This window comes from Oceanibium sediminis, assembly GCF_003265325.1.
Lineage (GTDB): Bacteria > Pseudomonadota > Alphaproteobacteria > Rhodobacterales > Rhodobacteraceae > Halovulum > Halovulum sediminis.
The window spans coordinates 1,006,512-1,062,208 of record NZ_QGNX01000001.1; the positions used below are offsets into that span (position 1 = coordinate 1,006,512).

At 67.0% G+C, this 55,697-nt stretch carries 57 protein-coding genes (2 of these 57 cut by a window edge); 34 read left to right on the plus strand and 23 right to left on the minus strand.

Going from position 1 to position 55,697, the window contains the following annotated elements; genetic code table 11:
- The 5 genes in view from DJ029_RS04780 to DJ029_RS04800 are tightly spaced (at most 1 nt apart) and all read left to right on the plus strand, a layout consistent with a single transcriptional unit that may run on beyond the window.
- A protein-coding gene (locus DJ029_RS04780; protein ID WP_112321158.1) for an ABC transporter permease subunit crosses the window boundary here: on the plus strand, positions 1–349 show its 3' end. Its footprint begins 530 nt before the window's first position; only the last 349 of its 879 coding nucleotides appear in the window; its start codon lies beyond the left edge, outside the window; it ends in the stop codon at positions 347–349.
- Between the two features lies 1 nt (position 350).
- Positions 351–1,196 carry an ABC transporter permease subunit gene (locus tag DJ029_RS04785; RefSeq protein WP_112321159.1) on the plus strand — a complete coding sequence of 282 codons (846 nt, stop codon included), beginning with the start codon at positions 351–353 and terminating at the stop codon, positions 1,194–1,196.
- Positions 1,196–2,272 (plus strand): sn-glycerol-3-phosphate ABC transporter ATP-binding protein UgpC, encoded by a 1,077-nt coding sequence (gene ugpC, locus DJ029_RS04790; RefSeq protein WP_112321347.1) that lies wholly within the window; start codon positions 1,196–1,198, stop codon positions 2,270–2,272. The genes DJ029_RS04785 and ugpC overlap by 1 nt, the downstream gene beginning before the upstream one ends.
- The gene (locus tag DJ029_RS04795) at positions 2,269–3,054 is read left to right on the plus strand and encodes an inositol monophosphatase family protein (protein WP_112321160.1); all 786 of its coding nucleotides are present in this window, start codon (positions 2,269–2,271) and stop codon (positions 3,052–3,054) included. The genes ugpC and DJ029_RS04795 overlap by 4 nt, the downstream gene beginning before the upstream one ends.
- The gene (locus DJ029_RS04800) at positions 3,051–3,893 is read left to right on the plus strand and encodes a carbohydrate ABC transporter permease (RefSeq protein ID WP_232822965.1); all 843 of its coding nucleotides are present in this window, start codon (positions 3,051–3,053) and stop codon (positions 3,891–3,893) included. The genes DJ029_RS04795 and DJ029_RS04800 overlap by 4 nt, the downstream gene beginning before the upstream one ends.
- Positions 3,894–3,947: 54 nt before the next feature.
- On the opposite strand, the gene DJ029_RS04805 is transcribed toward DJ029_RS04800, so the two are convergent.
- From DJ029_RS04805 to DJ029_RS04815, 3 genes are all read right to left on the minus strand, one after another.
- The gene (locus DJ029_RS04805) at positions 3,948–5,054 is read right to left on the minus strand and encodes an AI-2E family transporter (RefSeq protein ID WP_112321161.1); all 1,107 of its coding nucleotides are present in this window, start codon (positions 5,052–5,054) and stop codon (positions 3,948–3,950) included.
- Positions 5,055–5,236: 182 nt separating this feature from the next.
- Positions 5,237–6,781 carry an ABC transporter substrate-binding protein gene (locus tag DJ029_RS04810; protein ID WP_112321162.1) on the minus strand — a complete coding sequence of 515 codons (1,545 nt, stop codon included), beginning with the start codon at positions 6,779–6,781 and terminating at the stop codon, positions 5,237–5,239.
- Between the two features lie 134 nt (positions 6,782–6,915).
- A complete protein-coding gene (locus DJ029_RS04815) occupies positions 6,916–8,127 on the minus strand; it encodes an ROK family transcriptional regulator (RefSeq protein ID WP_112321163.1) in 1,212 nt (403 codons plus the stop codon).
- A 177-nt stretch (positions 8,128–8,304) separates the two neighbouring features.
- Here DJ029_RS04815 and DJ029_RS04820 point away from each other — a divergent pair, with 177 nt between their 5' ends.
- From DJ029_RS04820 to DJ029_RS04830, 3 genes are all read left to right on the plus strand, one after another.
- Entirely contained in the window at positions 8,305–9,339 is a 1,035-nt protein-coding gene (locus DJ029_RS04820; protein WP_112321164.1) for a sugar ABC transporter substrate-binding protein, read from the plus strand.
- Positions 9,340–9,516: 177 nt separating this feature from the next.
- Positions 9,517–10,581: an ABC transporter permease gene (locus DJ029_RS04825; RefSeq protein ID WP_112321165.1), complete on the plus strand. Its 1,065-nt coding sequence runs from the start codon at positions 9,517–9,519 to the stop codon at positions 10,579–10,581.
- A complete protein-coding gene (locus DJ029_RS04830; RefSeq protein ID WP_112321166.1) occupies positions 10,581–11,351 on the plus strand; it encodes an ATP-binding cassette domain-containing protein in 771 nt (256 codons plus the stop codon). The genes DJ029_RS04825 and DJ029_RS04830 overlap by 1 nt, the downstream gene beginning before the upstream one ends.
- A gap of 36 nt (positions 11,352–11,387) precedes the next feature.
- Here DJ029_RS04830 and DJ029_RS04835 read toward each other — a convergent pair whose 3' ends face one another.
- Positions 11,388–12,014 carry a TetR family transcriptional regulator C-terminal domain-containing protein gene (locus tag DJ029_RS04835; protein WP_112321167.1) on the minus strand — a complete coding sequence of 209 codons (627 nt, stop codon included), beginning with the start codon at positions 12,012–12,014 and terminating at the stop codon, positions 11,388–11,390.
- A 134-nt stretch (positions 12,015–12,148) separates the two neighbouring features.
- On the opposite strand from DJ029_RS04835, the gene aptA reads away from it, so the two are divergent.
- From aptA to DJ029_RS04905, 14 genes are all read left to right on the plus strand, one after another.
- On the plus strand, positions 12,149–13,477 hold the full coding sequence (aptA, locus tag DJ029_RS04840) for an omega-aminotransferase AptA (protein ID WP_112321168.1): 1,329 nt from the start codon (positions 12,149–12,151) through the stop codon (positions 13,475–13,477).
- 159 nt (positions 13,478–13,636) lie between these two features.
- On the plus strand, positions 13,637–14,887 hold the full coding sequence (locus tag DJ029_RS04845) for a Zn-dependent hydrolase (RefSeq protein WP_112321169.1): 1,251 nt from the start codon (positions 13,637–13,639) through the stop codon (positions 14,885–14,887).
- Positions 14,888–14,997: 110 nt separating this feature from the next.
- Positions 14,998–15,504 carry a hypothetical protein gene (locus tag DJ029_RS04850; RefSeq protein WP_112321170.1) on the plus strand — a complete coding sequence of 169 codons (507 nt, stop codon included), beginning with the start codon at positions 14,998–15,000 and terminating at the stop codon, positions 15,502–15,504.
- A gap of 54 nt (positions 15,505–15,558) precedes the next feature.
- Entirely contained in the window at positions 15,559–17,019 is a 1,461-nt protein-coding gene (gene hydA, locus DJ029_RS04855) for a dihydropyrimidinase (protein ID WP_112321171.1), read from the plus strand.
- A gap of 7 nt (positions 17,020–17,026) precedes the next feature.
- The gene (locus DJ029_RS04860; protein ID WP_112321172.1) at positions 17,027–17,401 is read left to right on the plus strand and encodes a hypothetical protein; all 375 of its coding nucleotides are present in this window, start codon (positions 17,027–17,029) and stop codon (positions 17,399–17,401) included.
- A gap of 10 nt (positions 17,402–17,411) precedes the next feature.
- Positions 17,412–18,206 carry an ABC transporter ATP-binding protein gene (locus tag DJ029_RS04865; protein WP_112321173.1) on the plus strand — a complete coding sequence of 265 codons (795 nt, stop codon included), beginning with the start codon at positions 17,412–17,414 and terminating at the stop codon, positions 18,204–18,206.
- A 210-nt stretch (positions 18,207–18,416) separates the two neighbouring features.
- Complete coding sequence (locus tag DJ029_RS04870) at positions 18,417–19,331, plus strand: ABC transporter permease (protein ID WP_112321174.1); 915 nt, start codon at positions 18,417–18,419, stop codon at positions 19,329–19,331.
- A 134-nt stretch (positions 19,332–19,465) separates the two neighbouring features.
- Positions 19,466–20,257 (plus strand): ABC transporter permease, encoded by a 792-nt coding sequence (locus DJ029_RS04875; protein WP_232822987.1) that lies wholly within the window; start codon positions 19,466–19,468, stop codon positions 20,255–20,257.
- Between the two features lie 21 nt (positions 20,258–20,278).
- A complete protein-coding gene (locus tag DJ029_RS04880) occupies positions 20,279–21,259 on the plus strand; it encodes an ABC transporter substrate-binding protein (protein WP_112321175.1) in 981 nt (326 codons plus the stop codon).
- Between the two features lie 284 nt (positions 21,260–21,543).
- Positions 21,544–22,527: an Hsp33 family molecular chaperone HslO gene (gene hslO, locus DJ029_RS04885; RefSeq protein ID WP_112321176.1), complete on the plus strand. Its 984-nt coding sequence runs from the start codon at positions 21,544–21,546 to the stop codon at positions 22,525–22,527.
- 61 nt (positions 22,528–22,588) lie between these two features.
- Complete coding sequence (locus DJ029_RS04890; protein WP_308860723.1) at positions 22,589–23,185, plus strand: CoA pyrophosphatase; 597 nt, start codon at positions 22,589–22,591, stop codon at positions 23,183–23,185.
- A complete protein-coding gene (locus tag DJ029_RS04895) occupies positions 23,182–24,351 on the plus strand; it encodes a CCA tRNA nucleotidyltransferase (RefSeq protein WP_112321178.1) in 1,170 nt (389 codons plus the stop codon). Before DJ029_RS04890 ends, DJ029_RS04895 begins: the two co-directional genes overlap by 4 nt.
- A gap of 34 nt (positions 24,352–24,385) precedes the next feature.
- Complete coding sequence (locus DJ029_RS04900) at positions 24,386–24,970, plus strand: LysE family translocator (RefSeq protein WP_112321179.1); 585 nt, start codon at positions 24,386–24,388, stop codon at positions 24,968–24,970.
- Positions 24,971–25,037: 67 nt separating this feature from the next.
- Positions 25,038–25,424 (plus strand): nuclear transport factor 2 family protein, encoded by a 387-nt coding sequence (locus tag DJ029_RS04905; RefSeq protein ID WP_112321350.1) that lies wholly within the window; start codon positions 25,038–25,040, stop codon positions 25,422–25,424.
- Here the strand turns inward: DJ029_RS04905 and DJ029_RS04910 are convergent.
- The gene (locus DJ029_RS04910) at positions 25,408–25,593 is read right to left on the minus strand and encodes a hypothetical protein (RefSeq protein ID WP_157966270.1); all 186 of its coding nucleotides are present in this window, start codon (positions 25,591–25,593) and stop codon (positions 25,408–25,410) included. The two genes, DJ029_RS04905 and DJ029_RS04910, sit on opposite strands and share 17 nt — an antisense overlap.
- Before the next feature lie 96 nt (positions 25,594–25,689).
- Positions 25,690–26,145: a redox-sensitive transcriptional activator SoxR gene (gene soxR, locus DJ029_RS04915; protein WP_112321181.1), complete on the minus strand. Its 456-nt coding sequence runs from the start codon at positions 26,143–26,145 to the stop codon at positions 25,690–25,692.
- A 72-nt stretch (positions 26,146–26,217) separates the two neighbouring features.
- On the opposite strand from soxR, the gene DJ029_RS22510 reads away from it, so the two are divergent.
- Positions 26,218–26,391 carry a YjiS-like domain-containing protein gene (locus DJ029_RS22510; RefSeq protein ID WP_368854660.1) on the plus strand — a complete coding sequence of 58 codons (174 nt, stop codon included), beginning with the start codon at positions 26,218–26,220 and terminating at the stop codon, positions 26,389–26,391.
- Positions 26,392–26,413: 22 nt separating this feature from the next.
- Here the strand turns inward: DJ029_RS22510 and hemF are convergent, their stop codons facing one another.
- The 7 genes from hemF to DJ029_RS04955 form a co-directional block, all read right to left on the minus strand.
- The gene (gene hemF / locus DJ029_RS04925; protein WP_112321183.1) at positions 26,414–27,310 is read right to left on the minus strand and encodes an oxygen-dependent coproporphyrinogen oxidase; all 897 of its coding nucleotides are present in this window, start codon (positions 27,308–27,310) and stop codon (positions 26,414–26,416) included.
- 155 nt (positions 27,311–27,465) lie between these two features.
- Entirely contained in the window at positions 27,466–27,846 is a 381-nt protein-coding gene (locus tag DJ029_RS04930; RefSeq protein ID WP_112321184.1) for a VOC family protein, read from the minus strand.
- A gap of 78 nt (positions 27,847–27,924) precedes the next feature.
- Positions 27,925–29,226: an NAD-dependent dihydropyrimidine dehydrogenase subunit PreA gene (preA, locus tag DJ029_RS04935; RefSeq protein ID WP_112321185.1), complete on the minus strand. Its 1,302-nt coding sequence runs from the start codon at positions 29,224–29,226 to the stop codon at positions 27,925–27,927.
- Between the two features lie 16 nt (positions 29,227–29,242).
- Positions 29,243–29,593: a DUF1428 domain-containing protein gene (locus DJ029_RS04940; protein ID WP_112321186.1), complete on the minus strand. Its 351-nt coding sequence runs from the start codon at positions 29,591–29,593 to the stop codon at positions 29,243–29,245.
- Between the two features lie 62 nt (positions 29,594–29,655).
- On the minus strand, positions 29,656–30,480 hold the full coding sequence (locus tag DJ029_RS04945; protein ID WP_112321187.1) for a class I SAM-dependent methyltransferase: 825 nt from the start codon (positions 30,478–30,480) through the stop codon (positions 29,656–29,658).
- Complete coding sequence (locus DJ029_RS04950; protein ID WP_112321188.1) at positions 30,480–31,817, minus strand: NAD(P)-dependent oxidoreductase; 1,338 nt, start codon at positions 31,815–31,817, stop codon at positions 30,480–30,482. The genes DJ029_RS04945 and DJ029_RS04950 overlap by 1 nt, the downstream gene beginning before the upstream one ends.
- A 90-nt stretch (positions 31,818–31,907) precedes the next feature.
- Positions 31,908–32,831, minus strand: coding sequence for a DMT family transporter (locus tag DJ029_RS04955; RefSeq protein ID WP_112321189.1), 924 nt, complete (start codon positions 32,829–32,831; stop codon positions 31,908–31,910).
- A gap of 49 nt (positions 32,832–32,880) precedes the next feature.
- On the opposite strand from DJ029_RS04955, the gene pcaD reads away from it, so the two are divergent.
- Both pcaD and DJ029_RS04965 read left to right on the plus strand, forming a co-directional pair.
- Positions 32,881–33,678, plus strand: coding sequence for a 3-oxoadipate enol-lactonase (gene pcaD, locus DJ029_RS04960; protein ID WP_370445229.1), 798 nt, complete (start codon positions 32,881–32,883; stop codon positions 33,676–33,678).
- Positions 33,679–33,681: 3 nt separating this feature from the next.
- Positions 33,682–35,019, plus strand: coding sequence for a class-II fumarase/aspartase family protein (locus tag DJ029_RS04965; protein ID WP_112321190.1), 1,338 nt, complete (start codon positions 33,682–33,684; stop codon positions 35,017–35,019).
- Positions 35,020–35,029: 10 nt separating this feature from the next.
- Here DJ029_RS04965 and truA read toward each other — a convergent pair whose 3' ends face one another.
- A complete protein-coding gene (gene truA, locus DJ029_RS04970; RefSeq protein WP_112321191.1) occupies positions 35,030–35,803 on the minus strand; it encodes a tRNA pseudouridine(38-40) synthase TruA in 774 nt (257 codons plus the stop codon).
- Between the two features lie 100 nt (positions 35,804–35,903).
- Here truA and DJ029_RS04975 point away from each other — a divergent pair, with 100 nt between their 5' ends.
- The 4 genes from DJ029_RS04975 (at position 35,904) to ileS (ending at position 42,029) form a co-directional block, all read left to right on the plus strand.
- Positions 35,904–37,322 (plus strand): YcjX family GTP-binding protein, encoded by a 1,419-nt coding sequence (locus DJ029_RS04975; RefSeq protein ID WP_112321192.1) that lies wholly within the window; start codon positions 35,904–35,906, stop codon positions 37,320–37,322.
- Positions 37,323–37,360: 38 nt separating this feature from the next.
- The gene (locus DJ029_RS04980; protein ID WP_198671040.1) at positions 37,361–37,792 is read left to right on the plus strand and encodes a GNAT family N-acetyltransferase; all 432 of its coding nucleotides are present in this window, start codon (positions 37,361–37,363) and stop codon (positions 37,790–37,792) included.
- Complete coding sequence (locus tag DJ029_RS04985) at positions 37,789–38,796, plus strand: YcjF family protein (protein WP_112321193.1); 1,008 nt, start codon at positions 37,789–37,791, stop codon at positions 38,794–38,796. The genes DJ029_RS04980 and DJ029_RS04985 overlap by 4 nt, the downstream gene beginning before the upstream one ends.
- 266 nt (positions 38,797–39,062) lie before the next feature.
- Positions 39,063–42,029, plus strand: a complete 2,967-nt coding sequence (ileS, locus tag DJ029_RS04990; protein ID WP_112321194.1) for an isoleucine--tRNA ligase — start codon at positions 39,063–39,065, stop codon at positions 42,027–42,029.
- Positions 42,030–42,190: 161 nt separating this feature from the next.
- On the opposite strand, the gene DJ029_RS04995 is transcribed toward ileS, so the two are convergent.
- The 5 genes from DJ029_RS04995 to fsa all read right to left on the minus strand — a co-directional run bounded on the left by DJ029_RS04995 (position 42,191) and on the right by fsa (position 46,065).
- On the minus strand, positions 42,191–42,889 hold the full coding sequence (locus tag DJ029_RS04995; RefSeq protein ID WP_112321195.1) for a CDP-alcohol phosphatidyltransferase family protein: 699 nt from the start codon (positions 42,887–42,889) through the stop codon (positions 42,191–42,193).
- Between the two features lie 83 nt (positions 42,890–42,972).
- Positions 42,973–43,563: a cytochrome P460 family protein gene (locus DJ029_RS05000; protein ID WP_112321196.1), complete on the minus strand. Its 591-nt coding sequence runs from the start codon at positions 43,561–43,563 to the stop codon at positions 42,973–42,975.
- 165 nt (positions 43,564–43,728) lie between these two features.
- Entirely contained in the window at positions 43,729–44,667 is a 939-nt protein-coding gene (locus DJ029_RS05005; protein ID WP_370445225.1) for a tyrosine recombinase XerC, read from the minus strand.
- On the minus strand, positions 44,664–45,386 hold the full coding sequence (locus DJ029_RS05010; RefSeq protein ID WP_112321197.1) for a DUF484 family protein: 723 nt from the start codon (positions 45,384–45,386) through the stop codon (positions 44,664–44,666). The genes DJ029_RS05005 and DJ029_RS05010 overlap by 4 nt, the downstream gene beginning before the upstream one ends.
- A 25-nt stretch (positions 45,387–45,411) precedes the next feature.
- Entirely contained in the window at positions 45,412–46,065 is a 654-nt protein-coding gene (gene fsa, locus DJ029_RS05015) for a fructose-6-phosphate aldolase (protein ID WP_112321198.1), read from the minus strand.
- Between the two features lie 90 nt (positions 46,066–46,155).
- Between fsa and DJ029_RS05020 the strand changes: the two genes are divergently transcribed.
- The 4 genes from DJ029_RS05020 (at position 46,156) to DJ029_RS05035 (ending at position 51,088) form a co-directional block, all read left to right on the plus strand.
- A complete protein-coding gene (locus tag DJ029_RS05020; protein WP_112321199.1) occupies positions 46,156–48,345 on the plus strand; it encodes a primosomal protein N' in 2,190 nt (729 codons plus the stop codon).
- A 76-nt stretch (positions 48,346–48,421) separates the two neighbouring features.
- Entirely contained in the window at positions 48,422–49,516 is a 1,095-nt protein-coding gene (gene hisC, locus DJ029_RS05025; RefSeq protein WP_112321200.1) for a histidinol-phosphate transaminase, read from the plus strand.
- Positions 49,513–50,436 carry a prephenate/arogenate dehydrogenase family protein gene (locus tag DJ029_RS05030; RefSeq protein ID WP_112321201.1) on the plus strand — a complete coding sequence of 308 codons (924 nt, stop codon included), beginning with the start codon at positions 49,513–49,515 and terminating at the stop codon, positions 50,434–50,436. The genes hisC and DJ029_RS05030 overlap by 4 nt, the downstream gene beginning before the upstream one ends.
- Before the next feature lie 16 nt (positions 50,437–50,452).
- Complete coding sequence (locus DJ029_RS05035; protein WP_157966271.1) at positions 50,453–51,088, plus strand: extensin-like domain-containing protein; 636 nt, start codon at positions 50,453–50,455, stop codon at positions 51,086–51,088.
- Between the two features lie 4 nt (positions 51,089–51,092).
- On the opposite strand, the gene DJ029_RS05040 is transcribed toward DJ029_RS05035, so the two are convergent.
- The gene (locus DJ029_RS05040) at positions 51,093–52,100 is read right to left on the minus strand and encodes a DUF2125 domain-containing protein (protein WP_112321203.1); all 1,008 of its coding nucleotides are present in this window, start codon (positions 52,098–52,100) and stop codon (positions 51,093–51,095) included.
- Positions 52,101–52,173: 73 nt separating this feature from the next.
- Here DJ029_RS05040 and DJ029_RS05045 point away from each other — a divergent pair, with 73 nt between their 5' ends.
- Positions 52,174–52,749: a gamma-glutamylcyclotransferase gene (locus tag DJ029_RS05045; RefSeq protein WP_112321204.1), complete on the plus strand. Its 576-nt coding sequence runs from the start codon at positions 52,174–52,176 to the stop codon at positions 52,747–52,749.
- Between the two features lie 265 nt (positions 52,750–53,014).
- Here DJ029_RS05045 and DJ029_RS05050 read toward each other — a convergent pair whose 3' ends face one another.
- The 3 genes from DJ029_RS05050 to DJ029_RS05060 form a co-directional block, all read right to left on the minus strand.
- A complete protein-coding gene (locus DJ029_RS05050; RefSeq protein WP_112321205.1) occupies positions 53,015–54,355 on the minus strand; it encodes a LysM peptidoglycan-binding domain-containing protein in 1,341 nt (446 codons plus the stop codon).
- A 64-nt stretch (positions 54,356–54,419) separates the two neighbouring features.
- On the minus strand, positions 54,420–54,896 hold the full coding sequence (locus tag DJ029_RS05055) for an NfeD family protein (RefSeq protein WP_112321206.1): 477 nt from the start codon (positions 54,894–54,896) through the stop codon (positions 54,420–54,422).
- 4 nt (positions 54,897–54,900) lie between these two features.
- Positions 54,901–55,697: the 3' portion of an SPFH domain-containing protein gene (locus tag DJ029_RS05060; RefSeq protein ID WP_112321207.1), read on the minus strand. Its footprint extends 130 nt past the window's final position; 797 of the gene's 927 nt are visible here — the last part of the coding sequence; its start codon lies beyond the right edge, outside the window; it ends in the stop codon at positions 54,901–54,903.

The following is a 55,697-nucleotide window of genomic DNA, read 5'->3' on the forward strand; positions in this document are numbered from 1 at the left end:
CGGCCTTCAGGGCATTCCGAAGTCGGTGACCGAGGCGGCGACGATGGACTGCAAGAGCTCGTTCCGCCGGTTCTGGACGATCACCTTCCCGCTACTGGCGCCGACGACGTTCTTCCTGATGGTGATCAACATCACCTACGCGTTCTTCGAAACCTTCGGCATCATCGACACGACCACGCAGGGCGCGCCCGGCGGCGCGACGAACACGCTGGTCTACAAGGTGTTCCAGGACGGTTTCCGTGGCGCGGATATCGGCGGGTCCTCGGCCCAGTCGGTGGTTCTGATGGTGATGGTGCTTGCCCTGACCGTGATCCAGTTCCGCTTCATCGAAAAGAAGGTGCATTACTGAGATGACACGTCCCGGAATCACCACACACCTGATCCTGATCTGCGGCGCCATCTTCATGACGCTGCCGGTCTGGGTGGCCTTCGCAACATCGACCCACGCGCCGGAAACCATCCTGCGCGAGGGGCTTCAGATCCTGCCCGGCGGTCATTTCTTCGAAACCTACAAGGAAGTCCTGTTCGTCGAGGGCGGCGTGATGAAGAAGGTCACCGCCACCACGATGATGAAGAACTCGATGATCCTTGGCATTGGCTTCGCGGTGGGCAAGGTTATCATTTCCATGCTGGCGGCCTATGCCATCGTGTATTTCCGCTTCCGCCTGGCGGTGCCGCTGTTCTGGATCATCTTCATGACGCTGCTGCTGCCGCTGGAAGTGCGGATCATCCCTTCTTACGAGGTGGTGGCCGGCATGGGGCTGCTCGATACCTATACCGGGCTGATCGTGCCGCTGATTGCCTCGGCCACGGGGACGTTCTTCTTCCGGCAGTTCTTCCGATCGGTTCCTGACGAACTGCTGGAGGCGGCGCGCCTTGACGGCGCTTCGGCCTGGGGGTTCTTCATCGATATCCTGGTGCCGCTGTCGAAAACCATGATCGCGGCGATCCTGATCATCATGTTCGTGGTCGGCTGGAACCAGTACCTCTGGCCGCTGATCATGACCACGAAAGAGGAAAACTACACCTTGGTGATCGGCATCAAGCAGATCTACCAGGTGCTGAGCGAGGGCGGCGAGCTGCCCCAATTCCAGAAAGCCTTTGCACTGACCATCCTGGCGACATTGCCGCCGGTGCTGGTCGTGCTGATATTCCAGAACTGGTTCGTTAAGGGCCTCGTCGAAAGTGAGAAATGATGTCTGGCGTCACGCTTAATTCGGTACGCAAAACCTATCCCAACGGGGCAGAGGCCATCCGTGGCGTCGATATGCAGATCAACAGCGGCGAACTTATCGTGTTCGTCGGTCCGTCGGGCTGCGGCAAGTCCACGCTGCTGCGCATGGTGGCGGGGCTGGAAAGCATCTCGGACGGGCAGATCAAGATCGGCGACCGGGTCATCAACGACGTCTCCCCCTCTGAGCGGGACGTGGCGATGGTGTTCCAGAACTACGCCCTTTACCCGCACATGAGCGTGCGCGGGAACATGTCCTACGGGCTGAAGAACCGGAAAATGCCCAAGGATGAGATCGAACGCCGCGTGAACGAGGCGGCGGCGATGCTGAAGATCGACCAGTTCCTGGACCGACAGCCGAACCAGCTGTCCGGCGGCCAGCGCCAGCGCGTCGCCATGGGCCGCGCGATCGTGCGCAACCCGCAGGTCTTCCTGTTCGACGAGCCCTTGTCCAACCTCGACGCGAAGCTGCGCGTGCAGATGCGGATCGAGATCAAGAAGCTTCAGCGGCGCATGGACGTCACCAGCATCTACGTGACCCACGACCAGACCGAGGCGATGACGCTGGCCGACCGGCTGGCCGTTATCAACGAGGGCCGGATCGAGCAGATGGGCGCCCCGATGGAGCTGTACTCCGACCCGAAAACCCTGTTCGTCGCGTCCTTCATCGGCGCGCCGCAGATCAACCTGCTGCCGGTCCGCTACGACGGCACCCAGCTGTCCAACGGCTCGCTCGCCTTCACCGGCTTCGCGGACCTGCCGCAGGACACCGACCTGGTGCTGGGCGTGCGCCCCGACATGCTGCGCCACGATCCCGAGGGCCAGTTCGAGCTGCGCGTCGACCTGGTCGAGCAGCACGGCGGCGAGAACCTGGTCTACGGCGCGTTGCTCGGCGCGCGCGATGCGGAGGGGGACGACCTGGAAATCTGCCTGAAGGGCCCGCAGGACCTGCTGCCCGAGATGGAGACAGTGTTGCGCCTGGGCTTCGACCCCTCCGCCGCCTTCGTCTTCCGGAAGGATACGGGCGAGCGCCTGTTGTGACCGACGCCCGCCTTGAGGCCGCGACCGCCATCGCACGCGATGCCGGGGCGCTGGCGCTGCGCCATTTCCGCGATATCGGGGCCCTCGACATCCAGTCCAAGGGCACGCAAGACCTCGTGTCCAACGCGGACCTGGAGGTGGAAACCTTCATCCGCGCGCGGATCGCGGACGGCTTCCCCGATGACGGCATCCTGGGGGAGGAGCATGCCCCGAAAGCCTCGGTTTCGGGCTGGACCTGGGTGATCGACCCGATCGACGGTACGGCGAATTTCGTCAGCGGCATTCCCCAGTGGTGCGTGATCCTGGCGCTGGTTCTTGACGGAAAGACCCGGATCGGCGTGATCTACGACCCCGTCAGCGACGAGCTGTTCCACGCCGCCGAAGGTCAGGGCGCTTACGTGAACGGCACCCGCCTTGGCGTGGCGCGCACCGAAGGTCTGCACCAGGGCAGCGTCGGCGTCGGCATGAACGGCAAGACGCCTTCGGCCATGGCGCCGCGCATGGTCGCGATGCTGGCGGAGGAGGGCGGGATCTTCTTCCGCAACGCCTCCGGCGGGTTGATGCTGGCCTATGTCGCGGCGGGTCGGCTGATCGGCTACACCGAGCCGCACATGAACGCCTGGGACTGCATGGCCGGCCAGTTGATGGTCGCCGAGGCGGGCGGCCGGATCGAGGCGCAGGACTGTACCGACATGATGGCCCACGGCGGGCGCGTCGTCGCCGCCTCGCCCGATGTCTTCGACCAGCTGGTCCGGCTGTCCGACGCCGCCTACACCGCGTGAGCGCGACCCGACGGGCCCGGCTTCAGGCGATTGTCACCCACCTGATCCTGATCGGGGGCGTGGTGTTCCTGATCGCCCCGGTGCTGGTCATGATCGCGTCATCCACGCACACGACCTCCCTACTGGGGCTGCAGGGGCTGCAACTCTGGCCGGGGGAGCAAGCGCTGGCGAACTACACGCGGGTGCTGAAGTTCCAGGCCGGGTTCACCGACCAGATCACAGCGCGGGACATGCTGGCCAATTCGCTCATCATCGCGCTGGGCGTCGCCGTGGGCACGACGGCGCTGTCGCTGCTGGCCGCTTACGGCATGGTGTATTTCCGGATACGGCTGGCGGCGTTCTTGTTCTGGCTGACGCTGTGTACCCTGCTGTTGCCGCTGGAGAGCCGCTTCATCACCACCTTCCAGGTCACCGCCGCGCTGGACCTGATCAACACGCACCTGGGCATGGTCCTGCCGGCCCTGTCGCTGGCCCTGGGCACGTTGTTCTTCCGCCAGCTGTTCCTGAGCTTCCCCAACGAATACCTCGAGGCAGCAAAGCTGGACGGTGCCGGGCCATGGCGCTTCCTAGTGGATTTCATCCTGCCCCTGTCTTGGCGGCGGGGGGGCGCGATCTTCGTCGTGGCGTTCATGATCGGCTGGAACCAGTACCTCTGGCCGCTTATGATCGCGACGGACGAGACGCGCTACACGCTGGTGCGCGGCATCCGGTTGGTGGGGCAGGAAAGCGGCACCGGCATGGCGCTGGTCACGCTGTCGATCCTGCCACCCCTGTTGCTGGTTTTTGCCTTTCAGCGCTGGTTCTTTCGGTCCCTGGCTGACGACAAGGCGCATTTTTGAGCGGCCTGCAGCAGCCCTAAGGTCGACGGGTTGGCCAGCCCCGCCCTCTTCCGCTCAGGTCAGGTCCGTCTGCGCGGCCCGTATCCGTGGATCGTCGCGGCCGCTGAGGAACCGCGACAGCGTTTCAAGGGCGTCCACATTGTCGGACACGACCTTCAGCACCACGAGGGCCGGCACCGCCATCAGCGCCCCCGGAATGCCCCAGAGCCAGCCCCAGAAGATCACCGTCAGGAACACCGAAACCGTGTTTAACTGCAACCGCCGCCCCAGCACCATCGGCGTCACGAACTGCGCCTCAAGCGAGGTGAGGACCAGGTAGGCCAGCGGGACCAACGACGCGTAGGCCAGGCTGTCGAAGGTCACGATGGCAACCCCCGCGGCCATGCCGGCCCCGACGATCGAACCGATGAACGGCAGGTAGTTCAGCGCAAAGGCCAGCAGTCCCCAGAGATAGGCATAGGGCATGCCTACGGCCCACATCGCAACGCCAATGCAGATCCCCAGCGCCGCGTTGATGACCGTGATCGCCAGCAGGTAATGCGAGATCCGCCGCTCGATATCGTAAACAATCGTCAGGGCGCGCTTCTTGTCGCGCATCCGCGGGAACGCCTGCACCAGCTTGACGTAGAACATGTTCCCAGAAGACAGAATGAAGAATGCCAGGATCATCCCCACCACCAGCGACGTGACGAACGACGCGAGATTGCTGACAGCGGACGCCAGAAGCGGCGGGCGTTCGACAGCAACACGCTGCACCGCGTTCCCTTCGCCATTGGCGATCTTTTCCACCTCGTCCGATGCGTCCTTAACCGCTTCCACCGAACTCAGAAGTGAGGACAGTCGCTCCCGCACCATGTCGCCAAAGGCGGGAAGTCGGTCCAGCCAGCCCGATATGGTGTCGCCCATCATGAACACCAGCAACCCGACCGCTGCCGCCATGCCGAAGATGAAGGTGCCCGCCGTCACCGCCGAGGGAATGCCCATCCGTTCCGCGCCACGGACCACCGGGCTGAGCGTCAGCGCCAGAAGGCTGCCAAGCACCAAGGGCAAAACCACTGCTTTCGCGAAATAGGCCAAGACGAAGATCATCAGGATCAGGATTGCGGTCAGCAATCGCCTGATTGCGCCGGCGTCCGCCGGTGAAATCCGTTCATCTGTCATGCGCCTGGCCCCCTCGTGCCCTGCCGCCGGCCCCGTTCAGGGGGAGCGACACTTCGTCCAACGTTTCCGGCAAGCATAAGGTTCCGGGCGCAACACGCGGCAGTGGTCGGCACGGATCGGCGGCCCACGAAAAAGGGCGGCCCCTGTGGCCGCCCTGTGCGTTGTTGCGGGAATGGGCTGGATCAGGCGTTGAACCACCAGCGTTCCACCGCGCGGAAGCCGTCCAGCGTCCAGTTCGCGCCGACGGTTTCGGGGGTCTGCACCTTGTCGGAATGCGCCATCACGTAGCTGGCGAACATCGGGACGATCATACCGCCGTCCGTGCGGCAGATGTCCTGCATGTCGCGGTACATCTCGGCGCGCCGTTCCATGTTCACCTCGGCGCGGGCGGCGATCAGCAGTTCGTTGAAACGCTCGTTGTTCCAGAAGGTGTCGTTCCAGGCGGCGTCCGCGGCATAGGCGGTGGTGAACATCCAGTCCTCGGTCGGGCGGCCGCCCCAGTAGACGGCGCAGAACGGCTTCTTCATCCAGACGTCGGACCAGTAGCCGTCGTTCGCCTCGCGCACGACTTCGATGTTGATGCCCCCGGCACGGGCCTTTTCCGCGTAAAGGACCGCCGCGTCGACCGCGCCCCCGAAGGCCGCGTCCGCTGCCGAGAGTTTCACGTTCACGCTGTCGAGCCCGGCCTTCTTGAGGTAGAACTTCGACTTGTCCGGATCGTAGCTGTTCTGCTCCAGGTCACCGGCATGGAACCGCTGGGAGGAACTGATCGGGTGATCGTTGCCGATCGCGCCGTAGCCGAACAGGATCTTGTCCACCAGCTCCTGCCGGTCGATCCCGTGCTTCATCGCAAGGCGGACGTTGTTGTCCGCGAAGGGCGTGGCGCGTGTATCCATCGCGAAGGTGTAGTGCTGCGTGCCCGTGGTGGCCAATACCTTGACCGAGGGCGCGCGCTGGAAAAGCGCGACGGTCTTCAGGTCGACCTGATCGATCACGTCCACGTCGCCCGTCATCAGCGCGGCCTGGCGCGCTGCGGGGTCCAGCACGGAGAGGATCTCGATCCCGTCGAAATGCGCGCGGCCTTCCTTCCAGTAGTTCGGGTTGCGGGACAGCGAGGCGCGCACGCCCGGCTCGAACGACTGGACGATGTAGCCGCCGCAGCCGATGGAGGAGGTGGGGTCGATCAGCCCGTCCACGTCGGGCATGATCGGCAGGTGGTAGTCGGACATGATGAACGGGAAATCCGCGTTCCCCCCGTCCAGCGAGACCACGAGGTTGTCGCCATCCACCTGGATATCCGTGATCGGATCGACGAAGTTTTTGGCGGCAGAGGTGCTGCCCTCGCGCCGGTGGTAGTTCAGCGAGGCCACGACATCCTGCGGTGTCAGCGTGCGCCCATCGTGGAAAGTGATGCCCTTGCGGATCCTGAAGGTCCAAGTCTTCGCGTCAGAGGAGCCTTCCCAGCTTTCCGCGACTTCGCCGATCAGCGTGCCATCGGCGGCCACTTCGGTCAGGTAGCAATGGCGCGCGGCGGCGAAAACCTGTTCGAAGGCGGCGGTCCAGCTGCCCGGATCGTAATTCTCGGACGTAGAGCCATGCGCCATGGCGATGCGCAGCGTGCCACCCTTCTTGGGGGCGGACATTGCGGGAACGCCCAGGCTCAGCGCGGCGGCGGCCGCGCCGCCATAGATCAGCGCTTCGCGGCGGGTGGGGGTGAGTAGAGTCATCGATTTCTCCCAAATGTGGTATCCGCCCCGTGGACCGGGACTTTGCGCTGGTCGCGCGAAAGCGCAGAAGGTGGTCGCTGATCGACCCCTGTCGAAAAGCGGTATGCGCTGCGGATGTGGTTGTGGGAGGGACCTTAAGCCGTTGCCGGGCTTGTGAAAAGCACCTTGTTGTCCACCAGGTAGCGCGCCATGATCGGCAGGCTGCCCCCGCCGAGCACCTTGGCGTTGTGCCCGAGCACGCCTTCGCTGACCTCGAAAGGGCGGATGCCGGACAGGTCGTAGCCCTCAAGCGCGCTGCGCGTGGCGCGCACCACGGCAGTGCGGACGTTTCCCGGCAGGTTGCCGTCGATGATGACCTGCGGGAAGTCGATGATCGACAGGGTGGAGACGATCGCCTCCGCGATGCAGCCGGCGGTGGTGTTGACCCATTCGGTCAGCGCGGGCCCCGCAACCGACCAGTTTTCGGGGTTGTCCCAAAGCTGCCCCGGGTCGCCGCCGCTTCTGCTCAGCGCGGTTTCCAGCAGGTGCAGCGACGCGCCGTTCAGAAGCGAGATCCGCTCACCGCCCTTGCCGCCGACGCGGATCGTACCGAAGCCCCCCGCGCTGCCGCTGGGGCCGGAATAGAGCGTGCTGTCGATGACCAGCCCGCCGCCGATGAAATGCCCGATGAAGAGATAGGCGAAATCCGCGCTGCTGCGCCCGTTGCCGAACAGCAGTTCGGCCCCCGCCGCGGCGGTGCCGTCGTTCTGCAGCAACACGGGCAGGCCGGTCGCTTCGGCCAGCGCTTCGGTCACGTCGTAGGTCCGCCAGGCCTCCATGTCCTCACGCTGGACGCCGAGCGTGTCGGCCCAGCTCCACAGCTCGAAGGGCATCGCGACGCCAAGGCCCGCGATCCGCTGGCGGGACGCTTCCGGCAGTGCGTGCGTCAGCCGCGCGACGCCGGCGGTGACGAACCGCTCGATCTGGCCGGGCGTCGGAAAGGTGTAGGTTTCGTGCAGGCGGTCGCGGATCTGCCCGGTGAAATCCATCAGGATCAGGTCCACGCTGCGCCGCCCGATCTTCAGCCCGAAGGAAAACGCCCCCTGCGGATCCAGCGACATCGGGATCGAGGGCTGACCCACCTTGCCCCGTATCGGCTGCCCCCGTAGCAGCAGCCCGTCCTTTTCCAGCGCGCGCATGATGATGGTCACGGTCTGCGGGCTGAGGCCACTGCGGCGGGCGATCTCGGCCTTGGACAGACTGCCGTGACGCCGCACGAGGCTGAGCACCAGCCGCTCGTTGTGCGCGCGCACGCGCGCCTGGTTGGCACCGCCGCTGATGTCCGCGATTTCCGTCTTTAGGGCCATGTTTCCAACATTTTCAGGGCTTTTCCCGCCGCCTGGAGGTCACGCTATGGCAGGGGGGATAATAAATCAAACGAATTTACTTATTGACAGAATCTCCGGAAGCCTATGTGCTTGTCACGCGAAACAGACGCGGGCCCGCCCGTGAACCTCGTGCAAAAAAGATAATGGGAGGACTACATGAACATCCGTAAAATCGCCCTTGGCAGCGCTGCTGGCGCGCTTCTTGCCGGTCTGGCCGGAACCGGGGCCATGGCCGACGCGCACACCACCAGCGCCTGCCTGATCACCAAGACCGACACCAACCCCTTCTTCGTGAAGATGAAGGAGGGTGCGACCGCCAAGGCCGAGGAACTGGGCGTCGATCTGAAGACCTTCGCCGGCAAGTTCGATGGGGACCACGATACCCAGGTACAGGCCATCGAGACCTGCATTCTTGACGGCGCGAAGGGTATCCTGCTGACACCGTCCGACCCGTCCTCGATCGCATCGACCGTGCAGCAGGCACGGGACGCCGGGCTGCTCGTGATTGCGCTGGATACGCCGCTCAGCCCCGCTGATGCCGCCGACGCAACCTTCGCCACCGACAACTACAAGGCCGGCGTACTGATCGGCCAGTGGGCCAAGGGGCAGCTTGGCGCCGCGGCGGCGGACGCCAGGATCGGTCTGCTCAACATCAACGTCTCGCAGCCGACGGTTGGCGTCTTGCGCAACCAGGGCTTCCTTGAGGGATTCGGCGTCGACCTGGGCGATCCGAACCGTTGGGGCGACGAGGATGATCCGCGCATCGTCGGTCATGACGTCACCAGCGGCGCCGAGGAAGGCGGCCGTGAGGCGATGGAGAACCTTCTGGCGCAGGATCCCACGATCAACGTCGTCTATACCATCAACGAGCCTGCCGCCGCAGGTGCCTATGAGGCGCTGAAAGCCCTGGGCCGCGAAAACGACGTGCTGATCGTGTCCGTGGATGGCGGCTGCCCGGGTGTGCAGAACGTCGCTGACGGTGTGATCGGCGCGACCAGTCAGCAGTATCCGCTGCTGATGGCGTCGCTCGGGATCGAGGCGATCGCGAATTGGGCCGCGGATGGGTCCAAGCCGGAAAACACCCCCGGCAAGGACTTCTTCGACACCGGTGTCGCGCTTGTGACCGACAAGCCGGTGGACGGCGTCGAAAGCATCTCCGTCGCCGAAGGGATGGAGCTTTGCTGGGGCTGAGCCCCGACGGGGCAGGCGGCTGACGCCTGCCCTTGGTGCAACGACTGCGGGGGCCACCTTGCCTGGCTGGCCCCCGAAACCTGACGACCCGCGACCAAGATACAAATCAGGAACGGCAGCCATGAACTGCACGTCCACACCGGGGGCGGACTCCGCATCCCCGGAAACCAGGAGGGGATGATGTCTAACGAGAACTATGAAGCCGCCTCACGCGGCGGGACTTCTGACAAGCTGGCAGAGTTCCAGGATCACAGCCGCGGCTTCCTGGGCAATATCCAGCATGTCCTGCACGTCAATCCGGCCATGGTGCCGCTGATCGTGCTGGTCGCGTCGATCGTCGTTTTCGGGCTTCTTCTGGGCTCGAAGTTCTTCTCTCCCTTTGCGCTGACCCTGATCCTGCAACAGGTGCAGATCGTGGGCATCGTGGCTGCCGCACAGAGCCTTGTTATCCTGACCGCCGGGATCGACCTGAGCGTCGGCGCGATCATGGTCTTCAGCTCCGTCGTCATGGGGCAGTTCACCTTTCGCTACGGGCTGCCGCCCGCGGTCGCCGTGGCGGCGGGCCTGATGGTCGGCACCGCCTGCGGCTTCGTGAACGGCTGGTTGGTGGCCAAGGTCAAGCTGCCGCCTTTCATCGTGACGCTGGGCATGTGGCAGATCGTGCTGGCCACCAACTTCCTTTATTCCGCGAACGAGACGATCCGCGCGCAGGACATCGCGGAAAACGCCCCGCTGCTGCAATTGTTCGGCGCCAAGGTGAACATCGGCGGCGCAGTGCTCACGGTGGGCGTCATCTTCATGGTACTGCTCGTCCTGACGCTTTCCTACGTGTTGAAGCAGACCGCCTGGGGGCGGCATGTCTATGCCGTCGGCGACGATCCCGAGGCGGCAGAGCTTTCGGGCGTCAACGTCAAGCGGACGCTGATCTCGGTCTACATGCTGGCCGGGTTGATCTGCGCCTTCGCGGGCTGGGCGCTGATCGGGCGGATCGGCTCCGTCTCGCCCACGTCGGGGCAGTTGGCGAATATCGAAAGCATCACCGCCGTGGTGATCGGGGGGATCTCGCTGTTTGGCGGGCGCGGCTCGATCATGGGAACGCTGTTCGGGGCGCTGATCGTGGGTGTGTTCACCCTCGGACTGCGCCTGATGGGGGCGGATGCGCAATGGACCTATCTGCTGATCGGCTTGCTGATCATCTGTGCGGTCGCCGTGGACCAGTGGATCAGAAAGGTATCTTCGTGATGGAACCCATTCTTCAAGGCAAGAACCTGGTGAAGCGCTATGGCCGCGTGACCGCCCTCGACCACTGCGACTTCGAGCTTTACCCCGGCGAGGTGCTGGCCGTGATCGGCGACAACGGCGCGGGCAAGTCCAGCCTGATCAAGGCGGTGTCCGGCGCGGTGATCCCGGATGCGGGGGAGGTGTATCTGGAAGGTAAGCAGGTGCGCTTCTCCTCGCCCAACGATGCGCGCGAGCATGGGATCGAAACGGTCTACCAGACCCTCGCCATGTCGCCTGCGTTGTCGATCACCGACAACATGTTCATGGGCCGCGAGTTGCGCAAACCCGGCTTCATGGGCAAGTACCTGCGCCAGCTGGACAAAAAGGCGATGGAGAAATTCGCCCGCGAAAAGTTGAGCGAACTGGGGCTGATGACGATCCAGAACATCAACCAGGCGGTGGAAACCCTGTCGGGTGGCCAGCGCCAAGGCGTGGCGGTGGCCCGTGCCGCCGCCTTCGGCTCCAAGGTCATCATCCTGGACGAGCCGACGGCGGCGCTGGGAGTGAAGGAAAGCCGCCGCGTGCTGGAACTGATCCAGGATGTGCGCTCTCGCGGGATCCCGATCGTGCTGATCTCCCACAACATGCCGCATGTGTTCGAGGTGGCGGACCGCATCCACATCCACCGCCTTGGTAAACGGCTGACGGTCATCAAGCCCGGCGATTACACGATGTCGGACGCGGTGGCCTTCATGACCGGCGCGAAGGAACCCGAGACGGTGGCCGCCTAAGCCACCCCCCCGGCCCGGCCCCCGTGGCCGGGTCCATCACCCGGGGGTCAGGCCCCGCGTGTAAAGGCGGCTCAGAAAAGCCGAGGCGTCGTGGTGGTGTCCGTCTTCGGATGGGCCCAGGATTCCGCGCACCTGCACCTCGAAATCCGCGTAATGCTGCGTCGTCGCCCAGATCGAGAAGATCAGGTGATAGGGGTCCAGCGCCTCGATCCGCCCCGCCTTTGCCCAGCCATTGATGATCGCAACCTTCTCGTCCACCAGCGCCTTCAGCGCGGCCATGGTGGCGGGGGACATATGCGGCGCGCCGCGCAGTATCTCGTTCGCGAAGAGGCGGCTTTCGCGGGGCATGTCGCGGCTCATCTCAAGCTTCCGCTGGATATAGGCGCCAAGTTCCTTCAGCGGGTCGCCCGCCGGGTCGATCTGGCGCAGCGGGTTGAGCCAGGTGTCCAGAAGCCGTTCCAGCAGCGTCTGGTGGATGGCTTCCTTGCTGTCGAAGTAGTAGAGCAGGTTTGGCTTGGACAGGCCCGCCGCCTCGGCGATCTGGTCCAGCGTGGCGCCGCGAAACCCCTCGGCGGCAAAGATGTCCAGCGCCGCCGCCAGGATTGCCTCGGTCTTTTCGCGCTGAATGCGTGTTGGGGTCCTGGTGCTTTCCGCGCGGGCCAACCGCCCCCTCCTTCTGGTGGTTCTCTCTTGACTGGCCTTGGACTTTGGCTAGCGTGGTTTTTGACCGATTGGTCAAATGAACAGTGGCACAAGCCAGCGCGGCGCGCAATTGCCGCAACAGGGGAGGGGGAAACATGTCCACACGCACAACGGTGGCGCCGAATGATCTGCGGGCGTTCTGGATGCCCTTCACCGCGAACCGCCAGTTCAAGAGCGCGCCCCGCATGCTGGTCAGCGCTGAGGGCATGCATTACACCAGCGCCGATGGCCGCCAGATTTTGGACGGGACCGCCGGCCTGTGGTGCGTGAACGCCGGGCACAAGCGCCCGAAGATCGTCAAGGCGATCCAGGAACAGGCCGAGGAGTTGGACTACGCCCCCGCCTTCCAGATGGGCCACCCGAAAGTGTTCGAGCTGGCGAACCGGTTGGTGGACCTGGCCCCTGAGCCGTTCGAGCACGCGTTCTTCACCAACTCCGGCTCCGAGTCGGTGGAAACCGCGCTGAAGATCGCGCTCGCTTATCACCGCGCCAAGGGCGAGGGGCAGCGTTTCCGCCTGATCGGGCGTGAGCGGGGCTATCACGGGGTCAACTTCGGCGGCATCTCCGTCGGGGGGATCGTGCCCAACCGCAAGATGTTCGGCACGCTGCTGACCGGGGTGGACCATCTGCCCCACACCCATGACCTGGCGCGCAACGCCTGGACCCGCGGCCAGCCCGAGCATGGCGCGGAACTGGCGGACGAGCTTGAGCGCATCGTTGGCCTGCACGGCCCCGAGACGGTCGCCGCCGTGATCGTCGAGCCGATGGCCGGGTCCACCGGCGTGCTGATGCCGCCCAAGGGCTACCTTGAGCGGCTGCGCGCGATCACGAAGAAATACGGCATCCTGCTGATCTTCGACGAGGTCATCACCGGCTTCGGCCGCCTCGGCGCGCCCTTCGCGGCCGAGTATTTCGACGTGATGCCCGACATGATCGTCTGCGCCAAGGGCCTGACCAACGGCGTGATCCCCATGGGCGCGGTCCTGACCACGGCCGAGATCCACGACGCTTTCATGCAGGGCCCGGAACACATGATCGAGCTGTTCCACGGCTATACCTACTCGGGCAACCCGATGGCCTGCGCCGCGGGGCTTGGCACGCTGGAAACCTATGCCGACGAGGGGCTTCTGACCCGCGCGGCGGAACTTGGCCCCTATTGGGAGGATGCGCTGCACAGCCTCAAGGGGCTGCCCAATGTGATCGATATCCGCAACATGGGCCTGATTGGCGCGATTGAGCTTGAGCCGATCGCCGGCGCGCCGACCCAGCGGGCGTTCAGCGCCTTTCTCAAGGCTTATGAGAAAGGCTGCCTGATCCGCACCACCGGGGACATCATCGCCCTGTCGCCGCCACTGATCATCGAAAAAGCCCATATCGACCAACTGATCGGAACGCTGGCGGACGTGCTGAAAGGCTTGGAGTGACTGTTGAGAACGCGACCCGCTGCGCAATCCCCACGGATCGCCGGTGCCCCCTGAATATCGGCGCCACGGGCCCCATGGCTGCGTAAGCAGCTATGGGGGCAAGGGAAATGGCCCGGCACGGGCCTCCGCCGGATGACTTGAACGAAGGAGTATGACCGCATGGCAGCCCCCGGAGAAAACCTGAAGATCAACGGCGACCGGCTTTGGGACAGCCTGATGGAGATGGCGAAGATCGGTCCGGGTGTTGCCGGCGGCAACAACCGCCAGACCGTGACCGATGAGGATGGCGAGGGCCGCGCCCTGTTCCAGAAATGGTGTGAGGATGCGGGCTGCACCATGGGCCTCGACCAGATGGGCAACATGTTCGCCCGGCGTGAGGGGACCGATCCTGACGCGCTGCCGGTCTATGTCGGCTCGCACCTCGATACGCAGCCCACGGGCGGGAAGTATGACGGCATTCTCGGCGTCCTCGGCGGGTTGGAGGTCATCCGCACGCTCAACGATCTGGGCATCAAGACGAAGCACCCCATCGTCGCCACCAACTGGACCAACGAGGAAGGCACCCGTTTCGCCCCGGCGATGATGGCGTCCGGGGTCTTCGCGGGCATTCACACCCTTGACTGGGCCTATGATCGCGAAGACGCCAAGGGCCTGAAGTTCGGTGATGAGTTGGCCCGCATCGGCTGGAGGGGCGAGGAAGAAGTCGGCGCGCGCAAGATGCACGCCTTCTTCGAATTGCACATCGAACAGGGCCCGATCCTGGAGGCGGAAAACAAGGACATCGGCATCGTCACCCACGGTCAGGGCCTGAGCTGGACGCAGGTGACGATCACCGGCAAGGATGCGCACACCGGCTCCACCCCCATGCCGATGCGCCGCAACGCCGGGCTTGGCATGGCCCGCGTGCTGAACCTGGTCGACGAAATCGCCTGGTCCCATGCGCCCCACGCGGTGGGCGCGGCGGGGCATATCGACGTCTATCCCAACTCGCGCAACGTGATCCCCGGCAAGGTGGTCTTCACGGTCGATTTCCGCTCGCCCGAGCTTTCGGTGATCGAGGACATGGAACAGCGCCTGCGCGACGGCGCGCGGCGGATCTGCGACAACATGGAGCTGTGCGTCTCCTTCGAAAAGGTCGGCGGCTTCGATCCGGTGAAATTCGATGAAGGCTGCGTCACCGCCCTGCGCAACGCGGCCGAGCGGCTGGGCTATTCGCACCGCGACCTGATCTCCGGCGCGGGGCATGACGCGTGCTGGATCAACCGGGTCGCGCCCACGGCGATGGTCATGTGCCCCTGCGTCGACGGTCTGTCCCACAACGAGGCCGAGGAAATCAGCAAGGACTGGGCCACCGCCGGGGCCAACGTGTTGTTCCACGCGGTGGTGGAAACCGCCGGGGTCATCGCGTGATCGTGTGGATATCCGCCCGAGGATTACGCTGTTGAAACGGAAGGTGACACCCGTGACCGGATATGGCTTGCTAGGGTCAGGCATGACCAACCCGAAAGGATGAAAGACCCATGAAACATACCCTGACCGCCGCCTGCTGCACGCTTGCCGCCCTTCTGGCCGCGCCTGCCGTGGCCGAGATGGACATCAGCTCCTGGCATATCGGCTACCTGGACGCGAACGGGGAAAGCACCGACCTGCGCGGCGCCTATTCCGAGGTCGCCTATGCCCGCGGCTCTCGTGGCTACGTGCTCGAGGTGCTCTGCGCCCCGGCCAACAACAACCGCATCTTCCGCCTGTCGCGCCGCGTCGCGGACCGTGAGAAGTTCGGCGGCGATACCTTCCCCGTGTCGATCACCGTACGCACCGGCGACAAGATCGAATTCGAACAGGAATCCCGCGAACTCAGCTATAACGAGGAGGGCATGTACTACCAGGGCCGCCTTGCCCAGAGGATCGGCAATGCGTTGGCCAAGGGCAACCGGCTGGTGTTCGAAAGCCCCGAACGCGAAAACTTCCGCACCGGTTTCACGCTGAACGGTTCGGCAAAGGCAATCGGCCAGATCGACTGCGAATAAGACAAACCCAAAGCCCCCGCCACCCGGCGGGGGCCACCCGACAGGAGGCATCCCATGAGCAAGGTCATAAAAGGCGGCACCATCGTCACCGCCGATCGTCAGTACACCGCGGACGTCCTGATCGAGGGCGAGACCATCGCCGAGATCGGAGAGAACCTGAAGGGCGACGAGGTGATCGACGCGGAAGGCGCCTATGTCATCCCCGGCGGGATCGATCCGCACACGCACATGGAAATGCCCTTCATGGGGACCACTGCCGCGGAAACCTTCGAATCTGGGACCTGGGCCGCTGCCGCGGGCGGCACCACGATGCTGATCGACTTCTGCCTTCCGGGCGAGGACGGCAGCATCAAGAACGCGATCAACGAGTGGCACCGCAAGTCCGCGCCGCAGATCTGCTCGGACATCGGCTACCACATGGCCGTCACCGGCTGGAACGAGAACATCTTCGAAGAGATGAAGGACGCCGTCGACATGGGCGTGAATTCCTTCAAGCACTTCATGGCCTACAAGGGCGCGCTGATGATCGAGGATGACGAGATGTTCGCCTCTTTCCAGCGCTGCAAGGAGCTGGGTGCGCTGCCCATGGTGCATGCCGAGAACGGCGATGTGGTGGACCTTCTGCAAAAGAAGATGCTGGCCGAGGGCATCACCGGCCCCGAGGGCCACGCCTATTCCCGCCCGCCCGAGGTGGAGGGAGAGGCCGCGAACCGCGCCATCATGATCGCCGACGCAGTGGGCACGCCGCTTTACATCGTGCACGTCAGTTGCGAGCAGGCCCATGAAGCCATCCGCCGCGCCCGCCAGAAGGGCCACCGGGTCTATGGTGAGCCGCTGGCGCAATACCTGGTGCTGGACGACAGCGAATACCTCAACAAGGACTGGGACCACGCCGCTCGCCGGGTGATGAGCCCGCCGTTCCGCTCCAAGGAACACCAGGACGGGCTCTGGGCCGGGCTGGCGTCAGGCTCTCTCCAGGTGGTGGCCACGGATCATGCAGGCTTCAACACCGAGCAGAAACGCGCTGGGCGCGACAATTTCTGCCTGATCCCCAACGGCACCACGGGGGTGGAGGAGCGCCTCGCCGTGCTCTGGACCTTCGGGGTGGAAACCGGGCGCCTGACGCCTGAGGAATTCGTCGCCGTGACCTCGACCAATATCGCGAAGATCCTGAACATCTACCCCAAGAAGGGCGCGCTGGTGCCGGGTGCGGATGCGGATATCACGGTCTGGGATCCCAAGCTGAAGAAGACGCTGTCCGCCTCCACCCACAAGTCGGTGCTGGACTACTCGGTTTGGGAAGGGATCGAGGTCTTGGCCCAGGCGCGCTACACCCTGTCGCGCGGTGACGTGATCTGGGCCTGGGGCCAGAACTCCCAGCCGCAGCCGGGCCGCGGCAAGTTCGTGCCCCGCCCGGCGTTCAGCTCCGCCGCGAAGGCGCTGAGCCAGTGGAAGGAACTGAACTCCCCGCGCATGGTCCGACGTGACCCGTTGAACATCCCGGCCGGGGTTTGAAGGAAGGATGTCGAAAGAGATCCGGGCTACGATCGACAATGCGACGGTTTCAATGCTCGAGGCCGCCGCCAGCGGAAGCTTGATTGTGGCGCTCGCAGGTGTTCCCAAGGCCATCGAAATCGGTAGGGGCGCGCCCGGAATTTTTGCGTTCTTCATAGCAATGAATGCAGCCGCTCTATTTTGTTCAGTTTGGGCAAACGTGACCCGCAGATGGACTAGTTTGAGGATGGAGAGTCGGAACAATCAGGAGGATAGTTATGGGCTGTTTAACTGGCGCCCTGAATGGTTGGAGCAGAGGAACTCGCTACTAATATTTGGTTCTGCATCGTTGATCGCGGTGAGCTACTTTTGTCTCAGCTTTCAGCTCTTCTGGTGGTCATAGGATGTCTGATATGAGCCTGACGGAAGCTGGCCCGGTAATTCAAGCCCGCGCTCTGAACCTGACCTTCCAGACCGGCGATGGCCCGGTCCACGCCTTGAAGGACATCGATCTGACCATCGAAAAGGGCGAGTTCGTTTCCTTCATCGGCCCCTCCGGCTGCGGGAAAACCACCTTCCTGCGGGTCATGGCGGATCTGGAAACGCCGACGTCCGGCAGCATCACCATCAACGGAACAAGTCCCGAGGAAGCGCGCCGCGCGCGCGCCTACGGCTATGTCTTCCAGGCCGCCGGACTGTACCCCTGGCGGACCATCGGCGGAAACATCCGCCTGCCGCTGGAAATCATGGGACTGGGCAAGGTCGAACAGGCCGAACGCACGGCGCGTGTGCTGGACCTCGTCGAACTCTCCGGCTTCGAGAAGAAATTCCCCTGGCAGCTGTCGGGCGGCATGCAGCAACGCGCCTCAATCGCGCGCGCCCTGGCCTTCGACGCGGACATCCTGCTGATGGACGAACCCTTCGGCGCGCTGGACGAAATCGTGCGCGACCGGCTGAATGAACAGCTGCTCGCCCTCTGGGCCAGGACGGAGAAGACGATCGGCTTCGTCACCCACTCGATCCCCGAGGCGGTCTACCTTTCCACCAAGATCGTGGTGATGAGCCCGCGCCCCGGCCGGATCGCCGATATCATCGAAAGCCCGCTGCCGAAGGAACGCCCGCTCGATATCCGCGACAGCCCGGAATTCATCGAAATCGCCCACCGCGTCCGCGAGGGCCTGCGCGCAGGACATGGCGATGATGTCTGAAAAAAGCAGCCCCCCGCCCCGTGACCGGAACGAGGGACCGACTTCACTCACGGTCATCGGCTCTCCAGCCTGTACCGTGCATTTATCTAAAATCCTAAATGCTTACTTTACTCTTAAAATACTCCCGCCGGAGGCAAGAAAACTTCTGGCGCGCCGGGGAAAAGAATGCCTCCGGCGGGAGTATTTGGTGAGTAAAGTGGGGGCGCGCGCATGAGGGGGGGGCTTGCGATCCTGGTGGTGCTGGCGGGGTTCTGGCTGCTCTGGATGGCGGCCGTGCCGCCGATGAACATGAAATGGGAAGTTTCCCAGGCGCAGCGCGCGGGGGCCGAGGTGGTGTTGCCAGAGGGCAATATCCGCGACGCCAGCGCGCTGTGGCTGACGCTGCGCAATCCGGGGCTTATCCCGGGGACCTACGTTCAGGAAAAGCCGCGCCTGCCTGCGCCGGCCCAGGTTTTCGCCGAGCTTTGGGATACGACCGTGGGCAAGCGCCTCAGTTCCAAGCGCAGCCTGGTCTACCACGCCTGGATCACGCTGGAGGCGACGTTGCTCGGCTTTGCGCTGGGCACGGGGCTGGGCATCCTTCTGGCGGTGGGGATCGTGCATAACCGGGTGATGGACGCGTCCTTCATGCCCTGGGCCATTGCCAGTCAGACCATTCCGATCCTGGCGATCGCGCCGATGATCATCGTCGTGATGAACTCGGTCGGGATCACGGGGCTTGTGCCGAAGGCGATCATTTCCGCCTACCTGAGTTTCTTCCCGGTGGTCGTGGGCATGGTGAAGGGCTTGCGCAGCCCCGGCCTGATGCAGCTGGACCTGTTGAAGACCTACAGCGCGAGCGGCTGGCAGACCTTCTGGAAGCTGCGCCTGCCCGCGGCGTTGCCCTATCTGTTCCCGTCCCTGAAGGTGGGGATCGCGGCCAGCCTGGTCGGGGCGATCGTGGGCGAGTTGCCGACCGGCGCAGTTGCGGGCCTTGGCGCGCGCCTGCTGGCGGGGAGCTATTACGGGCAGACGGTCCAGATCTGGTCCGCCCTGTTCGGGGCGGCGATCGTGGCGGCCGCGTTGGTTGGCATCATCGGGATCGCGCAGAACATGACATTGCGGCGCATGGGGTTCGGGCGATGACAGGATATTCCGGGCCAATTCCCACGGCGATCGGGGCCGTTCTGCTGAGTGTCCTCGCGCTTCTGATGCTGGTCGAGGGGCGCACCGGTTTCGCGCCCTTCGGTATCGGGTTGCTGGCGGTGCTGGCGATCCTGATGTTGATCGCCGGCCGGGTGCAACGGCCCGGGCGGGGCGGGGTCCTGCCGCCGGTTTTGCTGGGGCTGGCCCTGCTGGTCCTGTGGGAGGTGGGCACCCGCGCCTACGAGGTGCCCGCGGTGATCCTGCCCCCGGTCAGCGCCATCGCGGTGCGGTTCGCGTCGAGCCTGGACATCCTGTGGCAGGACTTCGTGCAGACCTTCGTAAAGGGGGCGTTGTCGGGCTATATCATCGGCTGCGGCGCGGGGTTCCTGACGGCACTGGCCTCTGACCGCTCGCCCTTCCTGCAGCGCGGCTTGTTGCCGGTGGGCAATTTCCTGGCGGCGATGCCGATCATCGGCACGGCGCCGATCCTGGTGATGTGGTTCGGGTTCGACTGGCAATCCAAGGCCGCCGTTGTCGCGGTGATGTGTTTCTTTCCGATGCTGGTCAACACCGTGCAGGGGCTGAAGGCGACGGATTCGATGCAGCGCGACCTGATGCGCACCTACGCGGCGAGCTATGGGCAGACGCTGGTCAAACTTCGCTTGCCAGCCGCGGCCCCCTTCGTTTTCAATGGTTTGAAGATCTGCACCACTTTGGCGTTGATCGGCGCCATCGTGGCCGAGTTCTTCGGCTCTCCCATCCGGGGCATGGGCTTTCGCATCTCGACCGAGGTGGGGCGGCTGGCGCTGGACATGGTCTGGGCCGAGATCGTGGTAGCGGCCCTTGCGGGCTCTGCCTTTTACGGCGTGGTAACGCTCCTGGAGAGAGCGGCCACGTTCTGGCACCCGTCACAGCGCCGGGGCTGAGGTTCAACAAGGAGAGAAGTCATGAAGAAGATTCTTGCCACCGCCCTCGGGCTGGGAATCGCCAGTGGGGCCCAGGCGGCCGATGACGTCACGCTGCAATTGCAATGGGTCACCCAGGCGCAGTTCGCGGGGTATTACGTGGCGCTCGACAAGGGGTACTACGAGGAAGAGGACCTGAACGTCACCATCAAGCCCGGCGGCCCGGACATCGCGCCGCCCCAGGTGCTGGCGGGTGGTGGCGCGGACGTGATGCTGAACTGGATGCCCTCGGCCCTGTCGGCGCGGGAAAAGGGCTTGCCGGTGGTCAACATCGCGCAACCGTTCAAGTCGAGCGGGCTGATGCTGACCTGCTGGAAGGACACCGGGATCGAAACCCCCGAGGATTTCCGAGGCAAGACCATCGGCGTCTGGTTCTTCGGCAACGAGTACCCGTTCCTGAGCTGGATGAGCCAGCTGGGCATTCCCACCGACGGCTCGGACGACGGGGTGACGGTGCTGAAGCAGGGCTTCAACGTGGACCCGCTGCTGCAGCGCCAAGCGGACTGCATTTCGACCATGACCTACAACGAGTACGGGCAAGTGCTGGACGCGGGTGTCTCGCCCGAGGAGCTGGTCACCTTCAAGTACGAGGATCAGGGCGTGGCGACCCTTGAGGACGGGATCTATGCGTTGGAGGAGAACCTGGAGGACCCCGCTTTCGTGGACAAGATGGTGCGGTTCGTGCGCGCCTCCATGAAGGGGTGGAAATACGCCGAGGAGAACCCCGACGAGGCGGCGGAGATCGTGCTGGACAACGACGCGACGGGTGCGCAGACGGAAAAGCACCAGAAGCGGATGATGGGCGAGATCGCGAAGCTGACCGCCGGTTCCAACGGGGCGCTTGACCCGGCGGATTACGAGCGGACGGTGGCCACACTGCTGGGCGGTGGTTCCGACCCGGTGATCACCAAGGAGCCGGAGGGCGCCTGGACCCACGTCATCACGGATGCGGCGTTGAACTGAAGCCAATTCGTGCCGGAAAAGGGGAGGGGCCGCCGCTGGGTGGCCCTTTGCTGTTTGGGGGCGTCGGGTCTTGTCATTGGCGGACGGGGGTGCGGGTGGTGGTTGTCGTTGCCTCCGGCGGGAGTATTTGGGGAGTAAAGTGGGGGGCGATATCGATCGGCGCGGGGGCGGTGCCCGCGGCGGCTGGTCCCCGGGGTTGGCAAGCGGCATAACGTTGCCTATGTGGAGCGACTTGTCGGCGCGATGGCGCGCTGGCCATACTCAGCCGCGAACAGGAGGCCCCGATGACCAACGCAGAGCAGATCGCCTGGGATGACAGTGTGCTTCCGTTCCAGCTGGACGCCGTGGACATGCGCGGCCGCGTGATCCGGCTGGACCGGACGTTGCAGGATATCCTGAGCCAGCACAATTACCCCGCCCCGGTGGCGGAGCTGGTGGCCGAGGCCGCATTGCTGACCGCCCTGATCGGGCAGACCATCAAGCTGCGCTGGAAGCTGTCGTTGCAGATCCGCGGCGACGGGCCGATCCGGCTGATCGCCACCGATTACTACGGCCCCGAGAAGGAGGGCGAGCCGGGGCGTATCCGGGCCTGGGCCTCGTTCGACGAGGCGCGTTTGCCGGACCACACGGGCACGCCCTTCGAGGGGATCGGCAAGGGCATGTTCGCCATCCTGATCGACCAGGGGCAGGGCATGGTGCCATACCAGGGGATCACGCCGCTTGCCGGGGGCTCGCTCGCCGCTTGTGCGGAGACGTATTTCGCGCAGTCCGAGCAGTTGCCCACCCGCTTCACGCTGGGCATGGCGGAGTCCTTCGTGCCGGGCCAGGAGTCGACCTGGCGTTCTGGCGGGATCATGTTGCAGCACATGCCCAAGGCCTCGCCCTTTGCCAAGGGGGAGGCCACCGGCGAGGGCGGGTTGCTGACCCGGGACGATATCCTGGGCGGGGACGAGGCGGAGAACTGGAACCGCGTCAACCTGCACCTGGATACGGTGGACCTGACCGAGCTCGTGGGACCGCATGTCACCCCGGATCGCCTGCTGCTGCGCCTGTTCCACGAGGAGCAGCCGCGCGTCTTCGACCCTCAGCAGGTGCGCTTCGGCTGCACCTGCGGGCCGGAGAAGGTGATCCAGTCCTTGTCGATCTATTCGGCCAAGGACATCGGGCACATGACGACGGAGGACGGCAAGGTCACCGCCGATTGCCAGTTCTGCGGCGCGCATTACGAGTTCGAGCCCGACGAGCTGGGGTTCGAGGCCAAGCGGTGACCCCTTGCCAGCGCGCGGGGCAGGGCACATCTTGAACCCCATGCTGGATGGACCGCTTACCGTGGATACCCTGTCCCGGGCGCTTGCCGCGCCCGGGCTGGAAAAGAGTTCCGACTACGACCTGAACCCCGAGATCTGGGCCGGGCTGCCGCCGGTGCGCAAGCTGAAGCCGGCGGCCGTCCTGGTGCCCTTGCTTCAGCGGGACAGCGGTTTGCAGGTGGTGCTGACGCGCCGCTCGCGCCGGTTGAAGCACCACCCCGGCCAGATCGCCTTTCCCGGCGGGCGGGTGGACCCCGACGACGCGACCCGCTGGGACGCCGCCCTGCGCGAGGCGGAGGAGGAGATCGCCCTGCCGCGCGATGTGGTCAGCCCTCTAGGCGTGCTGAACCGGCATGAGACGGTCACCGGCTTCGACGTGGAGCCCCATATCGGCCTGATCGAGGGCCCGGCGGACTTCCACCCCGCCGAGGCGGAGGTGGCGGAGGTGTTCGAGGTGCCGCTGTGGTTCCTGCTGGACCCGGCGCATTACCAGACCCACACGCGCCGCTGGAACGGGATCGACCGGCGCTACTACGCCGTGCCCTGGGGGCCGTATTACATCTGGGGCGCCACGGCGCGGATGCTGAAGGGCCTATCGGATCGGGTGAGCGGCGCGTGACCCGGCTGGACACCGACTGGATCAGGGATACGGGCCCCCGCGCGGTGCTGGATGCGCTGTGCGATGCGGGGTTCGAGGCCTATTACGTCGGCGGCGCGGTGCGCGATGCGCTGCTCGGGCGGGCGGTGACGGATATCGATGTCGCGACCAACGCCCCGCCCGATGCGGTGACGGCGGCGATGGACGGCGCGGGGCTGAAGACCATCGCGACCGGGATCGAGCATGGCACCGTCACCGTGCTGAGCGGCATGCCGGTCGAGGTGACGACCTACCGCCGCGACGTGGCCACCGACGGGCGGCGCGCCACGGTCGCCTTTTCCGAAACTCTGGCCGAGGATGCGGCGCGGCGCGATTTTACGCTGAACGCGCTCTACGCGGATCGCGACGGCGCTGTTATCGATCCGCTGGGCGGGCTGGAGGATCTGCGCGCGGGCAAGGTGCGCTTCATCGGCGACGCCTCCCTTCGGATCCGCGAGGATGGCCTGCGCGTACTGCGCTTCTTCCGCTTTTTCGCGCATTACAGCCCCGCCGGCTCCGCCCCGGATGAGCAGGGTTTCGCCGCCATCGCGGCGGCGGGCGATGCCCTGCGCCCCGTCAGCAGGGAGCGCATCGGGGCCGAGATGACGAAGCTGCTGGCCGCGCCGGACCCCGGTGTCGCCGTGCAATCGATGGCCGGGGCGGGGGTGCTTCAGGCCGCGCTTCCCGGCGCGGACCCAGGCGTGTTGCCCCGGCTGATCGCTGTCGAGCAGGCGGAAGGAGTCACGCCCGACTGGCGCTGCCGCCTTGCCTGCCTTGGCGGCGACACGCCGCTCGAGTCCTTGCGGCTGTCGCGCCGGGATGGGGCGACGCTGACGGCAATGGCGGAGGTCCGCGCCTCGGCCACGCCGTTGGAGGTGGTCGCGGAAATGAAGGGCGCGGATATCGCGACCCAGGGCGCGCTGCTGCGCGCGGCGGATGGGCAGGCGCTGCCGGAGGACTGGCGGACGCGGATCGCCAAGGGGGCCGCCGCGTGCTTTCCGCTGAGCGCGGCGGACCTGATCGGGCATTACGGCGAGGGCCCCGCGCTGGGCGCGGCGCTTGCAGCGTTGCGCGCGGCGTGGCGGGACAGCGGCTTCACGCTGGATCGCGACGCCTTGCTGGAGATTGACAGCCGCGCCCGCGTCTGAGCAAGGATGCCCGTCAGCATACCGGACCCCGCCCATGATCCTCGACCCGCTTTACGCCTTCGTCTTTGCCGGATTGTTCTCTCCGGGGCCGAATGTCGTCATGCTCATCGCCTCGGGGGCGCGGTTCGGATTCCAACCGACGCTGCCGCATATCCTGGGCGTGGCGGCGGGTGTCGGGATCACTGCCGGGCTGACCGGGCTGGGGCTGGCCGAGGTGTTGAACCGCCTGCCAGGCATCCGGCTGGTGTTGCAGGTCATAGCGGCTGGGTGGATCTTCTACCTGGCGTGGCGGCTGTTCCGATCCTCCCGCATGGCGGAGGCGGACCCGGATGCGCGGCCTTTCACCTTTCTTCAGGCGGTGCTGTTCCAATGGGTGAACCCCAAGGTCTGGGCCATCGCGCTGGCGGCGGCCACGCTGTTCCCGGGCGACGGCGTGCCGCTGAGCCAGGGCGCGCGGCTGGCGGTGGCGTTTGCCGGGATCAACCTGGGCGTCTGCCTGTTCTGGACCTTCGCGGGGCACAGCCTGACCCGGTTCCTGACGCGGCCCGCCCTGTGGCGCGGGTTCATGACCGTGATGGCTGGGGCGCTGGCGGCGTCCGGCCTGCTGGTCTTCCTCTAGGCGCGGCTTTTCTTCCCGAATCGTCGAAAATGTGAGAACATTGCGCGAACATATGGGGGGGGAAGTCATGTCTGTCGATACATTGAAGACCGTGGCCAGCACGCTGGTGGACTATTGCCGCACCGGGCAGGAGGCGAAGGGCCTGTCCGAGTTGTACGCGCTGGATGCGACCTCGACCGAGGCGGGGCCGGGGCCGGACGGGGGCGATCCGCTCAGCAATGGGGTGGACGCGATCCGGGGCAAGCACGCCTGGTGGGCCGAGAATTTCGAGGTGCACAGCATCACGGTCGACGGGCCCTACCTGCACGGCGACAAGAGTTTCGCTGTGATCTTCGAGATCGACGCCACGCACACGGCCTCCGGCCAGCGGCAGGCGATGAAGGAGGTCGCGCTCTATACGCTGAATGACGCGGGCAAGATCATTGCAGAGGCGTTCTTCATGTCGGCGGGCTAGGCGGATCCTCTTCTCGCGCGTGGCTGGTGGCCGGGCGCGCGAGCCAGTTCCGTTCCACGACCTCGATCAAGGGGGAGACGAGGAAGGGCAGGAAAAGCAGGCCGAACGCCGCGATATGCGCCGCGATCAGCCAGCCCCAGCCCAGGAATTCTATCCATTCAAACAACATCCGGTGCATCCCCTCTTCGGTGATGCGTGGAACGTAGCGCGCGCGGGCTGCAGGGCGCTGCGGCATCGCGCCCCGGTCGTGAGCTGTTGATTGGGGTTAATCCGGATCCAGCCGTCGGGGGCCGCTGCCCTCGTCCCCGAGCTGGTCGCCGGGGTTGTGCAGGGGGCAGTCCGAGACGGACAGGCAGCCGCAGCCGATACAATGGTCGAGCTGGTCGCGCAGCTTTGTCAGACGCTCGATCCTGTCGGTCAGCTCGCCCGCCCAGACACGGCTCATCGCGGCCCAGTCGGCCGCGGTCGCCGTGCGCCCCTTGGGCAGCGCGTCCAGCGCCTGGCCGATTTCCGCGAGCGGCACGCCAAGGCGTTGCGCGGCCTTGATGATCGCCACGCGCCGGAGTGTCGTGCGGTCATAGCGGCGATGGTTTGCCGCCGTGCGCCAGGCCGCGATCAGCCCGATGCTTTCGTAATAATGCAGCGTGGATACGGGTACGCCCGCGCGGGACGCCAGTGCGCCGACGGACAGGTCGGCGGCTACGGGTTTGCGTGGGGGCATGGGTCTTGACCTCAAGTTCGCTTGAGGTGGCAGGTTAGGCACATCAGAGCGATTCGATCAAAGGATAGGATGATGCGCGACCCCGCCGATGCCCCGCCCCGGCACAAGCGATTGGGCCTGATCGCCCGGCTTATGCGACTGGACAGTTCAGCGCGCCAGCGTCACGGATTGGCGCAGCTGTCCGATCACATGTTGCGGGACATTGGCCTGGACCCCGGCAGACTGCGCAAGGGCCGCCGGTGGTAAGCGCAGGTGGTGATCGGCGGCGTCAGGGCCACTTTGCGACGGGCGGCAGGCTCATCAGGACGGCTTCGGGGTTGTGCCCCGTGTGCAGGCCGAACTGGGTGCCCCGGTCGTAGACCAGGTTGAACTCGGCGTAGCGCCCGCGTTTGACCAGCTGCCAGTCGCGGTCGGCTTCGGTCCAGGGTTCCTTCATGCGCTGCTCGACCAGGGGCACGAAAGCATCGATGAAAGCGGTGCCGACGTCGCGGGTGAAAGCGAAATCCGCTTCCCAGTCGCCGGTGCAGTGATCGTCGTAGAAGATCCCGCCAACGCCGCGCGGTTCGTTCCAGTGCTTAATCATGAAATACTCGTCCGCCCAGGCCTTGTAGCGGGGGTAATACTCCGGGTCGTGGGCGTCGCAGGCGCCCTTCAGCGCGGCGTGGAAATGGGCGGTATCTTCCGCCACCTCGACCATCGGGTTCAGGTCCGCGCCGCCGCCGAACCACCAGGTGCCCGGGGTCCAGAACATCCGCGTGTTCATGTGCACGGCGGGGGTCTTCGGGCTTTGCATGTGCGCAACCAGGCTGATCCCGGCGGCCCAGAAGCGCGGATCCTGGTCGAGGCCCGGGATTTCCTTGCGCGCGGTCAGCGAGCGGCGCGCCGCGTCTCCCAGCGTGCCGTAGACGGTGGAGATATTGACCCCGACCTTTTCGAACACCCGCCCGTCGCGCATCACCGACATCACGCCGCCGCCGGCGTCTTCGTCCCCTTCGCCCGCGCGGCGGGTTTCCTTGCGGGTGAAGCGCCCGGCGGGCTTGTCCGCGTGGGGGCCGGTGTCCTGGGCGTTCTCCAACCCCTCGAAGGCGGTGCAGATCGCATCGCGCAACTCTGCGAACCAGGTGCTGGCACGGGTTTTGCGGGTGTCGAAGTCGTCAGAGCTCATCAGTGGGTTCCTTGCGCGAAGATGCGCTTACTCAAAGGGGTGGTGGGGGAAGTGTCAACCGGAGCGGCGTTGCGCCCGGGTGCGGCGGGGGAACGAGGGGCCAGCCCCTCGTGCTCCCCGGGATATTTGTGGACTTTGGAGGGGGGCGCGCGTTTTCAGGCCATTTCGGCAGTGTCGTAATCCACGTGCAGGTGGTTGCCGTCGGGATCCCAGATGTTGACCTGCACGATGGGGAAATCCGGCACCTCGACGATGCGGTAGCGTTCCCCGGCGGCGTCGAGCTTCGCGATGAAGTCCTTGTAGCCGGTGGCGCGGAAGGCGCCGTGTTCCAGCTTCAGGTCCTTGCCGGGGTCGCTTGGGGTTTGCGGCACCTCGACCAGGTGGACGAGGGGCTGGCCGTTGGCGTAGAGCCATGCGCCGGGGATGGAGAAGCCGGGCCGGGGGCCGGTTTCAAACCCGAGGATGTCGCGGTACCAGGCGATCATCCGGTCCAGGTTGGCGGTGCGGATATTCAGGTGGTCCAAACGTTCGATCATGGGCAGCCCCTTTCCGTGGAGGTCCATGATAGTGCCGTCGCGCGCCCCGCCGCAATGGAGGAGCGCGCCGGGTCTGCGTTATTCCGCCGCCTTGGCGGAGGGGTTGTTGGGATGCGTCGTCCAGTTGGCGTAGGTATCCTCGACCACGCGGCCGGTGCGCGGGTCCGTCGCGCCGGCGGGCATTTCCTCCATCGTGATGCAGTCCTCCACCGGGCAGACGTTGACGCAGAGGTTGCAGGCGACGCATTCCTCGTCGATCACCTCGAAGGTGCGGTCCGCCGACATGGAGATCGCCTGGTGCGAGGTATCCTCGCAGGCCGCGTAGCAGCGCCCGCACTTGATGCAGAGGTCCTGGTTGATCTTCGCCTTGGCGACGTAGTTCAGGTTCAGGTACTGCCAGTCGGTCACGTTGGGCACCGCGCGGCCCTGGAAGTCGGCTAGGGACTCGTAGCCCTTTTCGTCCATCCATTCGGACAGGCCGGAGATCATTTCCTCAACGATCTTGAAGCCGTAGGTCATCGCCGCGGTGCAGACCTGGACCGAGCCGCAGCCGAGCGCGATGAATTCCGCCGCGTCGCGCCAGGTGGTGACGCCGCCGATGCCGCTGATCGGCATGCCGCGGGTTTCCGCGTCGCGGGCGATCTCGGCCACCATATTCAGCGCGATGGGTTTGACCGCCGGGCCGCAGTAGCCGCCGTGGCTGCCTTTGCCGTCGATCGAGGGTTCGGGGCTGAAGGTGTCTAGGTTGACGGAGGTGATAGAGCTGACGGTGTTGATCAGGCTCACCGCGTCCGCCCCGCCCGCGTGGGCGGCGCGCGCGGGGTAGCGGATGTCGGTGATGTTGGGCGTCAGCTTCACGATCACCGGCATGCGGGTGTTCGCCTTGCACCAGCGCGCCACCATTTCGATGTATTCCGGCACCTGGCCCACGGCGGAGCCCATGCCGCGCTCGCTCATGCCGTGGGGGCAGCCGAAGTTCAGTTCCACCGCGTCGGCGCCGGTATCCTCGACTCTTTCGAGGATGAACTTCCAGGGGGCTTCCTCGCAGGGGACCATCAGGCTGACGACCATGGCCCGGTCCGGGTAGTCGCGCTTGACGGCCTTGATTTCCTGCAGGTTGGTTTCGAGCGGGCGATCGGTGATCAGCTCGATGTTGTTCAGGCCCAGAAGCCGGCGGTCCGCGCCCCAGACCGCGCCGTAGCGGGGGCCGTTCACGTTGACGACATGCGGGTCGAGGCCGAGCGTCTTCCACACGACGCCGCCCCAGCCCGCCTCGAACGCGCGGCGGACGTTGTATTCTTTGTCCGTCGGCGGGGCGGAGGCCAGCCAGAAGGGGTTCGGGCTTTTGATGCCCACGAAGTCTGTTCTGAGATCGGCCATGGCCACACTCCTTGGGTTAGAGATCCAGCATCACCTCGAAGCCGGCGAAGATCATGCGTTTGCCGTCGAAGGGCATGTCGCCAATGTCCCGCAGGCGGGGGTCATTCATCGCGGCGGTTATGTTCGCGTCATGGGTGGCCTTGTCGGGCCATTCCTGCCAGCCGATCACCACGGTTTCGTCGTCGCCGGCCTGCACGGCCCGGGGGAAGGATGTCATGGTGCCCGGCGGCACCATGTCGCCCCAGCATTCGACCACCCGCGTGGCGCCGTGCTCCTTGAACACGTCGGCGGCCTGCCGGGCATGCGCGACATAGGCGTCCTTCTGCGTGGTCGGTACGGCGGCGGCGTAACACATGACGTAGGACATGTCGGGCGCTTCCTTTTCTTTCGGGCCGGTTGCGGGGGCAAAGTATACCACGGGCGGCGTTTTCAGTCAGGTTTGCGGAACAGCATCTGCACGGGGACCACGGCCCCGACGTTCATGTTGTCCTTGTGATTGCGGATCTTTTCGGGGGCGTTCGCGCCCATCATCAGGTGCGGGCCGAGCGGAGCTGGCGGTTTGGCCGGATCGGTCCTGGTCCCGGCGCTCAGGGTTTCGGTGTAGTATTCCTGTTCGAACTCGGGGTGTAGGCCCGCCTCGGCGGCGGCTTCGCGGTAGTCCTGCGGCGGGGCGAGGTGCGAGGTCGCCTCGGATTGCGCCCATGGCACCGGGAAGCGGACGGGCAGCGAGACGTCGCCGAGCATCACGTCCCACAGGGCCAGCGGCGCGCCGGGGCGCAGCACGCGCGCGGCCTCGCTGATCATCCTGCGCTTGTCGCGGATATTCATGCCGATGTGCATGATGATCGCCGCATCGACCGAGTTGTCCTTCAGCGGCAGCTCCAGCGCCGATCCGACCAGGAACTCCGTCTTGTCCGCGAAGCCGGTGCGGCGGCTGAGCTCACGCGCCACGGCGACCAGGTCGGGGGTCAGGTCGATGCCGATCGCCCGCGCGCCGGTCTGGCGCACCAGTTCGCGGGTGGTCCCGCCAATGCCGCAGCCGATGTCCGCCACCAGGTCCGAGGGAGTCACGCGCAACGCCGTGATCGCCGCGCGCGTGGCGCGCAGGCCGCCGGTGTGCATGTGTTCCAGCGGAACGATGTCCTCGGGGTTCAGGTTGTCGGGGTCCTTGCCGTCGGCCCGCAGCGCCGCCTCGATCCGGCCGAGCAGGTCGTCGGTCGTGTAATGTGCTGCGACGGCGGCCTCGAGGTCCATCAGCCGCCTCTGAGCGTTGCGTCGATATCCTCGGCCGCGTCGCGGCCTTCGGCCACCGCCGTTACGGTCAGGTCGTCGCCGCCGCTGGCGCAGTCGCCCCCGGCCCAGACCCCGGCGCGGGTGGTGCGCCCGGTGCCGTCCACGGCGATCTTGCCCCGTTCCAGGCGCAGGCCCTCGGGCGCGTCTTCGAGCGACTGGCCGATGGCCCGCAGCACCTGGTCGGCCTTCAGGCGGAAGGTTTCGCCCGTGGGCTCCAGCCCGGTTTCCCCGGCGCGGGTATAGGCGAACTCCACCTCTGCCACGGCGCCGTTGCCGTGCAGCGCTACGGGCTGGGCGTTGAAGATGATCCGCACCCCCTTGGAGGCGGCGAGGTCCTGTTCGAACTTGCTCGCGCTCATCGCGTCGGGGCCGCGGCGGTAGACCATCGTCACCTCTTCCGCGCCGAGAAGCTTGGACTGGACGGCGGCGTCCACCGCCGTCATGCCTCCGCCGATGACCACCACGCGTCGGCCCACCGGCAGCGTGGTCAGATCATCGGCCTGGCGCAGGCTGGCGATGAAATCCACCGCGTCCTCTGCACCGTCCTTGTCATCGCCCGGCACGCCGAGCGCGTTGACGCCGCCAAGCCCCATGCCGAGGAACACGGCGTCATGTTTTTCCGCCAGTCCGTCCAGGGTGATGTCGCGGCCAAGGGCCTTGCCGTAGTCGATGGTGATGCCGCCGATCTTGAGTAGCCAGTCCACCTCGGCCTGGGCGAAACCGTCTACCGTCTTGTAGGCGGCGATGCCGTATTCGTTCAGCCCGCCGGGTTTCGGGTGTGCTTCGTAGATGGTGACGTCATGGCCCTTCATGGCCAGTCGGTGCGCCGCCGCAAGCCCCGCGGGCCCCGCGCCGACGACGCCGACGCTCTTGCCGCTGGGTTCTGCGCGGGTGAAAGGATGCTCGCCGCGTTCCATCAGCGTATCGGTCGCGAAGCGCTGCAACTGGCCGATCAGCACGGGTTTGCCCTCGGCGGTTTCGCGCACGCAGGCTTCCTCGCACAGGGTTTCGGTGGGGCAGACGCGGGCGCACATGCCGCCCAGGATGTTCTGGGTCAGGATCGTCTTGGCCGCCGCCGTGGGCGTGCCGGTCGCGATCTGGCGGATGAACAGCGGGATGTCGATGTCGGTCGGGCAGGCGGTGATGCAGGGCGCATCGTGGCAGAAGTAGCACCGGTCCGCCGCCACCGCCGCCTCATGCGCGTCGAGCGGGGGATGTAGATCGCCGAACTGCTCTGCAAGCGTATCCGCCGGAAGCCGTCCGGCCACGATCCCGTCGGTGTGGCTGCTGGAAACCATGGCCGTTCCTTTCCCTGAAGTTCTTGTTCTTTGGAAAAAGGCTCCCACAGGTTCAAAAATTTATCAACTGGTAAAATTATTGCCCGCCGCTCAGTCCTTCAGCAAGAGCAGCAGCCCCAGCACCACCAGTGCAACGCCGGCAAGTACGCCCGCCGCTGGCCAGCCATGGCCGAGCGCGCCTTCCCACAGGATCACCCACGCCGGGGTCAGGTAGGTGTAGGCCATGACCTTCGCGCCGGGCAGGCGCAGGGCCGCGAACTGCACCAGGAAGAAGGTTACCGCGCTCGCGAACAGCGACAGGTAGAGCACCGTGATCCAGACGATCGCGGGCAGGGCGGCCCAGTCCGTCCGCACCACCGCCCCCGCGCCGAAGGTGCCAAGGCACAAGAGCGCCGCGATCAGCATGCCAAGGGTCAGGACCAGCACCGGCTCGCCCCGGCTCAGGCGCGGCACCAGCGGGATATAGGCCGCGTGGGCGATGCAGCCGATGAAGAAGATCGCCTCGCCCCGCCCGATGCGGAACGCCGCCAGGCGCGCCCAGTCGGCGTCGAAGATCACCCAGACCGCGCCCGCCGCCGCGATGGCCAGCGCCAGCGCCATGCGCCGCGTCATCACCTGGCGCATGATCAGCCAGCCAAAGCCTGCCGCCAGGATCGGGGTCAGCGTGAACACGGCGGCGGTGGAGACCGGTTTCGCCGTTTTCAGGCCCCAGAACATCATGCTGAAGTAGATCGCGAACAGCCCGCCCAGCAGAAAGAACCGCCAGGGGGCCGCGAAATGCGCCTTCCGGGCCATGCCGCCGGCCCAGACCACGGCGCCGATGAACAGGGCCGCCAGCGCGAAGCGCAGCGTGTTCAGCGCCAGCGGGTGGATCAGCGGCGCCGCCATCGCCCCGAGCGAGAAGGACCCCGCCACCAGCGCCGAGAAGGCGAGCATTGCCAGATGCCCCAGCGCCGCGTGGCGCTCGGGCAATTGCGTGCGCCAGCTGCGCGGCTCGGACGGGGTGTCGGTCATTCCTTTGTTTGACCGCTCGTTCCATTGCCGTCAATCATGGCGTATGACCCTGCAAATGATCCCTACGAACGACATAAGCACCAATGCCCTGATCGATGGGCCTGACGACGGGCAAGCCGTTGTTTTCGTGAACTCTCTCGGCACGGACCTGCGGGTCTGGGACGCGGTTTTACCGCTGCTGCCGGGGGATCTGCGCATCCTGCGCTATGACATGCGCGGGCACGGGCGTTCCGACGCGCCGCCCGCGCCCTATCACATGGGCACGCTCGTGGCGGACCTGGCCGCGCTGCTCGATACGCTCAAGGTGCGGCGCGCCGTCGTCGTGGGGCTGTCCATCGGCGGCATCGTCGCGCAGGGGTTGGCGGCCGAGCGTCCGGACCTCGTGCGGGCGCTGGTGTTGGCCGATACCGCCGCCAAGATCGGGACGCCGGAGTTGTGGCAGACCCGGATCGACGCGGTGCGCAAGGGCGGCCTTGAGGCGATTGCAGGGGACGTGATGGCGCGCTGGTTCTCGCCCCGGTTCCGCCGGGACCAGCCCGAGGCTTGCGCACTATGGCAGGCCCGGCTGACCGATACCCCGGCTGAGGGGTACATGGGCTGTTGCGCGGCGATCGCGGAAACCGACCTGATGGAAAGCACCAGCCGGTTGCGCTTGCCCGCGCTGGTCATTTGCGGCGCAATGGACGGCGCGACCCCGCCCGACCTTGTCCGAGAGACTGCGGCGCTGATCCCCGGGGCCGACTTCCGCCTGATCCCCGGCGCGGGCCATCTGCCCTGTATCGAAGCGCCCGACCTGGTTGCGACGCTGATCGGCGGCTTCCTCGATACCTTGCCGGAAGGGACCTGAGCCATGGCGACATCCGTTTTCGACAGCCCGATGTGGGGCGGGCAATACCGGGACCCCGACCTCGCGCAGCTGTTCACCGACAGCGCCGACCTGCGCGCCATGCTGCTGGCGGAAGGCGCGCTGGCGCTGGCGCAGGGCGACGCGGGGCTGATCCCGAAGGACGCCGCGACGGGCATCCACCGCGCCGCGATGACCGTGGCGCTGGACCCCGCCGCATTGGCCGCGGGCACCGCCGCCGCCGGGGTGCCGGTGCCCGCTTTCGTCGCGGCGTTCCGCAAGGCGTTGCCGGATCGCAGCATCGGGCCCTGGATCCACTTCGGCGCCACCTCGCAGGACATCATGGACACCAGCCTTGTCCTGCGCCTGCGCCGGGTGGTGGAGATCTACGACGAGCGTCTCTCAGCGCTGATCGCCACGCTGGGGAACCTGGCCGAGGCCGAGGCGGAGACGGTCATGGCCGCCCGCACGCGCGGGCAGAACGCCACGCCCACCACCCTTGGCGCGCGCGTCGCCGCCTGGGGGATGCCGCTGCTGCGCCACCGCGCGCGGCTGGCCGAATTGCGCCCGCGGCTGCTGGTGGTCTCGCTCGGGGGGGCGTCGGGCACGCTGGCGGCGATGGACGGCAAGGGGCCCGAGGTCGCGGCGGGCATGGCGAAGGCGCTGGGCCTCGGGGTGCCGGACATGCCCTGGCACAGCGCGCGCGACACGCTTGTCGAGCTGGGCAACTGGGCCGCGATGCTGGCCGGGATGCTGGGCAAGATGGGCGCGGATATCCTGTTTCAAAGCCAGAGCGACCTGGCCGAGCTGCGCGCCGGGGCGGCGGGCGGCTCCTCCACCATGCCCCACAAGCAGAACCCCGTCGGGGCCGAGCTGCTGGTCCAGCTTGGCCGCGCCGCCCCCGCGCAGCTGGCCGGACTGCACCAGGCGATGATCTTCGAGAATGAACGCGACGGCGCGGCCTGGGGGCAGGAATGGCTGACGCTGCCGCCCCTCTTGACGCTCGCCGGGCGCGGCCTGCTGAGCGCGCAGGATCTGGCCTCGACGCTGGTGCCTGACCGCGTGGCCATGACGCGCCCCTTCGCGGCCCATGGCGGCGTGATGTTCGCCGAGGCGTGCAGCTTCGCGCTGGCCGCACATATGCCCCGGCCGGAAGCGCAGGCGATGGTGAAAACGGCTTGCGCCACGGCGCTGGACACGGGCCGCCCCCTGCGGGAGGTGCTTGAGGCGGAATGCGACGCGCCGCTGGACTGGGAGGCGCTGTTCGACCCGCTGAAGAACGCCGGTGAAGCGCCGCGTTTCGCCCGCCGGTTCGCGGCACTGGCACGGGGCGAAGACGGCTGAGTCCGCCCCGTCAGGACGCCGCGAAGATATCCTGATCGTAGCTGACCCCGGCCAGGTACAGCCCCTGCGGCGGGCAGACCGGCCCGCAAGCGGCGCGGTCGCGCGCCTCGAGCGCTTTGGCCACGTCCTCGGGCTGCCAGGCGCCTGCGCCGACGCGCTCCAGCGTGCCGACGAAGCTGCGCACCTGGTTGTGCAGGAAGGACCGCGCGCGCACGTCGAAGCGGAACTCGGTCCCGTCGTCGCGGGGATGCTCGGTGATCTCAAGCCGGTCCAGCGTGCGCACCGGGCTGTCCGACTGGCAGGCGACGGAGCGGAAGGTGGTGAAATCATGCCGCCCCAGCAGGTGGCGCGCGCCTTCGCGCATTGCCTCCACATCCAGGCTTTGGCGCACCTGCCACATGCGCCCCCGCTCAATCGTCAGGGGGGCGCGGCGCACGATCAGGCGGAACAGGTAGCGCCGCTCTTTCGCGGAAAAGCGGGCGTGGAAGTCCGACGGCACGATGGCCACGGCGCGGATCGCGACAGGGTCCGGGCGCAGGTGGTGGTTCAGCGCCTCGGACAGGCGGAACGGCGTCCAATCGCGGCGCAGGTCCACGGTGGCGACCTGCGCCAGCGCGTGCACGCCCGCGTCGGTGCGCCCGGCGGCGGCGATGGTGGGGGCGTCGGGTTCCAGCTTGCGCAAGGCAGCCTCGATCGCGCCCTGAACGGAGGGGGCGTCGGCCTGACGTTGCCAGCCCGCGAAGGGGCCGCCGTCGTATTCGATCAGAAGCGCGTAGCGTGGCATGGGCTGGGGCGTACTCCGCAGGCGGGGATTTGCCAAGCCCCTGTAAATGCGCCCCGCGTGGCTTTATATGCGATAAGCCCCCCAAGGCCGAAAGGACGAGATGGCGCTGCTGACCGATCTGACCGATGGCTTGACCCGCCAGCTTGAACGCGTGCAGACCCGCACCGAGGAAGCGTTCTTCGAACCCGTCATCCGCCTTGGCGTCACGGGCCTGAGCCGCGCGGGCAAGACCGTGTTCCTGACCGGGCTGATCGCCAACCTGCTTGCGCCGGGGCGGATGCCGCAATTGCGCGCGGCGGCGGACGGGCGGCTGGTGCAGGCCTTCCTGCAACCCCAGCCCAATGACGCCGTGGCGCGTTTTGCGTTCGAGCAGCACATGGCCGCGCTGCGCGCCGACCCGCCCGAATGGCCCGAAAGCACCCGCACGATCAGCCAGTTGCGTCTGTCGCTGCGCTATGCGCCGACGGGGTTCCTGACCGGCTTCACCGGCCCGCGCACGGTGCACCTGGACGTGGTGGACTACCCCGGCGAATGGCTGCTGGACCTGCCGCTGCTGAACCTCAGCTACGCCGAATGGTCTGAAGCCGCGCTGCGCTTGGCGGAAAGCCGCCCGGAGGTGGCCGACGGCTGGCTGCGCGACGCACATGCCGCCGATCCGTCCGAACCGCTTGACGAGGTGCGCGCCCAAGGTTTGGCGGACAGTTTCACCGCCTACCTCGGCGCGGCGCGGGCGGCGGGGTATTCCGCCTGCGCGCCGGGGCGGTTCCTGATGCCGGGGGACCTCGAGGGTTCCCCTGCGCTGACATTCGCGCCGCTGCCCCCGGCCAAGGCGGGGGGCGGCTCGCTTCACGCGGCTTTCGCGCGGCGGTTCGAGGCGTACAAGCGCATCGTCGTCAAACCCTTCTACCGCGACCACTTCGCGCGGCTGGACCGGCAGATCGTGCTGGTCGATGCTCTCGGCGCGATCAACGCGGGCCCGCGCGCGGTGGAGGATCTGCGCGTGGCACTGTCGGACATCCTGCTGAGCTTCCGCCATGGCTCCAACAGCTGGCTGAGCCGCCTTATGGGGCGCAAGATCGACAAGATCGCCTTTGCCGCCACCAAGGCGGACCATTTGCATCACAGTCAGCACGACAACCTGACCGCGCTGATGGCCGAACTTGTGCAGGACGCCAAGGCGCGGGCCGATTACCGGGGCGCGCGGACCGAGAGCTTCGCCATCGCCGCGCTGCGCGCCACGGTGGAGCAGCGGATCACCCACGACGGCCAGACGCTCGACGCGGTGCGCGGCACGCTTGCGGACACGGGGCGCGAGGCGGCGATGTTCGCGGGCGCGCTGCCCGACGATCCGGGCGTGCTGATGGCCCCCGCACGGGCCGGCGCGGCGGAATGGCTGGACGCGGATTTCGCGGTGATGAAGTTCCGCCCGCCCCGCCTGTCCCTGCGCCCCGGCGACGGGCCGCCCCATATCCGCCTGGACCGGGTGGCGGAATTCCTGCTGGGGGACCGGTTGCTGTGAAACACTGGCGCTCCCTGCTGACCCGCCCGGAAAGGGCCGTGAAACCCGCAACGCCCGGTGACGCCCCGGCCTGTGCTGCGATCCTGCGCGAGTGGATCGCCGAGACGCCCTGGTTCCCGCGCGCCCACCCGCCAGAGGCGGAGGAAGGGGTTCTTGCGCAGAAGATCGCGCGGGAAACCGTGCTTGTGAGTGGCGCGCCGGTGCAGGGCTTCGTGGCGCTGGACGGGGAGTATGTCAGTTGCCTTTACGTGGCGCGGGCGATGCGCGGGCGGGGGCTGGGCCAAAGGCTGCTGGCCGCCGCGAAGGCGCGGCGCCCGGCTCTGCGGCTCTGGACGTTTGCGGCGAACACGGGCGCGCAGGCGTTTTACGAGCGCGAGGGCTTTCGCGCCGTGCGCCGCACCGACGGCGCGGACAACGCGGAAGGGCTGCCCGATATCGAGTATCGCTGGCGCGCGGAGGATCCGACATGAGCAAACCGCCGAAACCCGTCGTCATCGACGCCGACGCCCTTGGCCCGGCAGACCACGCCGTCAGCGACGCGCCCCCCATCCCCGAGGCCGAGGAGGAACGCCCGCCAGAGGGGCGCGCCATGCGCACCGCCACGCGGCTGGCCGCCCGCCGCCGCGGCCCGGTGGCGCGGCTGTTCTGGTGGGCGGTGGCGGGGCTGCTGTCGCTGATGATAGGCGCGGCGTTCTGGGATTTCGTCACCGGCCTGCTGGCGCGCAACGCGATCCTGGGGCAGGTGGCGCTGGGGCTTGCGGGGATCGTTGCCCTTGGCCTAGTGCTGGCGGCGTTGCGCGAGATCGCGGGGATCGCGCGGCTGGCGCGGGTGGATGCACTGCAGACGCGTGCCGGGGACCCGGCGGCGCGGCGCGAACGGGCGCGCGCCCTTGCCGTGTCCGACAGCATGCTGGCGCTTTACGCCGCGCGCGAAGACCTGCGCCTGCCAAGCGAGCGGCTGAAGGCGCGTCAGGGCGACATCCTGGACGCGGACGCGCTGCTGGAGGCGACGGAAACCGCGCTGCTGACGCCGCTGGACGCCGCCGCCCGCGCTGAGGTGGAGCGCGCGGCGCGCACTGTCGCCGCCGCCACGGCGATCGTGCCGCTGGCGCTGGTGGACGTGGCCGTGGCGCTGAGCGCGAACCTTGGCATGGTGCGGCGCATCGCCGAGATCTACGGCGGGCGCGCGGGGACTTTCGGCTCCCTACGGTTGATGCGCGCGGTGGCGAGCCACCTGCTGGCCACGGGCGCGGTCGCGGTGGGGGATGACATGATTTCCTCGGTGGCGGGCGGGGGTGTCGTCTCGAAACTCTCGCGCCGCTTTGGCGAGGGGGTGGTGAACGGGGCGCTGACCGCGCGCGTCGGCATCGCCGCGATGGAGGTCTGCCGCCCCATGCCCTTCGCCGCCCTGCCGCGCCCGCGCGTGACGCGGCTTGTGCAGCGGGCGCTGACGGGGATGTTCTCGCAAGGGTGAGGGCGTGGCGCGGGTTGCGGGCGCCGGACCGGGGCGCTGCCCCGGACCCCGGGATATTTTGAAACCAAGGATGGGGCGCGCCACCCTCTCTGGACGGGATCACGGGAGAGGGGTATAAGCCCGCAAATGGGACAGGATCACGCCTTTCTAGCGCGAATTATGTGCCCGGCGCTCATCCTCTGAGCGGCCGGGAAAAGGCGTATGAGACATGCCGCGCCGCCCCTTGCGATCCTTCCTGTTATCCCATGATCTGAAAGTGCTGTCCGATGTGCGCCGATACGCCTGACTACAAAGACACCCTGAGCCTGCCGCAAACCGAGTTCCCGATGCGGGCCGGCCTGCCCAAACGCGAGCCCGAGTGGCTGGAGCGCTGGGCGCGGATCGGCATCTATGACCGGTTGCGCGACAAGGCGGCTTCCGCGCCGCGCGAAAGCTTCGTCCTGCATGACGGCCCGCCGTATGCAAACGGCCATCTGCACATCGGCCACGCGCTGAACAAGGTGCTGAAGGACTTCGTTGTCCGCTCTCAGCAGATGATGGGCAAGGACAGCCGCTACGTGCCGGGCTGGGACTGCCACGGCCTGCCGATCGAGTGGAAGATCGAGGAGCAGTACCGCAGCAAGGGCAAGGACAAGGACGATGTCCCCGTCATCGAGCTGCGCCAGGAGTGCCGCAAGTTCGCCGAGGGCTGGATCGACATCCAGCGCGAGGAGTTCAAGCGCCTGGGCGTTACCGGAAACTGGGCGGACCCCTACCTGACGATGGATTTCGAGTCCGAGGCGGTGATCGCCGAGGAGTTCATGAAGTTCGTGATGAACGGCAGCCTGTACCAGGGCTCGAAGCCCGTCATGTGGTCCGTGGTGGAAAAGACCGCCCTGGCCGAGGCCGAGGTCGAGTACCACGAGCATCAGAGCCACACGATCTGGACCCGTTTCCCCGTGGTGAAGGCGGTCCATGCGCCGCCCCCCCTGGACGAGCCGACGGAGTTCGAGGGCTTTGGCCAGGACCTGCTGAGCGAACAGCTCGAGGAGGCGACGGTGGTGATCTGGACGACCACGCCCTGGACCATCCCGCAGAACCGCGCGGTCTGTTTTAACCCGACGCTCAGCTACGGCCTCTACCGTGTGACCGAGGCGGCGGAGGACAACTGGGCGAAGGTGGACGACACCTATCTTCTGGCGGACCGGCTGGTCGAGGACGTGATGGGCCAGGCCCGCGTCTCCGCCTATGAAAAAGTGCGCGCCGTTTCCGCGGACGAGCTGGAGGGGCTGACCCTGGCGCATCCGTTCCGCGGCCAGGACGGGGCGGAAGGCGAGTGGGACTTCGACGTGCCCATGCTGCCCGGTGCCCATGTGACGGACGAGGCGGGGACCGGTTTCGTGCATACGGCCCCCAGCCACGGTGCAGACGACTATGTCATCGGCGTCGAGCATGGGCTGCCGATGACCTACAACGTGCTCGAGGATGGTTCTTTCCGCGCGGACTTGCCGTTTTTCGGCGGCGCGGTGATTTTCGATCACAAGGGCCGCGAAAAGGACGCCAACAAGCGCGTGATCGACAAGCTGGCCGAAACCGGCGCGCTGATCGCGCGGGGCCGGCTCAAGCACTCCTACCCGCATTCCTGGCGCTCGAAAGCGCCGCTGATCTTCCGCAACACGCCGCAGTGGTTCGCCGCCATCGACAAGCCGCTGAACGACGGGATGGACACTTACGGCAAGACGATCCGCGAGCGGGCGCTGAACTCCATCGACCAGCTGGTCACATGGACGCCCCGCACGGGGCGCAACCGCCTGCACTCGATGATCGAATCGCGGCCCGACTGGGTGCTGTCGCGCCAGCGGGCCTGGGGCGTGCCACTGACCTGCTTCGTGAAGAAGGGCGCGAAGCCCACGGACGCGGATTTCCTGCTGCGCGACGACGCGGTGAACGCCCGCATCGCGGAAGCCTTCCGCAAGGAGGGCGCGGACGCCTGGTATGAGGACGGCGCGAAGGCGCGCTTCCTGGGCAACGACTACGACCATGACGCATGGGAACAGGTGTTCGACATCCTTGACGTGTGGTTCGACTCCGGCTCCACCCATGCCTTCGTGCTGCGCGACCGTGCCGACGGGGCGAAGGACGGGATCGCCGACCTCTACCTCGAAGGGACGGACCAGCACCGCGGCTGGTTTCACTCCTCCATGCTGCAGGCCTGCGGCACCAAGGGGCGCGCGCCCTACAAAGGGGTGCTGACCCACGGCTTCACGCTGGACGAAAAGGGCATGAAGATGTCCAAGTCGCTCGGCAACACGATCGTGCCCGAAACGGTGGTGAAACAGTACGGCGCGGATATCCTGCGGCTCTGGGTGGCGCAGACGGACTACACCGCCGACCAGCGGATCGGGCCGGAGATCCTGAAGGGCACGGCGGACAGCTATCGCCGCCTGCGCAACACCATGCGCTTCCTGCTCGGCAACCTCTCCGGGTTCGACGAGGGCGAGCGCGTGGCCCCCGCCGACATGCCCGAGCTGGAGCGCTGGGTGTTGCACCGCCTGGCAGAACTGGACGGCGTGGTGCGCAAGGGCTACGCGGCATATGACTTCCAGGGTGTGTTCCAGGCGATCTTCCAGTTCGCGACGGTGGACCTGTCCGCCTTCTACTTCGACATCCGCAAGGACGCGCTCTACTGCGATGCGCCCGACAGCGCGCGCCGCCGGGCCGCGCGCACGGTGTTGGATATCCTGTTCCACCGGTTGACGACCTGGCTTGCCCCGATCCTCGTCTTCACGATGGAGGACGTCTGGCTCGATCGCTTCCCCGGTGAGGACAACTCGGTCCACCTGCAGGACATCCCCGAAACCCCAGGCGACTGGGCCGACCCCGCACTCGCCGACAAATGGGCGCGCCTGCGCCGCGTTCGCCGGGTGGTCACCGCCGCGCTGGAAGTGCAGCGTCGGGACAAGACCATCGGTGCCAGCCTTGAAGCGGCACCGGTCGTCCATCTCGATGATCCGGATCTCGTGTCGGGCATCGGCGCTGACGACTTCGCGGACCTCTGCATTACTTCCGGCATCCGCTTTGCGGACGGGCAAGCCCCCGAGGATGCGTTCCGCCTCGACGAGGCGCCCGGAATAGCGGTGGTCTTCGCAAAGGCCGAAGGCGACAAGTGCCAGCGCTGCTGGAAGATCCTGCCCGATGTCGGCACCCACGCGCATCCCGCGACCTGCGCGCGCTGCGACGCCGCGCTGGACTGATGAGACCACGAAAACGGGCGCCATGGCGCCCGACTTCGCTCGCATCCCCTGCGGCTGTCGCTGCTTTTTGGATATTTGAAGACTTTGGAAAGGGGGCGCGGGCCCACTTTACTCTTCCAATACTCCCGCCGGAGGCTCCGGCGGCGGCCGTAGCCGGGCCCTCAGGCGCGGGCGCGCTGCGGCAGCAGCTGTTGCACGATCCCGACAAGGCTCAGGTACAGGCTCGACCCCACCAGTAGCCACGTCGCCACCGCGGGCGGCTCGAAGCTGAGCCAGACGACCCACATCGCCGATATGCCCCAGAGCAGCATGACCGGCAGGCTGACGGCCCGCCAGCGCCTGGTGCGCACCGGGTGGATGAACTTCAGCGGGAAGAACTGCGCCAGCGCGATGGCGATCATCAGCAGCATCGCGCCCCAGCTTCCGATGTCCACGGCGAAGAGCACCAGGATCACCATGTTCCAGCAGCCCGGAAAGCCGGAGAAGGACTTGTCCTCGGTCTTCATGCGCACGTCGGCGAAATAGATCGCGCCGGTGACGCAGATCATCAGGCCAGCGGCCAGGCTCCAACCCGGGTCGATCAGCGCGGCCTCCACCATCGCGTAGGCGGGGATGATGACATAGGTCAGGTAGTCGATGATCAGGTCCAGCAGCACGCCGTCCCATTGCGGGGCGTTCTTCGTGATGTTCACCTTGCGCGCCAGGGGGCCGTCGATTCCATCGACCAGCAACGCGGCGAGCAGCCAGACGAACATCATCGGCCAATCGCCGTTGCCCGCCGACAGCATGGCCATCAAAGCCAGGGCTGCGCCGAGCGCGGTGAGGATATGGACGGAAAATGCCTTGACGAAGGGTGACATGCGCCCCTCGTTACACGTTTATCTCGTCCACAGGAAGGGCGTAAGGCCCCCCGGCCCGGCGCTTTTTCCCTGAACGGCGGGCCTCAGTTCGTTGCGCCGACGCGCACTTCTTCGACCGGGTAGGCCAGGGCGTCCTGGCCCGCGAACCCGGCGTGGCAGTCATGGCAGAAGCTCTGCTTGAAGCTGAGCGGTTTGCCATTGGGCAACACGCCGGAATAGACCCAGTTGTCCGTGTCCTCAGCTTCGCCCGATGCCACCTTGGTCATGATGAATAGCGGGCCGACACGTGCTTTGCCGTCCTCGCCGAGCTTGATGCTTTCCTTGGCCAGGACCGAGCCGGCCGGCATCGCCACGCCTTCGGTTTCGAATTTCAGGTACTGCTCGGCGGCGGTCTCGTTGGCGAAGGTCAGCAGAAGCCGCTCTCCGTGCGGGCCGGCGACGGCGGGGCGTGTCGCGGTAACGGTCCAGTCGCGATAGACGGGGGCCACCGGATCGTCGCCGCTTGTGTAGCCTTCGAGCATGCCCGCCTCCATGCAGGCGTAGACTTCTGCCACGGCGGCGGCATCCAGCTCGAAGGGATCGCCCGAGGGGGCGACGCAGTCCTGTGCGGCGGCCTGGCTGGCGCCAAGGGTGAGCGTTGTCAGGGCGGCGGCGGTCAACAGCGGTGCTTTCATGGGCGTCGTCTCCTTCCTTGTGCGATGACGTCCAGGACGCCGGGAACAGCGACGGGGAGAGGCCCGCGCTCTTTCACCATGGCACGGTTGGTGCTGTGCCGCTTCTCAATTATGGACACGTCACTGTGAGGACTTTCGCGTTCCTGTTACAGGTTGGCGCGCCGCTCAGCGGCGTGCGCGGGGGTGGGCGCGCTGGTAGGTGTCCATCAGGCCAGCTTCGTTCACGGCCGTGTAGGCTTGCGTCGTGGACAGCGAGGCATGGCCGAGAAGGTCCTGGATCGCCCGCAGGTCCGCGCCGCGTTCCAGCAGGTGCGTCGCGAAGGAATGGCGCAGCGCGTGGGGCGTGGCGGTTTCGGGCAGGCCCATCGCCTGGCGCAGGGTCTGCATCGCCATCTGCACCTGGCGCGCACTCAGCGGCCCGCCGCGCACGCCGCGAAAGATCGGCGCGCCGGGGGCCATCGGGTGGGGGCAGAGCGCGACGTAGGCGTCCACCGCCTGCCGGGCGACGGGCAGCACCGGGACCAGCCGGTCCTTGTCGCCCTTGCCCCGGATGCGCATTGTTTCCCCGAGTGGCACATGCGCCCCGGTCAGCGACAGCGCCTCGGAGATGCGCAGGCCGCAGCCGTAGAGCAGGGTCAGAACCGCCGTATCGCGGGCGGCGATCCATGGCTCTGCCTGCATCGCGCCCGCAAGGTCGAGCAGGTCCGCCGCCGCCTCCGCCGCCACCGGGCGGGGCAGGCGGGGCGATTGCTTGGGCGCGCGCGTGGCGGTGACGGCGGGGGCGTTGATGCCCTCGGCCTCGTCCAGCCAGCGGTAGAAGCTTTTCACCGCGCTGAGGCTGCGCGCGAGCGAGCGGGCGGACTGACCGCGCCCGCGTTCATGGGCCATCCAGGCGCGCATGTCGCGGGTGGCGACCCGCCCAAGCTGGGCGCGGCCCGCGGGGCCGCCCCAATGCCCGGCCAGGAAGCCGAGGAAACCGGCGACGTCGTGGCGATACGCCTCGATCGTCTTCGGGCTTGCGTTGCGGACCGCGGACAATTGGTTCAGCCAGCGTTGCAGAAGCGCCAGCGCGCCGTCGGAACCGAGCGGGCCGGCCCCGCTCACGCCAGCCAGCGGCGCAGCATCCGCTCGAACGCGCCGGCAAGGAAGCTGAGCAGATCGACGCCCTGATCGGGGGAGAAGCGCTTGGGATCCTCCACCCCCAGGGCAAGAAGACCGGCGTTGCGGCCGGGGCCGAGGTCCACCTTCAGGATCGCCTCGGACTGGATCCATGCCTGCCCGTGGCCGAACAGGTCATCCGCTTTCGCGGTGGCCTTGCGCAGCGTGACGCGGCGGGCCAGGGCGCTGCCCTCGCCCTCGGACAGGTAGGCCTCCACGCCGCCTTTCGGCAGCGCTACGACCAGTTCTGCCAGCGGCCCCTTGGGCCCGAGGTGGGTGCCGGGGGCTTTTGCGGGCGTTTCCAGCCCCAGCCGGATCGCATCGATGGAGAGGATGTTGGCGACATCTTCGCCCAGAACGGTCAGGAAGCTGCGAAAGTCCTTCGCCTCCAGCAGCGCCAGGACGGCGCGGTGGATCTGGTTGGTCCCGGCAAGGTTCTCGTAGGCGGCGGCGATGACCGTGCGGTTCGTCGCCTCCAGCCGGTCGAGCCGGAATTCCAGCCGGTCCACCAGCTTTCCCCGAAGGTCGACGATGTTGCGCCCGCTCGAGGCGGCGCCATCCGCCTCCAGTAGGGCGGCCATCAGTTCCTGGTCCCCGAGGATCAGCTCGGGGTTGGACAGGATCTGGGACCGGATCGCCGGCGTCGGTTTCTGCACCTCGGCCATGGCCGTTCCTTTCGTCTTCGGCCGTTCAGAGGATGCTCTGACCGGTCTTCTTCCAATCGGCCAGGAACGCGGACAAGCCCTTGTCCGTCAGGGGGTGGTCGACCATCTTCTTGATCACGGCGGGCGGCGCGGTGATCACGTCCGCGCCGATGCGCGCGGCATCGGCGATATGGTTCACCGACCGGATCGAGGCGGCAAGGATTTGCGTCTCGAACCCGTAGTTGTCATAGATCGTGCGGATGTCGGCGATCAAATCCATGCCGTCGAGGTTGATGTCGTCCAGCCGCCCGATAAAAGGGCTGATGAAGGTGGCGCCGGCCTTCGCGGCCAGGATCGCCTGATTGGGAGAGAAGCAGAGCGTGACGTTGACCATACGCCCCTCGCCCGAGAGGACCTTGCAGGCCTTGATGCCATCCCAGGTCAGCGGCACCTTGATGGTGATGTTGTCCGCGATCTTTGCCAGCTCGCGGCCTTCGGCGATCATGCCCTCGGCGTCGGTGGCGACGGTTTCGGCGCTGACGGGGCCGTCGGTGATCTTGCAGATCTCGGCGGTGACTTCCTTGATGTCGCGGCCCGATTTGGCGATCAGCGACGGGTTGGTGGTGACGCCGTCAAGAAGGCCGGTTTCGGCCAGTTCCTTGATCTCGTCGATTTCAGCGGTGTCTGCGAAGAATTTCATGGCTGCCTCTACTGGTTTTCAGCGGTTCAGGTCAAAGAATAGACGAACCGCGGGGGGAGTGAAACCGCCCATCGACCAGCAGGTTGCGTTATGAGCGGCGGTTTCGCCCCCGGCGCGCTGGTCGCGGTGCTGACGAGCGAGCCGCTGGACCGGTTCCTTGACTACAAGGCGCCCGAGGGCGGCGTGTTCGAGGGGCAGTTCGTGCGCGTGCCCCTTGGCCCGCGCAAGGTGATCGGCGTTGTCTGGGGGCCGGGCGAGGGCGGGTTCGACCCCGCCAAGATTCGCGCCGTGGACAGCGTGCTGGACGTGCCGCCGATGCAGGGTCAGATGCGCGCCTTCCTGACCCGCGTCGCGGACTACACCATGACGCCGCTCAGCCAGATCCTGCGCCTTGCCACGCGGGTGCCGGACCTCGGCGCGGCCCCCGGTACGCGCCACGTGCTGCGCCGCGGCCGGGCGGAGCCGGACCGCATGACCGATGCGCGCGCCCGCGTGCTGGACGTACTGGACGAACACGGCGGCGCGGGCTTCGCGCCCGGCGAGCTGTCGGCGCTGGCGGGCGTGTCCTCATCGGTCCTGAAGGGGTTGGAGTCGCAGGGCGTTTTGGTGCGGGTCGAGGCACCCCGCGACGCGCCCTACCAGCGGATGGACCCGGACCTGCCGGGCAAGCCGCTGTCGCCGGGCCAGGACGCCGCGGCGCAGGCGTTGCGCGAAGCGGTCGCGACGCGCCGCTATGGCACCACCTTGCTGAAGGGCGTCACCGGCTCGGGCAAGACCGAGGTCTACCTCGAAGCGGTGGCGGAGGCGCTGGCCCAGAAGCGCCAGGCCCTTGTGTTGCTGCCCGAAATCGCCCTGACCGGCGCCTTCCTTGAGCGGATCGAGGCGCGTTTCGGCGTGCGCCCCGCGGAATGGCATTCCGGCGTCACCCAGGCTGAGCGCCGCCGCGCCTGGAAGGCGGTGGCGAGCGGCAACGCGCAGGTGGTGGTCGGCGCGCGCTCGTCCCTGTTCCTGCCGTTTCCCGACCTTGGGCTGATCGTCGTCGACGAGGAACACGACAGTTCCTACAAGCAGGAGGATGGCGCGCTTTACAACGCGCGGGACATGGCGGTGCTGCGCGCCTCCATGGGCGGGGCGACGGTGGTGCTGGCCTCGGCCACGCCCAGTCTTGAGAGCTGGTCGAACGCCGAAGCCGGGAAATACGCCCGCATCGATCTGCCCGAGCGTTTCGGCACCGCCGCGCTGCCGGAGATGCAGGCGATCGACATGCGCAGCGACGCGCCCCAGCCCGGCACCTGGCTGTCCCCGCCGCTGGTGGAGGCGGTGCGCGCCCGGATCGAGGCGGGCGAACAGTCCCTGTTGTTCCTGAACCGGCGCGGCTATGCCCCGCTGACGCTGTGCCGCGCCTGCGGGCACCAGATCGGCTGTCATCAATGCGACGCGCGGATGGTCGAGCACCGTTTCCTGAAGCGGTTGGTCTGCCACCAGTGCGGCGAAAGCGCCCCGCTGCCCGAGGCCTGCCCGAGTTGCGAGGCGAAGGACAGGCTCGTCGCGCTGGGCCCCGGCGTGGAGCGTGTGGCCGAAGAGGCGCTGGCGCTGTTCCCCGAGGCGCGCATCGCGGTGCTGTCCTCGGACCAGATGGAAAGCACCCGTGCGCTGAAGGCACGGATCGAGGAAATCGCCGCCGGGGGGGCGGACATCATCATCGGCACGCAGATCGTCGCCAAGGGGCACAACTTCCCCTTGCTGACGCTGGTCGGCGTGGTGGACGCGGACCTTGGCCTGATGGGGGGCGACCTGCGCGGGGCGGAGCGGACGTTCCAGCTGATCCGCCAGGTGGCGGGCCGGGCCGGGCGCGCGGAAAAGCCCGGCATCGCGATGTTGCAGACCTACCAGCCCGAGCACGCGGTGATAAAGGCGATCCTGTCCGGCGAGGAGGAGGATTTCTGGCGTGCCGAGGCCGCTTCGCGCGAAGCGGCGGGGATGCCGCCGTTCGGGCGTCTTGCCGGGGTGATCATCTCCGGTCCGGACGAGGCGAAGGTGTTCCAGCTGGGCCGCGAGCTGGCCCGCACCGCCGCCCCGCTGCAGGCGCTGGGCGCGCAGGTCTTCGGCCCCGTCGCGGCACCCGTCGCCCGTATCCGGGGGCGCACGCGGGTGCGCCTGCTGGTCAAGGCGCCGCGCGGCGTGGCGCTGCAAAACGCGCTGGCCGCCTGGCGGGACGGCGTCAAACCGCCCAGCAACACGCGCATCGTCATCGACATAGACCCGCAAAGCTTCTTCTGAGCTATTTCGCGCACTGGAAATGCCCGCGTCCGCACGCTAGACGAGTTGGCAACCGTTTTCACAAAGGCCACTCGCCATGACGACCCCTGACGCCCCCGTTCCCGGCCCCGGCATTCTGACGATCGCCCCCTATGTCGCGGGCGAAAGCGCGACCGAGGGCGCGAACACCGTCACCAAGCTGAGCGCGAACGAAAACCCCCATGGCCCCAGCGAAAAGGCCAGGGACGCGGTGCGGCGCGTGGCCGAGGAAATGCAGCTCTATCCCGAAAGCGACCACCTGGGCCTGCGCAGCGCGATTGGCGAGGTGCACGGACTGGACCCCGCGCGGATCGTCTGCGGCGCGGGCTCGGACGAGTTGATCTCGCTCTTGTGCAACGCCTACGCGGGGCAGGGGCGCGAGGTGATCTATACCGAGCACGGTTTCGCGATGTACCCGATTTCCGCGCTGGCGTCGGGGGCGACGCCGGTCAAGGTGGCGGAATGCGCGCGTCATGCGGACGTGGCCGCGATCCTGGCGGCTGTGACGGAGGCGACGGGCATCGTCTTCCTCGCCAACCCGAACAACCCCACGGGCACGATGGTCAGCGACACTGCGCTGAAAACGCTGGCCGAGGGGCTGCCGCGCCACGTGATGCTGGTGCTCGACGGTGCCTATGCCGAATACGTTCCCGGATACGACGGCGGCGCGGCGCTGGTGGATGCGCATCCGAACGTGGTGATGACGCGCACCTTCTCCAAGCTTTACGGGCTGGGCGGGCTGCGGGTGGGCTGGATGTATGCCCAGCCCGGGATCATCGACGTGATGAACCGGATGCGCGGGCCGTTCAACGTCAGCTCCGCCGGGCTGGCCGCCGCCGAGGCCGCGATGCGGGACCGCGCCTGGGTCGAGCACTGCCGTATGGAGAACGAGACCTGGCGCGCCTTCCTGACCGAAGAGTTGCGCGCCATCGGCCTGCCGACCGATGACAGCCAGGCGAACTTCGTCCTGCCGGAATTCCCCAGCGAAGCCATGGCAAAGGCTGCCGATGCGCGGCTTAGGGCGCATGGGATCATCGTGCGCGCGGTGGGCGGATACGGCCTGCCCCGCCACCTGCGGATCACCGTCGGGGACGAGGTCGCCTGCCGCCGGGTGGTCGCGATCCTCAAGGAATTCATGGAGCAACCCGCATGAACCTGCCCTATCGGCACATCGCGCTGATCGGGATCGGGCTGATCGCCTCGTCCATCAGCCATGCCGCCCGCCGCGCCGGGTTCGACGGGCGCATCACGGGGGCCGCGCGCTCAGCCGAAACTCGGGACGCGGCGCTGCGCCTTGGCCTGTGCGACCAGGTTTTCGCCAGCAACGCCGAGGCGGTGGAAGGCGCGGACCTGGTGATCCTCTGCGTGCCGGTGGGCGTGATGGGGGCGGTGGCGGCCGAGATCGCCCCCCACCTGGCCGAGGGTGCGACGGTTTCGGACGTCGGCTCGGTCAAGGCCGCGGTGATCGAGGCGGTCGCCCCGGAATTGCCGGAGCACGTGGATTTCATCCCCGCGCACCCGATCGCGGGCACGGAATATTCCGGGCCCGAGGCGGGGTTCGCCTCGCTGTTCGACAACCGCTGGTGCCTGTTCACCCCGACCGAGGGGACCGATCCGGGCAAGCTGGACGACCTGATTGCCTTCTGGCGCGCGCTGGGCGCGAAGACGGACGTGATGGACCCCGCGCACCACGACCTGGTGCTGGCCGTTACCAGCCACGCGCCGCACCTGATCGCCTACACGATGGTCGGCGTCGCGGACGACCTGCGCCGGGTGACCGAGAACGAGGTCATCAACTATTCCGCCGCCGGTTTCCGGGATTTCACGCGGATCGCCGCCTCGGACCCGACGATGTGGCGGGACGTGTTCCTGTCCAACAAGGCGGCGACGCTGGAAATCCTCGGTCGGTTCACCGAAGAGCTGTTCGCCCTGCAACGCGCGATCCGTCGCGGTGACGGGGATCATCTGCACGCCTATTTCACCCGCACCCGCGCGATCCGTCGCGGCATCATCGATGCGGGCCAGGACACCAACGCACCGGACTTCGGGCGAACCCCGAAGCCGGGGGAATAGCGGGAAAGGATCCTCCATGCTGCTCAGCCGTGCCGCCAGGGCGCTTGCCCTTCTTGCCGCCCTTGGGTCCTGCGGGATCGGCGGCTCCAGCGGCGAGCGGCTGGCCCGCTCCCTCGACCTGCCGAGCGAGGTGGGCGGTATCTGCGGCAACGGGCGCATCATCGGCATCGAGATGGAGGACTTGGGCAACCCCGGCGGCGGCTGCGGGATCAAGAAACCGGTGCGCGTCTATGCCGTCGGCGGCGTGCGCCTGTCCCCCACCGCGAGGATCAACTGCGATGCGGCCCAGGCCATGCTGGAATGGGTCGACGGGCACGCCCAGCCGGTGGCGAACAAGACGGGGACGCAACTGGTCAGCATCAATGTCGCGGCATCATACGCCTGCCGCCGGCGCAACAACCGGCCCTCGGGGAAGCTGTCGGAGCATGCGAAGGGCCATGCCCTCGACCTTTATTCGTTCACCTTTGCCAATGGCGATACGGCCAGCGTGCTGAAAGACTACAACTCCGGGCGCTACAAGAAACTGATGCAGCGGTTCCACAAACAGGCCTGCGGCCCCTTCGGCGTCGTGCTCGGGCCGCGCGCGGACCGGCATCACCGGGATCACTTCCACTTCGACATTTCCAACCGGCGGCGGCCCTACTGCCGCTGAGTCGTCAGTTCATGCGCGGCGCGCGCCCGATCGGGATCGGGCCGAGGCGCGCCGTCCCCCCCTTGAAGGTCAGCGTGACGTCCAGCCGGTCCGTCTCGCCCGTGGCGCGGGCCAGAAGGGCCAGGGCGGTTTCCGCCGAGCTGGCCATGTCTGGCGGGATCCAGCCGCCGCGCACCGCCACGTCCAGCATCTGCGGCCAGTTGCGCGCGATGATGTTGAGCGAGCCTTCCGCGTAGCCGAGCTCATCCGCGTCCAGCCGCCCGGTGACGGTCAGGCGCATGATTCCCCATTCGAAGGTGATGTTCCCGACGTTCAGCGTCTCGAGGTCGGGCGGCCCCTGTTCCACCGCGTAGCGGTTCCACGGCCCGGAATAGACCGGCGTCACCCTTATGTCGGCGCGCGTCACCGCGGGGGGCAGCAGGTCCGCGGGGTCCAGCGTTGCCTTCAGCGCTCGGGGCAGGCGCAAGGCGTTGGCCTTCAGGCTGATGTCATAGGCGTTGTCGGGGCCTGCACCGTCGGGCGTTTCGCGCACCGCGAGCTGCCCGTCGGCGAGGCCCGCGGTCCAGCCGAGGGAGCTTTGCGCCGAGATTCCGTCAAGCTCGATCCGTGCCTCCTTCAGCGCCAGCGCGGGGGTCGCGGACAGGCGGACCGAGCCGCGCATCCGTCGGCTCGCGATGGTGATCCGCTCCGCCGGGCTGGCGATGGTCTGCGTCTCGGGCCAGACGGCGATCACATGCGTCGGTGTGTAGCTGAGGGCGAGGATCTGGAACATCGGCGCAGACCAGGACCAGCCGGAATGGGGATCGGCCAGGTTCAGCTCGGTGATGATCGTGTCGAATCGGTTTGGAAAGCCGGTGACGCGCAGGTCCTCAACGTCGGCGACCCAGCCCGCCGCGCGCTGCTGCTCGAGCCAGCCGGTAAGGGCGGCGTGTTTCGCCGATGAGCCGACGAACCAGTAGCCCCCCCAGCCGAAGGCGAGGGCAAGGACCAGGATCAGAAGGTTGCGCATCATCAGGGGGGCCTTTCCGCTTGGCGCCGTTCGGGCTATATCAGCCGACGGCGCGACTGGACAGAGGGGGCGTGCGATGGACTGGGCTCATGCCGAACTGGCGGAGGTGGACCCGGGCAAAGGGTTCTGGGTCTTCGCCTATGGCTCGTTGATGTGGAACCCCGGTTTCACGGTCGAGTCCCGCACGCTGGCGCATCTGCCGGGGTATCGGCGCAGCTTCTGCATGTCGTCCATCGTCTATCGCGGCACGCCCGAGGCGCCGGGGCTCGTCCTTGCGCTGGATCGGGCCGAGGGGGAGGGATGCTCCGGCGTGGCCTATCGCGTCGCGCCCGAATGCGGCGAGGAGGCGCTGGCCTATCTTCGCGAGCGTGAGCTGGTGTCCTCCGCCTACCGGGAGGTCCTGGCCGAGGTGCATCTGGACGATGACGGCAGCCACCGCACCGCGCTCGCCTACGTGATGGATCGCGACCACGCGCAGTATTGCGGCACGCTCAGCGCCGATGAGCAGGCGGAGATCATCGCCCGCGCCGCCGGTCCGGCGGGCAGCAACCGGGAATACCTGATGAATACCGCGCAGGCGCTGCACCGGCTCGGGCTGGAGGATGCCGCGCTGTTCGACCTGGTCGAAAGGGTCCGCCGCCTGCCGTTGTGATCCGCGCGCGCTGAGCCACAGGCAAGATCGGCAATGCTGATGCGCGCCCCGCGGGGAGAGAGCGCATTGGCGCGTTTCCGGCCGGGGCTGGTCAGCTTCCGCCGTTCGGCTGACCTCCGGCCCGATGCGGGCAGCCGTCAAACACGTCGTCTTGCGCCTTGACCTGGCGCCCGAGGCCTTAACACCCCTCGGCGTGGATTCATCCACGGCGGAACCGGCATCCGTGCCGTAACCGAGAGACGGGGCAGGCACCCAGCCCTGATAGCTACATCCCGCTTGATGTCAGATGCGCATTGACGATCCCGTACCAGGTTCCCGTTTCGACCAGTTGGCCGAGGCCCTGGTTCAGCCGGGCGATTGCCGCCGCCCCCGTCGGGTCGCCCCGCAGGGCGACGGCGCGCAGCCGGTCGATCCTCGTCAGGTTCTCAAGCACGATCAGTGGGTTCTTCAGGGTCATGCCGGTCACGATCGCCCGCGCGAGCGTTGCGTCGAGCGAGGCGATATCGACCTCCCCCGCATCCAGCGCCTCGAGGCAGGCGCGCGGCGAGGGGCGGTGCTCCAGCGTCAGCGCGTCGGGCAGCAGGCCCGCGTCCTGCAGGTCCTGGACCGGGTAGCCGGCGGGGCGGCAGACGCGCGCCCCGGCGATGTCGGCCAGGGTCCGCACCTCCGCGAAGGGGCTGTCGGCGCGGGAAAAGAACTCCGTCACATGCTCATAAAGGCTGTCCGAGACGATGTAGGTCTCGCAAAGCCGCCGCTCCCGCGCGCGTTGCTGGGGGGCGGTGCAGTCGGGCATGATCCAGGGGAAGGAAAAGGCGAAGCCGCCGCGCGGCAGGATGATGTCGAGATGCGCGTCGCGATCATTGACGAAGCCGATTTCCAGCGGCCCGCCGGGCGTTTGCGAGAAGGCGGCGAGGATCAGTTCCGTCACCATGCCGCCATCGCCCTTGTCGGGGTCGATGAACGGAAGATAGGGCGCGCCGGTCAGCACATGGACCGGGGCTTGCAGGTCCGGCGTGGCGGGCTTCCGGGTAGGCTGTGCGGCGGATGGCTCGCGCAGCATGTCACCTGCCGTTGCCGAGGTGGTGACGACCTTCGGCCCGGAAATGGCCTGCGTCGCCCCGTCGTCATCGGCGGAGATCAGGAACGACAGCCCGGATGCGCTGCCGGGCGCGGAGCGGGTCAGGACGGCGGGGGGCGAGGGCGGATGCGGCGCGGCAAGCGGTGGCGGCGGCGGGCCGATCCGTTCCGCCATGGCCGGGTTCGCGCTGGTGTCGCAGGGAATGGTCAGCCGAAGCCCCGCCACGATGATGTTGGGATTGCGCCCGACGAGGCTTCGGTTGGCGCGATACACCTCCGACGCGCGGTTCTGATCGCCGAGGTAGCGTTCGGCGATGGTGCCAAGCGAATCGCCTTCGCGCACGACATGCACTGGGCAGCTGCCCGGCCAGATGGGCGGCGCCGGCGAATCGGACGCGGCCGCCAGTTCCATCGCCGTGGCGGGCATCACGGGCGCGGACTGCGCCCAGGCGCCTGCCGCGCCGAGCGTGAACAGCAGGATGAGGCCACCGACAAGCGTGTGGCGCGGGTTCTGCCTGACGCTGAGCAATTCGCGACTCCTGACCTGATCCGTACGGCCCGGTCAGCATAGGGGGCAAACGCCGAATAAATCGTTAAGGCCCGGGGGTCGTCCGGCTGCGGACCGTCAGCATCATGCCCTTCGCGCCGATCACCTCGATCCGCGTGCCCGCTTCGGCGGGGGCGGCAAGGCGGGCGCGCCAGTGCACCCCGTCGATTTCCACCGTGGCTTCCCCGTCGGTCGATGACAGCAGGGTGCCGTGGCGCCCCACCATCTGCGCGCCGCGATCGTTCAGCGTCGAAACCGGCGCACCGCCGTCGCCGAAGCGGCGCACGATGAGCCGCCCGGTGAAGGTCGCCGCGACCGCAAGGCTGCCGTAAAGCGCGAGCTGCACTTCCCCAGGCATCGTCGGCGCCATGCCGAGCAGGACCGCCATGGCGATTGCCGCCAGTCCCGGCCAGATCAGGAAGAACGACAGGGTCAGCATCTCCAGCGCCATGAGCGTGACGCCGAAGGCCACCCACCACCAAGGCGACAGGCCTTCGAGCAGGTCGAAGAAGGGCCAGTCCATCGCGTCAGCCGCCCTTGGGCCGGCTGACCGCGTCGGCGATGTCGCGGATGCCCTGGATCGAGCCGATCAGGCTGGCCGCCTCGAGCGGGATCATCACCGTCTTGGCGCTGGGGGAACTGGCGATCTGCTGCAGGGCTTCGGTGTAGCGCTGGGCGACGAAGTAGTTCACGGCTTGCACGTCGCCCGCCGCGATCGCTTCGGACACCATGCGCGTCGCTTCCGCCTCGGCCCGTGCCTCACGCTCGCGCGCTTCCGCGTCCAGGAAGGCGGCTTCGCGCCGGCCCTCCGCCTCGCGGATCTGGGCTTCGCGCTCACCCTCGGCCTTGAGGATGGCGGATTGCTTCTGCCCCTCGGCCATCAGGATCTCGGCCCGGCGGTCGCGTTCCGCCTTCATCTGGCGGCCCATCGCCTCGGTGATGTCCTGGGGCGGGGCGAGGTCCTTGATCTCCACCCGCGTGACCTTGACCCCCCAGGGGTTGGAGGCCTGGTCGATCACCGTCAGCAGCTTGGAGTTGATCACGTCGCGGTTGGACAGGCTTTCGTCCAGATCCATCGCCCCGATCACGGCGCGGATGTTGGTCTGGCTGAGGTTGGACAGCGCGTGTTCCAGGTTGCGCACCTCGTAAGCGGCCTGGGCGGCATCGACGACCTGGTAGAAGGCCACCGCATCGGCGCGCACCATGGCGTTGTCCTTGGTGATCACCTCCTGGCTGTCGATGTCCAGAACGGTTTCCATCATGTTGATGCGCGCGCCGACCTTGTCCATGATGGGGATCAGGAACCGCAGCCCCGGCTTCAGGG

Bases quoted from the DNA above. Each gene is read 5' to 3' on its own strand.
- DJ029_RS04785 (WP_112321159.1), top strand. From the start codon at position 351: ATGACACGTCCCGGAATCACCACACACCTGATCCTGATCTGCGGCGCC.
- ugpC (WP_112321347.1), top strand. From the start codon at position 1,196: ATGTCTGGCGTCACGCTTAATTCGGTACGCAAAACCTATCCCAACGGG.
- DJ029_RS04805 (WP_112321161.1), bottom strand. From the start codon at position 5,054: ATGACAGATGAACGGATTTCACCGGCGGACGCCGGCGCAATCAGGCGA.
- DJ029_RS04810 (WP_112321162.1), bottom strand. From the start codon at position 6,781: ATGACTCTACTCACCCCCACCCGCCGCGAAGCGCTGATCTATGGCGGC.
- DJ029_RS04815 (WP_112321163.1), bottom strand. From the start codon at position 8,127: ATGGCCCTAAAGACGGAAATCGCGGACATCAGCGGCGGTGCCAACCAG.
- DJ029_RS04820 (WP_112321164.1), top strand. From the start codon at position 8,305: ATGAACATCCGTAAAATCGCCCTTGGCAGCGCTGCTGGCGCGCTTCTT.
- DJ029_RS04825 (WP_112321165.1), top strand. From the start codon at position 9,517: ATGATGTCTAACGAGAACTATGAAGCCGCCTCACGCGGCGGGACTTCT.
- DJ029_RS04830 (WP_112321166.1), top strand. From the start codon at position 10,581: ATGGAACCCATTCTTCAAGGCAAGAACCTGGTGAAGCGCTATGGCCGC.
- aptA (WP_112321168.1), top strand. From the start codon at position 12,149: ATGTCCACACGCACAACGGTGGCGCCGAATGATCTGCGGGCGTTCTGG.
- DJ029_RS04845 (WP_112321169.1), top strand. From the start codon at position 13,637: ATGGCAGCCCCCGGAGAAAACCTGAAGATCAACGGCGACCGGCTTTGG.
- DJ029_RS04850 (WP_112321170.1), top strand. From the start codon at position 14,998: ATGAAACATACCCTGACCGCCGCCTGCTGCACGCTTGCCGCCCTTCTG.
- hydA (WP_112321171.1), top strand. From the start codon at position 15,559: ATGAGCAAGGTCATAAAAGGCGGCACCATCGTCACCGCCGATCGTCAG.
- DJ029_RS04860 (WP_112321172.1), top strand. From the start codon at position 17,027: ATGTCGAAAGAGATCCGGGCTACGATCGACAATGCGACGGTTTCAATG.
- DJ029_RS04865 (WP_112321173.1), top strand. From the start codon at position 17,412: ATGAGCCTGACGGAAGCTGGCCCGGTAATTCAAGCCCGCGCTCTGAAC.
- DJ029_RS04870 (WP_112321174.1), top strand. From the start codon at position 18,417: ATGAGGGGGGGGCTTGCGATCCTGGTGGTGCTGGCGGGGTTCTGGCTG.
- DJ029_RS04875 (WP_232822987.1), top strand. From the start codon at position 19,466: ATGTTGATCGCCGGCCGGGTGCAACGGCCCGGGCGGGGCGGGGTCCTG.
- DJ029_RS04880 (WP_112321175.1), top strand. From the start codon at position 20,279: ATGAAGAAGATTCTTGCCACCGCCCTCGGGCTGGGAATCGCCAGTGGG.
- hslO (WP_112321176.1), top strand. From the start codon at position 21,544: ATGACCAACGCAGAGCAGATCGCCTGGGATGACAGTGTGCTTCCGTTC.
- DJ029_RS04900 (WP_112321179.1), top strand. From the start codon at position 24,386: ATGATCCTCGACCCGCTTTACGCCTTCGTCTTTGCCGGATTGTTCTCT.
- DJ029_RS04905 (WP_112321350.1), top strand. From the start codon at position 25,038: ATGTCTGTCGATACATTGAAGACCGTGGCCAGCACGCTGGTGGACTAT.
- DJ029_RS04910 (WP_157966270.1), bottom strand. From the start codon at position 25,593: ATGTTGTTTGAATGGATAGAATTCCTGGGCTGGGGCTGGCTGATCGCG.
- soxR (WP_112321181.1), bottom strand. From the start codon at position 26,145: ATGCCCCCACGCAAACCCGTAGCCGCCGACCTGTCCGTCGGCGCACTG.
- DJ029_RS22510 (WP_368854660.1), top strand. From the start codon at position 26,218: ATGCGCGACCCCGCCGATGCCCCGCCCCGGCACAAGCGATTGGGCCTG.
- hemF (WP_112321183.1), bottom strand. From the start codon at position 27,310: ATGAGCTCTGACGACTTCGACACCCGCAAAACCCGTGCCAGCACCTGG.
- DJ029_RS04930 (WP_112321184.1), bottom strand. From the start codon at position 27,846: ATGATCGAACGTTTGGACCACCTGAATATCCGCACCGCCAACCTGGAC.
- preA (WP_112321185.1), bottom strand. From the start codon at position 29,226: ATGGCCGATCTCAGAACAGACTTCGTGGGCATCAAAAGCCCGAACCCC.
- DJ029_RS04940 (WP_112321186.1), bottom strand. From the start codon at position 29,593: ATGTCCTACGTCATGTGTTACGCCGCCGCCGTACCGACCACGCAGAAG.
- DJ029_RS04945 (WP_112321187.1), bottom strand. From the start codon at position 30,480: ATGGACCTCGAGGCCGCCGTCGCAGCACATTACACGACCGACGACCTG.
- DJ029_RS04950 (WP_112321188.1), bottom strand. From the start codon at position 31,817: ATGGTTTCCAGCAGCCACACCGACGGGATCGTGGCCGGACGGCTTCCG.
- DJ029_RS04955 (WP_112321189.1), bottom strand. From the start codon at position 32,831: ATGACCGACACCCCGTCCGAGCCGCGCAGCTGGCGCACGCAATTGCCC.
- DJ029_RS04965 (WP_112321190.1), top strand. From the start codon at position 33,682: ATGGCGACATCCGTTTTCGACAGCCCGATGTGGGGCGGGCAATACCGG.
- truA (WP_112321191.1), bottom strand. From the start codon at position 35,803: ATGCCACGCTACGCGCTTCTGATCGAATACGACGGCGGCCCCTTCGCG.
- DJ029_RS04975 (WP_112321192.1), top strand. From the start codon at position 35,904: ATGGCGCTGCTGACCGATCTGACCGATGGCTTGACCCGCCAGCTTGAA.
- DJ029_RS04985 (WP_112321193.1), top strand. From the start codon at position 37,789: ATGAGCAAACCGCCGAAACCCGTCGTCATCGACGCCGACGCCCTTGGC.
- ileS (WP_112321194.1), top strand. From the start codon at position 39,063: ATGTGCGCCGATACGCCTGACTACAAAGACACCCTGAGCCTGCCGCAA.
- DJ029_RS04995 (WP_112321195.1), bottom strand. From the start codon at position 42,889: ATGTCACCCTTCGTCAAGGCATTTTCCGTCCATATCCTCACCGCGCTC.
- DJ029_RS05000 (WP_112321196.1), bottom strand. From the start codon at position 43,563: ATGAAAGCACCGCTGTTGACCGCCGCCGCCCTGACAACGCTCACCCTT.
- DJ029_RS05010 (WP_112321197.1), bottom strand. From the start codon at position 45,386: ATGGCCGAGGTGCAGAAACCGACGCCGGCGATCCGGTCCCAGATCCTG.
- fsa (WP_112321198.1), bottom strand. From the start codon at position 46,065: ATGAAATTCTTCGCAGACACCGCTGAAATCGACGAGATCAAGGAACTG.
- DJ029_RS05020 (WP_112321199.1), top strand. From the start codon at position 46,156: ATGAGCGGCGGTTTCGCCCCCGGCGCGCTGGTCGCGGTGCTGACGAGC.
- hisC (WP_112321200.1), top strand. From the start codon at position 48,422: ATGACGACCCCTGACGCCCCCGTTCCCGGCCCCGGCATTCTGACGATC.
- DJ029_RS05030 (WP_112321201.1), top strand. From the start codon at position 49,513: ATGAACCTGCCCTATCGGCACATCGCGCTGATCGGGATCGGGCTGATC.
- DJ029_RS05035 (WP_157966271.1), top strand. From the start codon at position 50,453: ATGCTGCTCAGCCGTGCCGCCAGGGCGCTTGCCCTTCTTGCCGCCCTT.
- DJ029_RS05040 (WP_112321203.1), bottom strand. From the start codon at position 52,100: ATGATGCGCAACCTTCTGATCCTGGTCCTTGCCCTCGCCTTCGGCTGG.
- DJ029_RS05045 (WP_112321204.1), top strand. From the start codon at position 52,174: ATGGACTGGGCTCATGCCGAACTGGCGGAGGTGGACCCGGGCAAAGGG.
- DJ029_RS05055 (WP_112321206.1), bottom strand. From the start codon at position 54,896: ATGGACTGGCCCTTCTTCGACCTGCTCGAAGGCCTGTCGCCTTGGTGG.